Here is a 57671-nt window from a genome sequence, read left to right as displayed (position 1 = left end):
GAACTGGCCGACCAGCCGCGTCAGGTGTTCCATCTGGTCGCGGATCTCGCTGGCCGCGCCCACCGTCTGCCGGGCGGCGCGGGTGCTCTGCTCGGCCACCTCGGCGATGGTGTCGATGTTGCGCTGCATGTCCGTGGTGACGCTGGCCTGCTCCTCGGCGGCGGTGGCGATCTGCCGGGTCATGTGGCTGATGGTGCTGACCGCCGCCGCGATGCGCTCCAGCGCGGCATTGGCTTCGCGGGTGCGCTCGACGCTCTGCCCGGCCTCGCGGTGACTGACCGCCATGCCGCCGACCGCCTGGCGGGCCTGTTCCTGCAGGTGCAGGACCATCGTGCGGATCTCCCCGGTGGAGGCGCTGGCCCGCTGCGCCAGGTCGCGCACCTCGCCGGCCACCACGGCGAAGCCCCGGCCCTGCTCGCCGGCCCTGGCTGCCTCGATGGCCGCGTTGAGCGCCAGCAGGTTGGTCTGCTCGGCGATCTCGTTGATCACGTCCAGTACCCGGCCGATGTCGTCGCTGTCGTGCTGCAGCGTGCGGATCACCTCGGCGGCTGCGCCGATCTCGGCGGCCAGCAACTGGATGCCTTCGGCGGTCTGGATCACCACCGCGCGGCCGCTGTCCGCCTCGCTGTGCCCGTCGCGGGCGGCCTGCGCGGTCTCGGCAGTGTTGATGGCGACCTCCTGGACCACGGCAACGATCTGCGTCATGGCGGTGGCCAGCTGGGTGAGCGATTCGCGCTGCTGGCTGACGCCCCGTTCGGCCTGCGTGGCGGCGGCGGCGACCTGGTGGGCGCCGTGGCTGACGTCCTGGGTAGCGTCGCGCACGGCGCGGATCAGCTCGCTGAAGCGTGCCAGCATGGCGTTGTAGGCCCGCCCCAGCAGCGCCAGCTCGTCGCGGCCGCGCTCGTCCAGCTGCACGCTGAGATCGTTGCTGCGCTCGGCCTGCTGGATCAGGCTCACCGCCTGGTGCAGGCGCAGGCCGACCATGCGCACCAGCAGGTGCAGCACCAGGGTGAGGATCACCACGCCGGCCAGCAGCACCAGGGAAAACCACAGGTTGTAACGGGTCTCGGCGGCGGCCGCGTCGGTGTCCGCCGCTGCGCTGCGGCTGATGGCCTGGCCCAGGGCGAGCAGGCTGTCGATGCCGGCGGTCGACACCGTCAGCCATTGCTGGTCGTCGAGCTCGTAGGCGCCGCTGGCGGCGCCGGCGTACACCCGCTCGCGCGCGGCGCCGAAGCGCTCGACGAACTCCGCCTGCACCCGCGCCCAGGCGCCGTCGATGCCGCTGTCGGCGCCCTGGCGCAGCAGGGGCAGGCCGACGTCGCGCAGGTAGGCCAGCTGGCGCTCGACGATGCTGCGAAAGCCGAGCAGTTCCTGACGGGTCGCCTCCGGCAGCGGCCGAGCGCTGGCGATCGCCATGGCCAGCTGGGCGCGCTCGCGGCCGGCGTATTCGGAGGCGAGCCAGACCGCCTGCTTGAGTTGTGTGTTCTTGAACGCGGCACTCTGCAGCGCGCTGTTCGGCAGGAACGGCGTATCGCGCAGCCGCGCCGCGCTGTCGATCAGCGCGGTGGCTGTCGCCACCCACTCGGACGCCGGAATGGCCAACTGGCCCGGTGCGCTGTCATCGATCCGCCGGCGGGCCTCGCGCAGCGCGATCCAGGCGGCGTGCACCTGGTCCAGGCTGGCGCGCAGCGAGTCGTCCGCCAGCTCCTCTCCGAGCGCGAGGGCCCGGGTCAGGGCCGCATCACCCTGGGCGCGCAGGTTCGGCAGGCGCCCGGCCAGTGCCGGATCGCCGTCGCCCTCGGCCAGGCGGCTGAGCAGTGCCGCGCCCAGGCCGCGTTCGCGGGCCTGCTCGGCGGCAGCCGCCAGCAACTGGTCGGCCATGCGGTTGGCCGTGCCATACCGGGCGGCCAGATGCGCGGCCGGCTGGTTGACGAAGGCCAGTTGCCAGAGGATGACGAGGATCAGCAACACGGCGATCAGCATGACCGGCGCGGTCAGGGTGAGGCGCAGCGGCAGGAAGCGCAGCAGGGTCAGCATCGGGATCGTCTCCATTCTTCTTGTTGTCATGCGCGGCGGTGGCGGACCGTTCGGATGCGCCGGGCCTGGCAGCGGCCTGTTAAACTGCGCCACCCCAGGAGTCCCGACCCATGAACTACCGTCACGCCTTTCACGCCGGCAACCATGCCGATGTGTTCAAACATGTCACCCTGGCGCGGCTGATCGCCTTGATCACGCGCAAGGACACGCCCTTCGCCTACCTGGACAGCCACGCCGGGGTCGGGCTCTATGACCTGCGTGGCGACCAGGCCAGCCGTACCGGCGAATGGCTGGAGGGCATCGGCCGCGTGTGGCAGGCCCAGAGCGTGCCGGCCCTGCTGGATGACTACCTGGGCGTGCTGCGGGCCATGAACCCTGACGGCGAGCTGCGCCATTACCCCGGTTCGCCTGAGCTGGCCCGGGTGCTCAGCCGCGAGCAGGACCGCCTGCACCTCAACGAGAAGCACCCGGCGGACGGTGAGCTGCTCAAGGACAACATGCGCGGCGACCGTCGCGTCGCCGTGCACCGTGGCGAAGGCTGGTTCGTGCCGCGCGCGTTGTTGCCGACCCACGAGAAGCGCGTGCTGCTGCTGATCGACCCGCCATTCGAACAACCGGACGAGCTGGAGCGTTGCGTGCAGGCCCTCGACGAGGCCCACGGCCGCATGCGTCAGGCCATCGTGGCCATCTGGTACCCGATCAAGGACCGCCGCCAGCTCAAGCGCTTCTACCAGCGCCTGGAGAAGAGTGGGGCGCCCAAGCTGCTGCGTGCCGAGCTGTACGTGCACAACCCGGACGACGCCGAGCGTCTCACCGGCTCGGGGCTGGTGATCAGCAACGCGCCCTGGGGCCTGGAGGAGGAACTGCGCGAACTGCTGCCCTGGCTGGCCCAGACCCTGGGGCAGAGCCAGGGCGGGTGGACCCTGGACTGGCTGATTGCCGAGCGTTGATTGTCATGAGCAGTGATTACACGATTTATCGGAGCCTGGTGGCCGCGATGATGAAGGGCGAGGAAACCCTGCCCAGCCTCCCGCAGCTCACCCTGCAGATTCGTTCGGCGCTGTCGCGCCCGGAAACCACCCAGGCCGAACTGGAGCGGCTGATCAGCCGCGATCCCGGCCTGGCGGCGCTGCTCATCAAACATGCCAGTGGCGCCCTGTACCGCCGCGCCAAGCCGACCCAGAGCCTGCGCGAGGCGATCAGCCTGCTGGGCTTGCGCCAGGTGGGCAGCATCACCATGGCCCACAGCCTCAAGAGCCTGGCGGTGCTGCACAACCCGACCTACAAGCTGCTGTACATGGATGCCTGGCGCTACCTGGTGCTCAAGGCCAGCACCAGCGCGGTGCTGGCCCGCGAGCTGGGTGGGGTGGTGCCCGAACAGGCGCTGCTGGCCAGCCTGCTCAGCGACGTGGGCAACCTGGTGCTGCTTTCCGCCTTCATGGACACCCGCGAGCCGGTGAGCCTGGAGCATTACCGCCGGCTGTGCCACGAGTTCGGCCGCTCGCTGGGCCTGCTGCTGCTCAAGCGCTGGGGCGTGGAGCCGGAGTACATCGCCGTGCTGGAACAGGCCGGCGACTGGCAACGCGACAGCGGAGCACGCCTGCAGGTGATCGACGTGGTGAACCTGGCGCTGTACCACGCCAGGCTGCAGCGCGAGCCGAACAGCGGGCTGCCGTCGCTCACCGAGCTGTCCGCCTGGCGCAAGCTTGCCGAGCCGGACAACCGGCTGGACGAGCAGGGCCGCCTGGCGCTGATCGCCGAGCACCGGGAACAGGTGCAGAGCCTGGCGCGCAGCTTCGGCGGCTGATTACGGCAGGCACACCCCGGTGCCGCGCAGCCCGCAGTACCCGTGGGGATAGCGATCCAGATACTGCTGGTGTTCCGGTTCGGCGTAGTAGAACGGCGGCGCTGCGACGATCTCGCTGCTGACCGGCCCGAATCCGGCGCGGGCCAGGGCGCGGGCGAAGGCGTCGCCGCTGGCCCGGGCGGCGTCCAGTTGCTCGTCGCCGTGGCAGTGGATCACCGAGCGGTACTGGGTGCCGATGTCGTTGCCCTGGCGCATGCCCTGGGTCGGATCGTGGGATTCCCAGAACACCCGCAAGAGGGTGTCGTAGTCGACCTGTTGCGGATCGAACACCACCAGCACCACCTCGGCATGACCGGTCAGGCCACTGCACACTTCCTCGTAGGTGGGGTTGGGCGTCAGGCCGCCGGCATAGCCCACGGCGGTGGTCCAGACGCCGGGTAGCTGCCAGAAGCGCCGCTCGGCGCCCCAGAAGCAGCCCATGCCGAACACGGCCTGCTGCAGGCCAGCCGGAAACGGACCGCGCAGAGGATGGCCCAGCACCCGGTGGCGTTCCGGCACCGGCATAGGCGTGGAGCGACCGGGCAGGGCCTGATCGGGCGTGGGCATGGAGAGGGAGTGGGCAGGCATGGCGCGGTACCTCATGAGCTCTGTAATGGACAGCCTAAGCCGGCTGGCGCGGAGAGTGAACCCGGCACCTGTCCCGTAAGGCGGTCAAGGCATCGCCTTGGCCGCCGTGGAGGCGCGGCGTTGCCCACCCTGCGCCAACGGGTGCCGCCGATCAGTGCTTGTCGAGTCGCTGGTCCAGCCCGTCGAGCAAACGCTCCAGCGCCCCCTGGTTGGTCCGCAGCACGCCGAGGCCGCCTTCGCGCATGGTTTGGGCCTTTTCAGGCTGCTCGAGCAGCGTGCTGACTTCCAGGGCCAGGCCGGCGGCATCCGCCACCTCGCCTAGCGCACCGGCGGCGCGCAGCTGCTGGGAGATTTCCAGGAAGTTGAACAGGTGCGGGCCGCTCAGCACCGGCTTGCCGAGGGCGGCCGGCTCCAGCAGGTTGTGGCCGCCATTGGCCACCAGGCTGCCGCCGACGAAGGTCACGTCGGCCAGCGCATAGAGGAACAGCAGCTCACCCATGGTGTCCCCGAGCAGCACGCTGTGCTCGGCGGTCACCGGCTCGTTGCCCGAACGCCGGCAGGTGGCAAAACCTTGCTGGCGGCACAGCGCGAAGACATCCGCAAAGCGTTCCGGATGACGCGGCACCAGGATGAGCAGGGCGTCGGGATGACGTTCCAGCAGCTTGCGGTGGGCCGCCAGGATCACCTCGTCCTCGCCGCCGTGGGTGCTGGCGGCGATCCACACCGGGCGTTGGCCGGCGCCCCACTGGGCGCGTTGCGCGGCAGCGCGTTCCACCAGCGCCGGATCGATGCGCAAATCGAACTTGATCGAACCGGTGACACTCACCCGCTCCGCGCGGGCGCCCAACTGGCGGAAGCGTTCGGCCTCCGCCTCGGTCTGCACGGCCAGCCAGTCCAGCTCGGCGAGCATCGGCGCGGTCAGCTTCCTGAAGCGTGCATAGCCGCGCGCCGAGCGCTCCGACAGCCGCGCGTTGGCGAGCACCACCGGAATGCCGCGCCGGGCGCACTGGTGGATATGGTTGGGCCACAGCTCGGTTTCCATCACCACCGCCAGCCTGGGCTGCAGGCGATTCAGGAAGCGCGCGGCCGCCCAGGGCAGGTCGTAGGGCAGATAGCAGTGCTGCACCTGGTCGCCAAACAGGGCGCGGATGCGCTCCGAGCCGGTTGGCGTCATGCAGGTCACGGTGATCGGCAGGTCGGGATGGCGGGCCATCAGTGCGCGGATCATCGGCGCGGCGGCGATGCTTTCGCCGACGGAAACGGCATGCACCCAGATACCGCCGGGCCGGAAGGCCGGCAGGCCGAGGGCGAAGCGCTCGCCGGTGCGCCGGGCATAGGCCGGGGCCTTGCGGGCGCGCACCAGCAGACGAATGCCCACCAGCGGCAGGCCCAGGTGAAGCAGCAGGGTGTAGATGAGTCGGTTCATGGGCGCGCAGCTTAACAAAGCCTGTCGCCGGGGCGTGAGCGCGGCGCGCCGGTTCGCCGGTTGCGCCGGCGGAAGCCGGCACGGTTTATACTGCCGGCCCCGTTTCAACCACGAGCCCGTGTCCATGACCCAAGCGCTGAGTACCGATGTCCTGATCGTGGGTGGCGGCATCGCCGGCCTGTGGCTGAATGCCCGGCTGCGCCGCGCCGGCTACGCCACCCTGCTGGTGGAAGCCGACCGGCTGGGCGGCGGGCAGAGCGTCAAGTCGCAGGGCATCATCCATGGCGGCACCAAGTACGCCCTGCACGGGGCGTTGACCGGCTCCTCCGAGGCCATCGCCGACATGCCGGCGCGCTGGCGCAAGGCGCTGCTCGGCGAGGGCGAGCTGGACCTTTCTGGTGTGCGTCTGCTCTCCGACGCCCATTACCTGTGGTCGCCCGGCAGCCTGGCCGGCAACCTGACCAGCTTCTTCGCCAGCAAGGCCATGCGCGGGCGCGTGGATGCGGTGAAGGGCGAGCAGCTGCCACCGGCGCTGCAGCATCCGAAGTTCAAGGGCAAGGTCTACCGGCTGGCCGAGCTGGTGCTCGACGTGCCCAGCCTGATCGCCCGCCTGGCCGAACTGGCCGGCGACGGCCTGCTGGCCGCCGAGACCATCGAGCCCCTGCGGGAAAACGGCGAGCTGGTCGGCCTGCGGATCGACGGTCGCGAGGTGCGTGCCCAGCGCATCGTGCTCAGCGCCGGCGAAGGCAACGCCGCGCTGCTCGCCGCGCTCGGCCTGGAGCAGCCGAAGCAGCAGCTGCGCCCGCTGCACATGGTGCTGGTCAAGGGCCCGAACCTGAAGCCGATCTACGCCCACTGCCTGGGCGGCGGACCCAAGCCGCGCGTCACCATCACCACGCACCCCGCCGCCGACGGCCAGTGGGTCTGGTACCTGGGCGGCGACCTGGCCGAGGCCGACGGCGTGGCCCGCGACGAGGCCGCGCAGATTGCTGCGGCGCGCAAGGAAATCGCCGACCTGCTGCCCTGGGTGGACCAGAGCGCGCTGCGCTGGGCCACCTTGCGTGTGTCGCGCGCCGAGCCGGCGCAATCCGGGCTGGTGCGCCCGGACAACGCCTTCCTGGCCGAGCAGGGCCGCCTGCTGGTTGGCTGGCCGACCAAGCTGGCCCTGGCGCCGGATCTGGCCGACCGGGTATTTGCCAGCCTGGAACGCGACGGCATTCGTCCGTCGGCGCAGCCCACCGTGTCGGCGCTGCCGCGTCCGGCGGTGGCCCGTCCGGTGTGGGAGGAACTGCTGCCATGACCGACCTCAAGCAGCTGCATGACCTGCATCGCCCGCTGGGCAGCACCGGCCTCCTGGTTTCGCCGCTGGGGCTGGGTACCGTAAAGCTGGGCCGCGACCAGGGCGTGAAATACCCCAGCGGTTTTCGCATTCCCGACGACGCCGAGGCGCGGCAACTGCTGGCCCTGGCCCGCGAGCTGGGCATCAACCTGATCGACACCGCGCCGGCCTACGGCACCAGCGAGCAACGCCTCGGACCGCTGCTGCGCGGCCAGCGCGACCAGTGGGTGATCGTCAGCAAGGTGGGCGAGGAGTTCGAGAACGGCCAGTCGCGCTTTGATTTCTCGCCGGCGCATACGCGCCTGTCGGTGGAGCGCAGCCTCCGGCGCCTGGAAACCGAGCATATCGATCTGGTGCTGGTGCATTCGGACGGCAACGACGTGGCCATCCTGCGCGACAGCGGGGTCTACGAGACGCTGGCCGAGCTCAAGCACGAGGGCAAGATCGGCGCCTTCGGCCTCTCCGGCAAGACCGTGGAAGGCGGGCTGCTGGGGCTGGAGCGTGGCGATTGCGCGATGGTCACCTACAACCTCAACGAGCAGGCCGAAAAACCGGTGCTGGACTACGCTGCCAGTCACGCCAAGGGCATCCTCATCAAGAAGGCCCTGGCCAGCGGCCATGTCTGCCTGGCGCCGGGGACGGATCCCGTGCGTGCCAGCTTCGAACTGCTGTTCGGCCACCCTGGGGTGTGCAGCGCCATTGTCGGCACCATCAACCCGCTGCACCTGGCCCACAACGTCGCGACGGCTGCCGCCGTCATCCGTTCCATCCGCTAAGGCCGCGACCGCGGCCGCTTCCCCGCAAGGAGGCACCATGCCGCGAACCCTGCTCAGCAAACTTCCCGGTGACTTCAAGACCCTGCCGCTGCGGGTCGACGCCAGCCGCGAGGGGTTGCGTTACCAGAGCCTCGGCCTGCCGCTCAATTTCAGCCAGATGCTGGCCCGCCGGCGGCCGGTGGCCATCGACGATCCGCACTGTTTCAGCGTCGAACTGGCCAATCTTGGTGTTTCGGTACGCCTGACCCTGCACTGGCAGGGTCGCGATTACTGGATCCTGGTGCGCCAGCAGCGCGCGGATCGCCAGGATGACGTGCTCAAGCTGATTTCCGGCTACGTGCCGGCCCACGAGCTGGGCCTGCCGCTGTTCACCGCCATGCAGGAAATCGCCGAGGAATGCCTGATCGAGCACGCCGACGGCTGGCTGCCCGGGCGTTTCGCCGATGCCTGGCTGCCCACGCCCTACCGTGACAGTCTGCGTTACCTGGCCAACAGCCATTTCAACCTGCAGGCGCTCGGCGGGGGCGACACGCCGGTGCGTTGCGGTGCGCTGTGCCTGGCGGGCGAACCCCGCGCCTACGTTCATCAGCCCACCGCCTCGCTGCAGCTGGTCTACGACCTGCGCCTGAAGCTGCCGGACGATTGCCAGCGGCCGAGCCTCTACCACGTGGACGAATGCCTGGAAGGCGACCGCCTGGTGGCCCGCCTGGACCACGACCGCCCGGATATCTACCTGCTGGAGCCGCGCCACGGCGAACTGCACAGCCTGCGCAACGGCCGGCTGCAGCCAGTGGACACGCGCGACCTGTGGCTGTCGGAGAGCTTCGCGGCGCAGGACGGCTGGCTGATCCGTGACGAGCGGGTGGCGCTCGAGCAGTGGCGGGCGCAACGCCAGGCGGCGAGTTAGCCAGAGCCGTGCAGGCCTTGCCTGAAAGTGCGGGTTGTTTTGTGGGGGCGGACTTGTCCGCGATTCAGGCGTTCACGGTGTAACTGCGCAGGCGCTCCAGCAGCTCGCGGCCGTCGATGGGACGGTCGAACAGGTAGCCCTGGCCGGTGTCGCAGCGCTGCCGGCGCAGGAAGCTCAGCTGTTCCTGGGTCTCGATGCCTTCGGCCACCACGCGCAGACGCAGCTTGTGGGCCATGGCGATCACCGCGGCGGTGATCTCCATATCGTCCTGGTTGGCCGGAATGTCCTTCACGAAGCTGCGGTCGATCTTGATGGTGTCCAGCGGGAACTTCTTCAGGTAGCTGAGCGAGGAATAGCCGGTGCCGAAGTCGTCCATGGCCAGGGTGAAGCCCAGCGCCTTGAGCTGATGCAGTTGCTGGTGGTTGGCCTGGCTGGCGTCCAGCAGCAGGCTCTCGGTCAGTTCCAGCTCGAGGCGCGAGGCCTCGACCTTCTCCTGCACGAGAATGTCGCGCAGCGCGTTGACCAGCTCGGTGTCGTGGAACTGGCGGGGCGAGAGGTTGATGGCGATGCGCACCTCACCCATGCCGGCGGCGTCCAGGCGATGCAGCATGCGGCAGGCCTCGCGCACCACCCATTTGCCGATCGGCACGATCAGCCCGGTTTCCTCGGCCAGGCCGATGAAGGCATCCGGCGGGAACATGCCTTCGGTGGGGTGCTGCCAGCGCAGCAGGGCTTCCAGACCGGTCAGGCGGTCGGTCTTCAGGCACAGCTTGGGCTGGTAATACAGCAGCAGCTCGTTTCGCTCGATGGCGTGGCGCAGGTTGTGCTCGATGAACTGACGGCGGTGGGCTTCGGCGTCCAGCGCGGGGGTGAATGCCTGCCAGCGGTTCTTGCCGCTGGTCTTGGCCTTGTGCAGTGCCAGGCCGGCGTACTGCATCAGCGTCTGGGCATGCTTGGCGTGCTCCGGGCTGCGTACCAGACCGATGGAGGCGGTGACGTTGATCAACTGGTTGGCCACGAACAGCGGGCGACTGAGCAGGTGCAGCAGCTGCTGGGCGACCTCCTCGGCGTCCTGCAGATCGCTGGCGTCGAGCAGGGCGGCGAACTCGTTGCTGGCGAAGCGCGCCAGGCAGGTCTTGGGCCCCAGCGCGTTGCGCAGCCGCCGTGACAGGCTGGTCAGCACCTTGTCGCCGGTTTCGTGGCCCAGGTTGTCGTTGATGCGCTTGAAGTTGTCGATATCCATCAGCAGCAGGCTGAAGGGCGCATCCGGGGTTTCCGCCAGGCGCTGCTCGAGGCGCCCGATGAAATACGGGCGATTGCCCAGCCCGGAGAGGCTGTCGCGCAGGGTTTGTTGCGTCTGGCGCTGGTAGTTCAGCTTGTTGAGGGTGACGTCCTCGCACAGGCCGAGCAGGTGGGTGGTCTGCCCCTCCGCATTGCGGACCCGGGACACCCACATGTGGCCCCAATAGGGCTCCAGGCTCTTGCGCTGGCTGCGGAACTCGATCTGCCAGCTGTCGTTGTCCGGCTTCTGGCGCAGCGCCGTGCGCACCAGTTCCGGCAGGCTGGCCAGGGCGGGGAATTCGTCCAGCGAGCGTCCTTGCAGTTCGCTCGGGCTGTACTGGGTGATGGCTTCGAAGCGGGGGTTCGAGAACACCACGCGACCGTTGATGTCCACCAGCAGGAAGGCCTCGGCGCTCTGCTCCAGGGCGCTGCGGCACAGTTCGGCGGTGTCAGTGAGGTCGGCGGCCACCGCGTCCAGCGGCAGCAGGTAGCCGTGCAGCCGTTGGGCCTGGTCATCGGCGGGCTCGCCGAACTCCAGCAGGCTGATATCGCCATGGGCGGTCGCCAGGCGGTGCTGCACCTGATAGTGGCCGCGCTCGGCCAGCTGTTGTCGCACCTGCTGGTGCAACTGCTCGCGCCGCGTGGCGTCCAGCAAGGCGCCAAACGCGGCGTTGCCGAACAGCCGCAGCAGCGGATGGGCATCCGCGCCCGGACCCGGCTCGCAGCCGTCCAGCGTCCAGCCGGCATCGTTTAGCCGGGTGAAGCGCCACAGGCCGAGTCGGGAGAGGGCGGGGAGAGACGATGTCAGGTCCATAGGATCCATGGATGCGAACGATTCCCTAGTGTAACGCTCGCGCGCGTTGCTAGCACCTTGCCATTATCCCGTGCGTGCCGGGCGAAAGGCATTCTGCCCGGGCGGCTTAGTGTGCCCCGAGTCACAAAAGCAAAAAAAGCCCCGCTTGCGGCGGGGCTGGAGAGACGAGCGTGGCGTGCTCGTTTGAGGAAAGCGGCCGGGCCGGTGGCCCGGCAGGGATATCACAGCAGCAACGTGCGGATATCAGCCAGCAGCTCGGAGAGCCGCTTGGTGAAACGCGCCGCGGCGGCACCGTTGATCACCCGGTGGTCGTAGGACAGCGACAGCGGCAGCATCAGGCGCGGCTGGAACGCCGAGCCATCCCAGACCGGCTGCATCGTGGCCTTGCTGACGCCGAGGATCGCCACTTCCGGCGCGTTGACGATCGGCGTGAAGCCGGTGCCGCCAATGTGGCCGAGACTGGAGATGGTGAAGCAGGCGCCCTGCATGGCGTCGACACCGAGCTTCTTGTTGCGCGCCTTGTCGGCCAGCTCGGCGGCCTCGCCAGCCAGTTGCAGCAGGTTCTTCTGGTCCACGTCGCGGATCACCGGCACCAGCAGGCCGTCCGGGGTGTCCACGGCGAAGCCGATGTGCACGTACTTCTTGCGGATCAGCGCAGCGCCGCTGGGTGCCAGCGAGCTGTTGAAGTCCGGCATCTCCTTGAGCAGGTGCGCGCAGGCCTTGAGCAGCAGCGGCAGCACGGTCAGCTTCACGCCGACCTTTTCCGCTGCAGCCTTCTGGGCCACGCGGAAGGCTTCCAGCTCGGTGATGTCGGCGGACTCGAACTGGGTGACGTGGGGCACGTTCAGCCAGCTGCGGTGCAGATTGGCGGCGCCGACCTGCATCAGGCGGGTCATGGCCACTTCCTCGATTTCACCGAACTTGCTGAAATCCACCGCCGGGATCGGCGGAATGCCCGCACCACCGGCAGCCGCGGCCGGCGCGGCCTGGGTCTGCTGCATCATGGCCTTCACATAGGCCTGCACGTCTTCCTTGAGCACCCGGCCGTGCGGGCCGGTCGGCGTGACGCGGGCCAGGTCGATGCCGAATTCGCGGGCCAGCTGGCGCACCGCCGGACCGGCGTGCACTTGCGAGGCGGGCCGCTTCGGCGGCTCGACCAGCGGGGCGATGCTCGCCAGCGGCGGGTTGTCGCCGCTGGCGCTGGGTGCCGGTGCTTGCGCGGGCTTCGGCTGTTCGGCCGGTGCCTTGGCAGGTGCTTGCGTCGCGGCTGCTGGCGCCTCGGGTTGTGCAGCCGGCGCGGCGCCTTCCACCTTGAGGGTGAGGATCAGGTCGCCGGTGCCCACTTCGGCATCCAGCTGCACGGCAATCGATTCCACCACGCCGGCGGCCGGCGAGGGGATTTCCATGCTGGCCTTGTCGGACTCCAGGGTGATCAGCGACTGCTCGGCGCTCACCGTGTCGCCGGCCTTGACCAGCACCTCGATGACACGCGCCTTGCCGGCCGAACCGATGTCCGGCACGCGGATTTCCTGGCTGCTGGCCGGGGCCGGAGTGGCGGCGGGTGCGACGGTTTCCTTGGCGGCGGGCTGGGTGGCCGGTGCGGCCTCGGCCTTGGGGGCGGCGGCCGGCTCGGGGGCCGGCGCGCTGGCGCCGGCGTCGTCGCTTTCCAGCTCCAGCAGCTCGTCGCCTTCCTTGAGGCGGTCGCCCAGCTTGACCTTCAGGCTCTTCACCACGCCGGCCTTGGGTGCGGGAATCTCCATGCTGGCCTTGTCGGATTCCAGGGTCAGCAGGCTCTGCTCGGCCTCGATGCGGTCGCCCACCTTGACGAACAGCTCGATGACTTCGCCTTCGCCGCTGCCGATGTCCGGGACACGAATCAGTTCACTCATGGTTCGCTCCTCAGCAGTCCAGCGGGTTGGGCTTTTGGGTGTCGATGCCGAAGCGGGCGATGGCTTCGGCCACCACCTTGCGCTCGATCTCGCCGCGGTCGGCCAGGGCTTCCAGCGCGGTCAGCACGATCCAGTTGCGGTCCACTTCGAAGAAGTGGCGCAGCTTCTCGCGGGTGTCGCTGCGGCCGAAGCCATCGGTGCCCAGCACCTTGTACTCCTTGACCGGCACCCATTGGCGAATCTGATCGGCGAACAGCTTCATGTAGTCGCTGGAGGCGATGACCGGGCCCTTGCGGCCGCCCAGGCACTGCTCGACGTAGCTCTGTTGCGGTTTCTGCTCCGGGTGCAGGCGGTTGTGACGCTCCACCGCCAGCCCGTCGCGGCGCAGCTCGTTGAAGCTGGTGACGCTCCAGACGTCGGCGCCGATCTTGAACTCTTCGCGGAGGATCTTCGCCGCCTCGCGCACTTCGCGCAGGATGGTGCCGCAGCCGAGCAGCTGCACGTGGCAGGCGGCTTCCTTCTTGTCCTCTTCGAGCAGGTACATGCCCTTGATGATGCCGTCGTGTACACCCTCGGGGATGGCCGGCTGGGCATAGGACTCGTTCATCACCGTGAGGTAGTAGAAGACGTTCTGCTGCTCCTCGGTCATCTGGCGAATGCCTTCGCGGATGATCACCGCCAGCTCGTAGCCGTAGGTGGGGTCGTAGCTGCGGCAGTTGGGGATGGTGCTGGCCAGGATGTGGCTGTGACCGTCCTCGTGCTGCAGGCCCTCGCCGTTGAGCGTGGTGCGACCGGCGGTGCCGCCGATCAGGAAGCCGCGTGCGCGGCTGTCGCCGGCGGCCCAGGCCAGGTCGCCGATGCGCTGGAAGCCGAACATCGAATAGAAGATGTAGAACGGCAGCATCGGCTGGTTGTGGGTGCTGTAGGCCGTGGCGGCGGCGATCCAGCTGGACATGGCGCCGGCCTCGTTGATGCCTTCTTCGAGGATCTGGCCCTTCTTGTCCTCGCGGTAGAACATCACCTGGTCCTTGTCGACCGGCTGGTACAGCTGGCCTACGGACGAATAGATGCCGAGCTGGCGGAACATGCCTTCCATGCCGAAGGTGCGCGCCTCGTCCGGCACGATCGGCACGATGCGCGAGCCCAGCTCCTTGTCCTTGACCAGCTGCGCCAGGATGCGCACGAAGGCCATGGTGGTGGAGATCTCGCGATCGCCCGAACCGTCGAGGATGGCCTTGAGGGTTTCCAGCGGCGGCGTCGGGATGCTGAAGCTCTTGTTGCGGCGCTGCGGGACCGGGCCGCCGAGCTTTTCACGGCTCTTGAGCAGGTACTTCATTTCCGGGCTGTCGGGCTCGGGCTTGTAGAACGGCAGTTCTTCGAGCTTGTCATCGGGAACCGGGATGCCGAAACGGTCACGGAAGACCTTCAGGCTATCCAGGTCCACCTTCTTGACGTTGTGGGCGATGTTCTGGGCTTCGCCCGAACCGGTGCCGTAGCCCTTGATGGTCTTGGCCAGGATCACCGTCGGCTGGCCGGTGTGGTGCACCGCCGCGTGATAGGCGGCGTACACCTTGAACGGGTCATGGCCGCCACGGTTGAGCTTCCAGACCTCGTCGTCGGAGAGGTCTTCGACCATCTTCAGCAGCTCGGGGTTGGCGCCGAAGAAGTGCTGGCGCACGAAGGCGCCGTTGTTGGCCTTGTAGTTCTGGTAGTCGCCGTCGACCACCTCGTCCATGCGTCGCTGCATGACGCCGTCGGCGTCCTTGGCGAACAGCGGGTCCCACAGGCGGCCCCAGATCACCTTGATGACGTTCCAGTCGGCGCCGCGGAAGTTGCCTTCCAGCTCCTGGATGATCTTGCCGTTGCCACGCACGGGGCCGTCCAGGCGCTGCAGGTTGCAGTTGATGACGAAGATCAGGTTGTCCAGCTTCTCGCGGCCGGCCAGGGAGATGGCGCCCAGGGACTCCGGTTCGTCGGTCTCGCCGTCGCCCAGGAAGCACCAGACCTTCTGCTTGCCGGCGGGGATGAAGCCGCGGCTTTCCAGGTACTTCATGAAGCGCGCCTGGTAGATGGCCTGGATCGGGCCCAGGCCCATCGACACGGTCGGGAACTGCCAGAAGTCCGGCATCAGCCAGGGGTGTGGGTAGGAAGACAGGCCGTTGCCGTCCACTTCGCGGCGGAAGTTCTCCAGCTGGTCTTCGCTGATGCGGCCCTCCAGGAAGGCGCGGGCGTAGACGCCGGGCGCGGCGTGGCCCTGGAAGAAGACCAGGTCGCCGCCATGTTCTTCGGTCGGGGCCTGGAAGAAGTAGTTGAAGCCGATGTCGTACAGCGTCGCGCTGGAGGCGAAGGTGGAGATGTGGCCGCCCAGGCTGGAGTCCCGCTTGTTGGCCCGAGCCACCATGGCCAGTGCGTTCCAGCGCACCAGCGAGCGCACGCGGCGCTCCATGAACAGGTCGCCGGGCATGCGGGCTTCGTGGGTGACCGGAATGGTGTTGCGGTAGGGCGTGGTGATTGCGTAGGGCAGCTGCGTGCCGCTACGGGTGGCCAGCTCGCCCATCCGGGTGATCAGGTACTTGGCGCGGTCCTCGCCTTCGCGGTCGAGGACCGACTCCAGGGCGTCCAGCCACTCCTGGGTTTCGATGGGATCTTGGTCTTGCATGGCTTGCTCCAGGGCTCAGGGCGACCTTTTGAGTCGCCTCGATGGCACTGCCGCGTCGTGGCCGCAGTGTCTTTTGTTGTTCGTTGTGTGCCAGGGACAATCGGCGCTTGTAGTTTTACTACAAAAAAGCGCGACCCAACAGTCATCGCACAAATTTGTAGCGAAACTACAGGGGTGGCCGCGAAACCGTCCTTGGCGGGCCCTGTTTGCAGGGCAAGCATAGACCGCGTCACCGGCAACCCTTGACGAACCCCCCGGCGATGCCCTCTGCTGGCGGTCCATTCGCCCCTTTCGCAGAAGGAAGTTTTCCCATGAGTCTGCCCTCCCTGGTTGCCGTCCCGGCGTCGCTGGCTGATCTCGCCGAGCGACCGGGTGTCGCACTGCGCGCCCGTCTGGCCGAGCGAGGGCGGGTGGATGACTGGCCGGCGACGCGCCAGGAGGCATTCGCCCGCGCCTGCGTAGCCAGCGACTTCGTGGCCGAGCAGGTGCAGCGGGATGTCGAGGCGTTTCTGGCGCTGGCGGATTCCGGCGAGCTGGAGCGCAGCCTGCGCCCCGGCGAACTGCGCGGGCAGCTGCAGGCGCTGCTGGCCGACTGCGAGCAGGAAGACGATCTGGCCCGCCGCCTGCGACGCTTCCGCAACCGCCAGCAACTGCGCATCGTCTGGCGCGATGTGAATCGCCTGGCCGATCTCGGCGAGACCTGCCGCGACCTCTCCGACCTGGCGGACGCCTGCATCGACCTGGCCTACCAGTGGCTGTACCCGCGCCATTGCGCGCAGTTCGGCACGCCGATGGGTCGGCGCTCCGGCAAGCCGCAGCAGATGGTGATCCTCGGCATGGGCAAGCTCGGTGCCCACGAGCTGAACCTGTCCTCGGACATCGACCTGATCTTCGGTTTCCCCGAAGGCGGCGAGACCGAGGGTGTGCGCCGCTCCCTCGACAACCAGGAGTTCTTCAACCGCCTGGGCCAGCGGCTGATCAAGGCGCTGGACGCCATCACCGTGGACGGCTTCGTGTTCCGCGTCGACATGCGCCTGCGCCCCTACGGCTCGGCCGGCGCGCTGACCCTGAGCTTTGCCGCGCTGGAGCAGTACTACCAGGACCAGGGTCGCGACTGGGAGCGCTACGCGATGATCAAGGCGCGCGTGGTCGGCGGCGATCAGGTCGCCGGCGCGCACCTGCTGAAGATGCTGCAGCCGTTCGTCTATCGGCGTTACCTGGATTTTTCGGCCATCGAGGCGCTGCGCAGCATGAAGCAGCTGATCCAGCAGGAGGTGCGCCGCAAGGGCATGAGCGAGAACATCAAGCTCGGCGCCGGCGGCATCCGCGAGGTCGAGTTCATCGCCCAGGCCTTCCAGCTGATCCACGGCGGCCGCGACCTGAGCCTGCAGCAGCGGCCGCTGCTGCCGGTGCTGGCCGTGCTGGAGGCCGAAGGCTACCTGCCGGCGCCGGTGGTGGCCGAGCTGCGCGACGGTTACCGCTTCCTGCGCTATGTCGAGCACGCCCTGCAGGCGCTGGCCGACAAGCAGACGCAGATGCTGCCTGAGGATGCCCGCGAGCGGGCGCGGGTGGCCTTTATCATGGGCTTCGCCGACTGGCCTGCGTTCATGGCACGTCTGGAGCAATGGCGCGAACGTATCGAATGGCATTTCCGGCAGGTGATCGCCGACCCTGACGAGGAAGAGGAACAGGCCGCGGGTGGCGAGTGGCTGGCCCTGTGGCTGGGCGATCTGGAGGAGGACAGCGCCATCCGGCAACTGGCCGAGCTGGGCTTCGCCAGCCCCGAGCACGCCTGGCGACACCTGCACGACCTGCGTGGCAGCAGCCAGGTGCGCAGCATGCAGCGCCTGGGCCGCGAACGCCTGGACGCCTTCATGCCGCGCCTGCTGGCCCAGGTGGCCGAACAGGACGCCCCGGATCAGGTGCTGGAGCGCGTCATGCCGCTGGTGGCGGCGGTGGCGCGGCGCTCGGCCTATCTGGTGCTGCTCACCGAGAATCCCGGCGCGCTGACCCGGCTGCTGCAGCTGTGCGCCGCCAGCCCGCTGATCGCCGAGCAGATCGCCCGCTTCCCGTTGTTGCTCGACGAGCTGCTCAACGAAGGCCGCCTGTACAGCCCGCCGCAGGCTCCGGAGCTGGCCGCCGAGCTGCGCGAGCGGCTGATGCGCATTCCCGAGGACGACCTCGAACAGCAGATGGAGGCGCTGCGCCACTTCAAGCTGGCCCACAGCCTGCGCGTGGCCGCCTCGGAATTCGCCGGCACCCTGCCGCTGATGAAGGTCAGCGACTACCTGACCTGGCTCGCCGAGGCGATTCTCGAACAGGTGCTGGCGCTGGCCTGGCGCCACACCGTGGCCAAGCACGGCACGCCCAAGCGCGCCGACGGCAGCGACTGCGACCCGGACTTCATTATCGTGGGCTACGGCAAGGTGGGCGGCATCGAGCTGGGCCACGGCTCGGACCTGGACCTGGTGTTCATCCACGACGGCGATCCGCAGGCGGAAACCGACGGCGCCAAGCCCATCGACGGCACCCAGTTCTTCACCCGCCTGGGCCAGCGCATCATCCACCTACTGACCACCCAGACCACGTCGGGCCAGCTCTACGAGGTGGACATGCGCCTGCGCCCCTCGGGCGACGCCGGCCTGCTGGTCAGCTCGCTGGCGGCCTTCGAACGCTACCAGCAGCAGGAAGCCTGGACCTGGGAACACCAGGCACTGGTGCGCGCCCGGGTGCTGGTCGGCAGCCCACGGGTGGCGCAGTGCTTCGAACAGGTGCGCGGGCAAGTGCTGGGGCGGGCCCGCGACCTGCAGAAACTGCAGGCGGAAGTCAGCGAAATGCGCGCCAAGATGCGCGACAACCTGGGGACCCGGGCCACCGACGCCGGACGTGGCGAAAACGCCTTCGACCCCGCGCAGAGCTTCGATCTCAAGCAGGATGCCGGTGGTATCGTCGATATCGAATTTATGGTGCAATACGCGGCCCTGGCCTGGTCGCACCAGCACCCGGAGCTGCTCCGCTACACCGACAACATTCGCATTCTGGACGGCCTCGGCGCGGCCAACCTGCTGCCCGAAACGGATGTCCAGTTATTGCAGGAGGCCTACAAGGCCTACCGCGCCGCAGCCCACCGCCTGGCCCTGCAGAAACAACCCGGCAAGGTGCCGGGCGATCAGTTCCCCGATTCGCGCCGCCTGGTGCGGCGCATCTGGACGGAACTGGGACTGAACTGGGACTGAACTGACTTCACGCAGGCGGCCGACGGCCGCCTCACTTGACCATTGAGGAATGCAACGATGTCGATGGCTGACCGCGACGGTGTGATCTGGTACGACGGCAAACTGGTGGAATGGCGCGGCGCGACCACCCATGTGCTGACCCACAGCCTGCACTACGGCATGGGTGTGTTCGAAGGCGTGCGCGCCTACGAGACCCCCCAGGGCACCGCGATCTTCCGCCTGCAGGCGCACACCGATCGTCTGTTCGATTCGGCCCACATCATGGGCATGAAGATTCCTTACACCAAGGAAGAGATCAACGAAGCCACCAAGGCGGCGGTGCGCGAGAACGGCCTGGCCAGTGCCTACATCCGCCCGCTGGCGTTCTACGGTTCCGAAGGCATGGGCATCCGTGCCGACAACCTGAAGGTGCATGTGATTGTCGCCGCCTGGCACTGGGGCGCCTACATGGGCGAGGAAGCGCTGGAGCGCGGCATCAAGATCCGCACCAGCTCGTTCACCCGCCACCACGTGAACATCTCCATGACCCGCGCCAAGGCCAGCGGCCACTACATCAACTCGATGCTGGCCCTGCAGGAAGCCGTTTCCGCCGGTGCCGACGAGGCGCTGCTGCTGGATCCGGAAGGCTACGTGGCCGAGGGTTCGGGCGAGAACATCTTCCTGGTCAAGGACGGCGTGATCTACACCCCCGAGGTGACCGCCTGCCTGAACGGCATCACCCGCAACACCGTGCTGACCCTGGCCCGCGAGCTGGGCGTGGAGATCGTCGAGAAGCGCATCACCCGCGACGAGGTGTACATCGCCGACGAGGCCTTCTTCACCGGCACCGCCGCCGAAGTGACGCCGATCCGCGAGCTGGACGGCCGCCAGATCGGCATCGGTCGTCGCGGCCCGGTCACCGAGAAGCTGCAGAAGGCCTACTTCGACCTGGTCACCGGCAAGACCGATGCCCACCCCGAGTGGCGCACCCTGGTCAAGTGATTCACCAGCGCAGGGTGGGTTAGGCCGCAGGTCGTAACCCACCATCCGGCCCGCAGGGGCGGCCAACGGATGCCTGGCGACATCCTTGGTGGGTTACGCCGCGAGCGCGGCTGACCCACCCTACGGGGACAATTCCTAGTATGAACATTCTGATCATCGGACCCAGCTGGGTCGGCGACATGGTGATGGCCCAGACGCTGTTCACCTGTCTCAAACAGCAACACCCCGGCTGCACCATCGACGTGCTGGCCCCGGAGTGGAGCCGGCCGATCCTCGAGCGTATGCCCGAGGTGCGCGAGGCCCTGAGCTTTCCGCTCGGCCATGGCGTGCTGGAGCTGGCCACCCGCCGGCGTATCGGCAAGTCTCTCAAGGGCCGCTACGACCAGGCGATCCTGCTGCCCAACTCGCTGAAGTCCGCCCTGGTGCCGTTCTTTGCCGGTATTCCCAGGCGCACCGGCTGGAAGGGCGAGATGCGCTATGGGCTGCTCAACGACATCCGCCTCCTCGACAAGCAGCGTTACCCGCTGATGATCGAGCGTTTCATGGCGCTGGCCTATGCGCCGGGCGCCGAGCTGCCACAACCCTATCCGCGCCCGTCGTTGCAGATCGACGAGGCCAGCCGTGCCGCCGCTCTGGAAAAATTCGGCCTGACCCTGGATCGCCCGGTGCTGGCGCTGTGCCCCGGCGCCGAGTTCGGCGAGGCCAAGCGCTGGCCGGCCGAGCATTACGCCAAGGTGGCGGAGATCAAGATCCGCCAGGGCTGGCAGGTCTGGCTGTTCGGCTCGAAGAACGACCACCCCGGTGGCGAGACGATCCGTGAGCGGCTGATTCCCGGCCTGCGCGAGGAAGTCAGCAACCTGGCCGGCCAGACCTCGCTGGCCGAGGCCATCGACCTGATGTCCGCCGCCACGGCGGTGGTGTCCAACGACTCCGGGCTGATGCACGTGGCGGCGGCGCTGAATCGCCCGCTGGTGGCCGTGTACGGCTCCACCTCGCCGCAATTCACCCCGCCGCTGGCCGAGCAGGTGGAGATCGTGCGCCTGGGTCTGGAATGCAGCCCCTGCTTCGAGCGCACCTGCCGCTTCGGTCACTACGACTGCCTGCGCCAGCTCAAGCCGCGCGCGGTGATCGAGGCGCTGGATCGCCTGGTGCCGCAGCCGGTCGAGGTGAAATGAGTGAAGGTGCTGCTGATCAAGACGTCGTCCATGGGCGACGTCATCCACACCCTGCCGGCGCTCACCGATGCCGCGCGCGCCTTTCCCGGCATCCGCTTCGACTGGGTGGTGGAGGAGGGCTTCGCCGAGATTCCCGCCTGGCACCCGGCGGTGGAGCGGGTGATTCCGGTAGCGATTCGCCGCTGGCGCAAGAACCTGTGGAAAACCTTAAAGAATGGCGAGTGGCGCCAGTTCAAGCAGCGCCTGCGTGAGGGCGACTACGACCTGGTGATCGATGCCCAGGGCCTGCTGAAAAGCGCCTGGCTGACCCGTTACTGTCGCGCGCCGGTGGCCGGCCTGGACCGTGACTCAGCCCGCGAGCCGCTGGCCAGCCGCTTCTACGACCGCACCTTCCACGTGCCGAAGGAACAGCACGCCCTGGAACGAGTACGCCAGCTGTTCGCCCAGGCGCTGGGTTATCCGCTGCCCGACTCGATCGGCGACTATGGTCTGGAACGCGCCGCGCTGGCCGAGCCGTCCGCCACCCCCTACATCGTGTTCCTGCATGGCACCACCTGGGCCAGCAAGCACTGGCCGGAAGCCGACTGGCGCGCCCTGGCCGAGCGCCTGAGCGCCGACGGCTGGGCGATCCGTCTGCCGTGGGGCAACCCCGGCGAAAAGGCCCGCGCCGAACGCATCGCCGCCGGCCTGCACGGCGTCGAGGTGCTGCCCAGGCTGAACATCGTCGGCGTCGCCCGCGTGCTGGCCGGCGCCCGCGCCTGCGTGGCGGTGGACACCGGCCTCGGCCACCTGGCCGCGGCGCTGGACGTGCCGAGCATCTCCCTCTACGGCCCGACCCGCCCCGGCCGCGTCGGCGCCTACGGCAAGGGTCAGGTGCACCTGTGCGCCAGCGGGCCGAACGCCGGCAGCGGCGACCGCGACAAGCCCTGTTTCGAGGGGCTGGATGCGGTGCGCGTGTATCCCGAATTGCAGCGCCTGTTGGCGGAGAACCCCTGAATGCGCCTGGCCTTCCTGCTCTACAAGTACTTCCCGTTTGGTGGCCTGCAGCGCGACTTCCTGCGCATTGCCCTGGAATGCCAGCGCCGTGGCCATGCCGTGCGGGTCTACTGCCTGTCCTGGGACGGCGAAGTGCCGGCAGGCTTCGAGCTGCGCCGTGTGCCGGTCAAGGCGTTCAGCAACCACAGCCGTAACCAGAAATACATCGATTGGGTATCTGCCGATCTGGCCCGCGACCCGGTGGACCGCGTGGTGGGCTTCAACAAGATGCCGGGGCTGGACGTCTATTACGCCGCCGATGGCTGTTATGCCGCCAAGATGGCCGGCAAGGGCTGGCTGAGCCGTCTTGGCGGCCGCTACCGGCATTTTTCGGAAACCGAGCGGGCGGTGTTCACCGCCGAGGCGCAAACCCGGATCCTGATGATTTCCGAGGTTCAGCAGCCGTTGTTCATCCGGCATTACGGCACCCCCGCCGAGCGCTTTCACCTGCTGCCTCCGGGCATCTCACCGGATCGGCGGGCGCCAGACAATGCCGCAGCGCTCCGCGCGCAGCTGCGGGAGGAGTTTGGCTGCGGCCAGAACGATCTGCTGGTTCTTCAGCTTGGCTCAGGGTTCAAGACCAAGGGGCTGGACCGCAGCCTGGCAGCACTGGCTGCGTTACCCGAGTCGTTGCGGGCGCGCACCCGGTTGCTGGTGATCGGCCAGGACAATCCCAAGGCGTTCCAGGCCCAGGCGGCCCAGCTGGGCATTGCCGAGCGGGTGCAGTTCCTCGGTGGGCGCAGCGATGTGCCGCGCTTCCTGCTCGGCGCCGACCTGCTGATTCACCCTGCCTACCACGAGAACACCGGTACCGCGCTGCTGGAGGCGCTGGTCGCCGGGCTGCCGGTACTGGTTACCGATGTCTGCGGTTACGCCCACTACATTGCCGAGGCAGACGCCGGCCGGGTGCTGCCCAGCCCCTTCCAGCAGGCGCAATTGAATCAGTGCCTGGCGCAGATGCTGGAGGATGATCAGGCTCGTCAGCGCTGGTCGGCCAATGGCCTGAGCTACGCGGACAGCGCAGATCTTTATTCGATGCCGCAGCGTGCGGCGGATGTGATTCTCGCCGATTGAGCCACAACCGGGCCCGCGCAATGCGGGCTCGACTGAACACCCCCGCTTTCTCCCTGCCCGGTCAAGCGGCCCGCCAGGCATCTTGTTGCTTCGTTTCGTGCCCGGCTTCACGTGCGCATGCTCCCTGCTGGACTTTAATCGGCAATCGGCCGGATGGGGCGCGGGCGTCTGCCGGTGCTCTATGTGTCTGACTCGCTCACAGGAAGTGGCGGCGGTCAATGCTGTATCGCAGTGTGGTGCGGTGTATCATTGGTCGCCTTTACATCGAACTTCCCATCAAATCGCCTGGTCTAGGCTTGGCTATACGCAGGGGAGTGCTGATCAGGAGGTGGATGTTGGCAGACATTTTTCTTGCCGAGCCCTTGAACAACCTATGGGTCGGCAAGGACCCGTTCGTTGCAGTCGAGGCGCTGGACGGTCCCGTTTATAGGCAGAAGGAAGGCCGAGTAGTGTTCCGTGTGGAGCTCGATGGGGCGGCTTACTTCGTCAAGATCCATCGCGGCATCGGCTGGCGGGAAATCTTCAAGAATCTGCTGAGCTTCCGGTTGCCGGTGCTCGGGGCCCGCCAGGAACTGTTGGCCATCCGCTGCTTGGAGCAGGCCGGCATCCCGACCCTGAAGCCCGTCGGCTACGGGCGTCGCGGGCTCAATCCTGCACGTCAGCATTCCTTTCTGATTACCGAAGAGCTGGCTCCGACCATCAGCCTCGAAGACTACTGCCAGGATTGGGAGCGTACGCCTCCGCCCCTGCCGCTCAAGCGGGCGCTGATTGACCGGGTGGCGGATACGCTGCGTGGCATGCACGGGGCGGGGCTCAATCACCGCGACTGCTACCTGTGCCACTTCCTGCTGCACACGGACTGTCCACCTGCCCCAGACAATCTGCGCCTGTCGGTGATCGATTTGCACCGCTCCCAGGTGCGCAGCCGGGTTCCACTGCGCTGGCGCGACAAGGACCTGGCCGGGCTGTACTTCTCTGCCTTGCACATCGGGCTGACGCGCAATGATAAGCTGCGCTTCCTCAAGCGCTACTTTCGCCAGCCGTTACGCGACATCCTGATCCGGGAGGCCAGCCTGCTCAGTTGGCTGGAGCGCAAGGCGGCTCGTTTGCTGGAACGGTATCGGCGAAAATACGCACCCGGTGTTCAGACATAAGGTTGTTGTCCATTGAAGCTGCACGAATTGGCCGGCTCCGGCAGTACCCCCTCGACCCCGCTGGAACTGGAGCTGGCCGACGCAGCAGGGCCGGGCCTTTTGCGTGTCGAGCGTTGGCTGTCGCCGGGGCCCGAAGCCTACGTGGCGCAGGGGCATTGGCGCAGTGGGCCAGTGCAGGCCCGTCTGCTTATCGGGCGGCATGCTGCGGAGCGTTTCCGCCGCGAGCGTGAGGGCGCCAGACTGTTATCAGCCCAGGGCATGGCCGGGCCGCGCCTGCTCGCGGAGGGTATGCAGGCGGGGCAGGGCGGCTGGCTGCTGTACGAGGCTCGCGAAAATGCCGAAGCCCTGGATGCCCGTTGGCGGCGAGTGGCCGGCGAGCCGCTGATTTCGGAACGGCAGCAGGAAGTCCTGGGCGCGGGGCTTGCCGCGTTGGCGACGCTTCACGCCAAGGGCCTGTGGCACGAACGGCCAGGCCTGGATCAGCTGCAGAGCGGTGCCGGTGAAACCTGGTGGCGAGATCCAGGGGCCATCCGTGCTCAGACGCCCGGTACACCCCTTTCACGCGACCGGGTGCTGGATGACCTCGGCCGTTTTTTTGCGCAGCTGCCGGTGCGCGCCGAACCGTTCTTCGAGGAACTGCTGGTGCATTACCTGCTGGTCAACGGAGAACATGCTCTGCCGCTTGAGCGCCTGCTGGACATCTCGCGGCGCATGCGGCGTGAGGGTATGCGCGGGTTTATCCGTAGTCTGGGGCGCACCGGCAAGCACGTGCAGGTCAGCCGTGGACTCGGTGGACTCACCGCAGTGGTCAACGGCGAGGCGGGACGGCTGTCCGCGATTCTTGCTGACCCCGAGGCCGCCATGGCTGGTGGCAAACCTCTCAAGCTTGGTGATACCACCACCGTGGTGCGGGTGGAAACGGACAGCGGTCCGGTGGTTATCAAACGCTACAACCTGCTCGGCTGGCGGCACTGGCTGCGCCGTTGCCTGGTGCCGACCCGCGCCTGGCGCTGCTGGATATCCGGTCATCGTCTGGAGTACCTGGGCATTCCCACTCCCCGTACCCTGGCTGTCATCGAAAATCGTTGCTGCGGATTGCGCGGGCGCAGCTACCTGATCACCGAATTTCGTGCGCTGCCCGACCTGCTGCATCACCTGCAGCCAGACGCTCACACGGTCCCTCCCGAGCCCGAAGTGAACGCCCTCGAACAACTGTTCGCGACGCTGCTGCGCGAGCGCATCAGCCATGGCGATTTCAAGGACACCAACCTGCTGTGGGATCAGGACCACTGGGTGATGATCGATCTGGATGCCATGCGGTATCACCGCTGGGGAGCCCGGTTCAGGAGGGCGTACGAGAAGGATCGGCGCCGAGTGCTGGAGAACTGGCGAGCAGATGCAGCGGCTTTCAGCGTGATTGATGCGCGGCTTCCCCATTACGTCGATGGCTAAGCCGGACAGATATTCAAGAGGAGCGGTCACCGTGAATGAGAATAAGGGCACTCCAGGGAAGCTGGTTAGCGTGGTTATCCCTGCCTACAACTATGCAAAGACCCTGGAGCGTGCTGCTGAGTCGGTCATTGGCCAGCTTGACGAGTCCTCAGAGCTGATCATCATTGATGACGGTTCGAAAGATGAAACTCCCGAAGTGATGCAGCGCCTGGCTGAGCGCCATCCTGGGAAATTTATCGGTATCCGCAAGGAAAATGGCGGTCTTGCCTCGGTTCGCAATCGAGGCATAGCCGAGGGGCGCGGGGATTATCTGATCTTTCTCGATGCGGATGATGAGATGGCACCGGGAGCGCTGGCAGCTATCCGGCAGCACATAGAACGAAACCCGGACACTCGTCTGGTCATCGGTGGTAGCGAAGCAATCTACCCCAACGGGAGGCGGCGTACCCGCGTGCCACCAGCACTACCATCACGGCCAGTGGATCGGGTCCGGGCCTATCTGATAGACCAGACGCTGAATATCTCCAACGGCGCTTGCGTCATGCATCGTGATGTATTCCAGAGAGGGCTGTATCCAAGCCATTTCCGCAATGTGGAGGATATTCCTGTTTTCGCGCAGGTACTGGCATCCTACCCATGTACTACCTTGTCTCAATCTCTGGCTTATATTTATAAGCATGAGGATAGCCTGCGTCATAATCTTGATTATGGGTTGCAGGTGGGTGAAAAACTGATAGCGGAAGTTTTTGATACGCAGCGCCTTCCTGAAAGTATGCAAGTGTTGCGAAGGCCATTCATTGTGAAGCGGTACCTGACGCTTTTTAGAACGTTCTCTCGTGCGGGGGAAAAAGAAAAGGCGTGGGAGTTTTACCGCCAGGCAGTAAAGGCAGATTGGCGTGCATTGTTTAGCTGGTCGTATACGCGAAAAGCTCTGAAGTTATGGGTTCTGGGGCGCTGACTTGAATAAGCCGTTGAAGATACTCCAAGTGCAGCTCTATGAGCGAAATAGCTGCGTTCTAGCCGACGAGATTATTCGTGCCCTGCCGGATAGCTACGAGGTGACTAACGCCTTCCTTTGTGGCGAACCACGCGCGCAGGATCGGGACGAAAAAGGGGCTAGAACGGTTTGTTTCGGATTCCCAGACGCTTGGTTCAAGGGGTTGCGCCTGAGGGTGCTTTGGCGCCTCTATCGTTTTTCCAAGCAAGAAGGCTTCGATATGGTAGTGGCGCATCGCTATAAGCCGATGAGCCTGTTTCTGCAGCTGAATCGCTGGTTGAAATTCAAGCGCCTGGTAGGTGTTCAGCACGGAATTGGTGATCTGGATCGCGGCCATCGGAAGCGGGAGGTGCGTCGCCTGTTGCAGAAGAACTGCTATGTGGTGGCGGTATCTCGGGCCGTTCGCGAGTATCTGCTAAATGCCGGGGCCGGTCTCGACGAGAACAACTGTATCCAGATCGACAATGCCATCGACATCGCTGCGGCCGAGCGAATGCAGCTTGATCGCGAGGAAGCGCGTCGCCAATTGCAATTGCCTGCAGACGGCTTCCTGTTTGGCACCATAGGGCGATTGGTTCCGGTCAAGGGACATATCCATTTGCTGGACGCGTTTGCGCAATTGAAGGATGAATTTCCCCAGGCAAGCGTCGCGATCATCGGAGAGGGGCAATGTCGCGAGGAACTGGAGGCGGCCATCGCGCGTCTGGGTTTGGAAGGGCGCGTATTCCTGCCCGGGGCCAAGCCACAGGCACTGCGCTACGTGCGGGCGTTCGACGTCTTTGTCATGCCCTCGCTGAGCGAGGGACTGCCTCTTGCCCTGTTGGAGGGTATGAGTGGTCATTTGCCTGTGATCGGCTCGAATATTCCCAGCCTGCTGCCCATCCTTGAAGATTGCGGGGGCGGCGTCTTTTCCTCCGGGCAGCCGGACGAGCTGGCCCAGCGCCTGAGAGAAATCCTGTTGCTACCTGGGCAACAGCTGCGGGAACAGGGGGAGCGTTGTTATCGCTACCTGTGTTCCGCACATTCCATCGAGGATTACCATCGCAACTACCGCGAGTTGCTTGCGTTGCCTGAGTAAAAAGGAAGATTCGATGCCGCATTATCTCCCGTTCAACGCTGAAGGCTGGCGAGGCCTAGTGCTGGCAGGCTGGGAAGATGTATTCGCCAAGTTCGACACCTGGTTGGCGGAGAGTGAGGGTGCTCGAATTGTGAATCTGCCTTCCCGGCAGGTCTGGCGTACTGAAACGCCTAAAGGTGTCGTTTTTGTCAAAGTCATTTACCGTGCCAGTGAAGTGAAGGGCCCGCTGCGAGGGACATTCGCATCGCTGAAATGGTTGCTGCGACCCTCTCGGGCGCTAGCGACTCTGCGGATATCAGAATCGTTGCTGAATGCCGGGTTTGAATGTCCTGTTCCGGTATTGGCGGCGCGCCGCCGCACGCGTACTGGTTGGCCTGTGGATGTGTTTATCAGTGCCGAGCGCCGGGAAACCAACTTATATGATCAAATGCTCGGGCTTGGGTGTGCGGAGATTAAGTCTTTGCTCAATCGCGTGGCGCCGGAGTTGAATCGCTTTCATCGTGCTGGGTTTGTTCACGGCGATTGTATTTCCCCGAACTTGGCTTTGAATGAAGCAGGCCGTTTAATTTTTTTCGATAACGACAGAACCTCGCGGGCGCCATTATTTCGGCCGCGTTACGCCCAGAGGCGCAATCTCATTCAGTTTGGTCATCGGCTGACGAATCAACTGGGGAGTACAGAGTATTTCGAGTTTTTTTTAGAGAATTATGTTGCGGCCGGTTCGGGTGCGGCCGCTGGTTCGCGGGAGATTCTCGGCATTCACCGAGCGGTACGCGACCGTCAGCGTACCGCTCGGTGATGGCATTTAGTGAAATCTGGCTAGCACCTGATCCATGGCAATCTTCCAACGGGGCAGATAGGGTTGCGCATGACCGTAAATCAGGTTCAGGGCCTCGCGGCCGGCAGCGCGATGCCGCCGCAAGAGCGTCAGCCAGTGATCGGCTGCCGGACAAGGCGCCTGGGCCTGTTGGCTCAGCCAGTGACTCCAAAAGGCCATGAGCGGAAGGTATAAATCCAGTTCGTCGACACTCAAGGCTTGCTGGCTCTTCCAGGTTTTGAAATGCAGAGGCAGGAGTTCTTGAAGGGACATTCCCGCAGCGCAGGGCAACAGTCGTTCCTGTATCGCTCGCAGGTTGGAGATATTCTGCCCTTTCAGGCGCCGGGTCGCCTGCGTTGGATGGATACGATAGCGTAGAAGCGGCTTGGGGATGTTGGTTAGTCGAATTTCCGGGTTGGAAATTAGGCAGCTCAGAAAGAACGCGTAGTCTTCTCCAAACGCTAGGCCATCGATATAACGCCTGTCGCCGATGCTTGTGCGTCGAAACATCGCGCTAGGGTTAGGGATGGTGCGCCCGAAGAAGAAGTAATTCCACTTAATTTGATCGTCACGAGTCGGGTATTTATTGAGTCGATCGGTTGCGCCGAAATTTTGTAACCAAGTTCCGCAAATGTCTGCAGGTTGATTGCGCAATACATTCAGTTGGGTTTCAAAGCGCTGAGGTATACAGACGTCGTCGCTGTCCATGAGTGCAACGAATTCGCCCTCGCAACTCGCCAAAGCCCGGTTGCGTGCCTGCGATACCCCGCCGTTGGGTTGATCAATGAGCACAATCCGCTCTTCGCGACGCTGATAAGTCGTCAGCAGCTCAAGGGATTGGTCTGTCGATCCGTCATTGACGATGACGATCTGATCGGCTGGAGTTGATTGCTGGAGGACGGAATCCAGCATTTCCGCCAGGTAAGGAGCGGCGTTGTAGACAGGGATGAGCACGCTGAGTGTGGTCATTGAAAGCACGAATCTCGACTGCTGGAGAATAAGTTGTCGGCCGGCGCCATGGATTCTGCATGAGCGCCCACGACGTCGCGGTCGGCAGTCTATCAAATGCCTCGCAGGAGCTCCCGATGCCCTATGGTAGAATCCGCCCCCTGCCGTCCGGGACCTTAGCTGCATGACCAGCCTCAATTCACGCGCCGAAGGCGCCTCCAGCCTCACCATCTACCTCCGCCTACTCGGCTACGTGAAGCCCTACACGGGCTACTTTGCCCTGAGCATCGTTGGCTACGTCATTTTCGCATCCAGCCAGCCCATGCTGGCCGGCATCCTCAAGTACTTTGTCGATGGGCTGGGCAATCCCGAAGCAGTGCTGTTCCCCGACATCAGGTTCCTGCAGGGCTTCCGGTTGCTGGAGCTGGTGCCATTGATGATCGTCGCCATCGCCGCATGGCAGGGCGTCGGGTCTTTCCTCGGCAACTACTTCCTGTCAAAGGTTTCTCTCGGGTTAGTGCACGATCTGCGGGTAGCGCTGTTCGATAGTCTGCTACGTCTGCCCAACCGGTATTTCGACGAGCACAACTCGGGCCACCTGATCTCGCGCATCACCTACAACGTCACCATGGTCACCGGCGCCGCGACTGAGGCGATCAAGATCATGATCCGTGAGGGCCTGACGGTCGTCTTCCTGTTTACCTATCTGCTGTGGATGAACTGGAAGCTGACCCTGGTCATGGTGGCCATCCTGCCGGTCATCGGTGTGATCGTGGGTACCGCGGGCAAGAAGTTCCGCAAGCAGAGCCGGCGCATCCAGGTGGCGATGGGCGATGTCACCCAGGTCGCCTCGGAAACCATCCACGGCTACCGCGTAGTGCGTAGCTTCGGGGGCGAGGACTACGAATACGCACGTTTCTCGGAGGCCAGCGCCAATAACACCAACCGCCAGCTGCGCATGACCCGCACCAACTCGATCTACACGCCGACCCTGCAATTGGTGACGTACACAGGCATGTCGGTGGTGCTGTTCCTGGTGCTCTTGTTGCGCGGCGATGCGACGGCAGGTGATCTGGTGGCCTACATCACTGCAGCCGGTCTGCTGCCCAAGCCGATCAAGCAGCTCTCGGAAATCAGCTCCACCATCCAGAAGGGCCTGGCCGGCGCTGAAAGCATTTTTGAGCAACTGGACACACCCCCGGAGCCGGATCAGGGAACGGTGGAGCGCCAACACGTGAATGGGCGCCTGGAAGTGCGCGACCTGAATTTCCGTTACCCAGGCACAGATAAGCCGGTACTGGCGGGTATCAACTTCTGCGCGGAGCCGGGGCAGATGATTGCGCTGGTCGGTCGCTCTGGCAGCGGCAAGTCGACGCTGGCCAACCTGATCCCCCGCTTTTACCAGCACAGCGAGGGTCAGATTCTGCTGGACGGTGTCGAAGTGCAGGATTATCGACTGCGTAATCTGCGCAGGCATATCGCGCTGGTAACCCAGCAGGTGACCCTTTTCAATGGCTCGGTGGCTGACAATATCGCTTACGGCGATCTGGCCGGCTCACCGCGCGAGGCCATCGAGCAGGCGGCTGAAGCGGCCTATGCACGGGAGTTCATCGACCGGCTGCCGCAGGGCTTCGACACCGAAGTGGGAGAGAACGGCGTGTTGCTCTCGGGTGGTCAGCGGCAACGCCTGGCCATCGCGCGCGCGCTGTTGAAGAACGCGCCGTTGCTGATTCTCGATGAGGCCACTTCGGCGCTGGACACCGAGTCCGAGCGCCATATCCAGGCTGCGCTGGACAAGGTGATGAGCGGGCGGACCACGCTGGTCATTGCCCACCGGTTGTCCACGATCGAGAAAGCCGACCTGATTCTGGTGATGGACCAGGGCCAGATCGTCGAGCGTGGCACGCATGCCGAGCTGCTGGCCCAGAACGGCTATTACGCGCGCCTGCATTCGACGCAGTTCGAGGAGCGGGCCTGAGTTCAGCTGCCGTCGTGCTAGAATCGCGCGCATTTTCGCGCCCTTCTGGAGTCCTCATGCAGCTGTCCATGCCCCGTTTCGATCAGGCCGCCGTGCTGGTGGTCGGTGATGTCATGCTCGACCGCTACTGGCATGGCGGGACTTCGCGTATTTCTCCGGAGGCGCCGGTGCCGGTGGTCAAGGTCGAGCATCGGGAAGACCGTCCTGGCGGTGCGGCCAACGTGGCCCTGAATATCGCTGCTCTAGGCGCACCGGTCCGCCTGATCGGTGTTACCGGCAAGGACGAGGCCGCTCATTGCCTGGAGCAGAGCCTGGCGGCTGCTGGCGTGGTCACCCGCTTCCAGCGCATCGACAGGCAGCCGACCATCGTGAAACTGCGCGTTCTGAGTCGCAGCCAGCAGTTGCTGCGCATGGACTTCGAAGAACCCTTCGAGACCGATACCGCGGCGTTGATCGCTGAAGTCGAGCAGCAACTGGCCGGGGTCAAGGTGCTGGTACTGTCCGACTACGGCAAGGGCGCGCTGCAGAATCACCAGGCGCTGATCCAGGCGGCCCGCGTGCGCGGCGTCCCGGTGCTGGCCGACCCCAAGGGCAAGGACTTCTCCATCTACCGCGGTGCCAGCCTGATCACTCCCAACCTTTCCGAGTTCGAAGCGGTGGTGGGCCGTTGCGCTGATGAGGCCGACCTGGTGGCCAAGGGCAACCGATTGATGGGTGAGCTGGAGCTGGGCGCGTTGCTGGTGACCCGCAGCGAGCATGGCGTGACCCTGCTGCGCCCTGATCATCCGGCCCTTCATCTCCCAGCGCGGGCGCGCGAGGTGTTTGATGTCACCGGCGCCGGGGACACGGTGATTTCCACCCTGGCTGCCGCGCTGGCCGCGGGTGAGGAGCTGCCCCAGGCGACGGCGCTGGCCAACCTGGCTGCCGGCATCGTCGTCGGCAAGTTGGGCACCGCAGCCATCAGCGCGCCGGAGCTGCGGCGCGCGGTACAGCGCGAAAAGGGTTCCGAACGCGGTGTCCTGGGGCTTGAACAACTCAAGCTGGCCATAGAGGATGCCCGCGCCCAGGGCGAGAAGATCGTCTTCACCAACGGCTGCTTCGACATCCTGCATGCCGGCCACGTGACTTACCTGGAGCAAGCCCGTGCCCAGGGCGACCGGCTGATCGTGGCCGTGAACGGTGATGCTTCGGTGACGCGCCTGAAAGGGCCGGGACGTCCGATCAACGCCGTCGACCGCCGTATGGCGGTACTGGCCGGCCTTGAAGCCGTGGATTGGGTAACCAGCTTCGACGAGGACACCCCGGAGAACCTGCTGCACGCATTGCGCCCGGATGTGCTGGTCAAGGGTGGAGACTACGGGATCGAGGGCGTGGTCGGTGGCGACTTCGTGCGTTCCTACGGCGGCGAGGTAAAGGTGCTGGGGCTGGTGGAGAACAGCTCCACCACGGCGATCGTGGAGAAGATTCGCCAGAAGTGAATGAACAAGGCCCGGGTAACCGGGCCTTGTTCATTCAGTGGGCTTGAAGCAACTTCGATCCCCGAAGCCCCTGCCTGAAAATCCGCCGCCGCGCCTTGCGGTTGACGATGGTGTGCTTGGCGGCCTGGTAGGCGGCTTCGAACTGGTCGGTGTCCAGTGCTGCCAGTCGTTCGCGGTAGGGGCGTACGATGGCGTCGAATTGCGCCTCGCTGAGGAAGTCCCTGAAGGTGGCTTTCAGCGTGCCGTAATACAGCTGCCCGAAGATAAGACCCAGCACCGCATCGATGTGCGGGCTCGTGCCGAAGCAGCAGCTTTCGAAGTCGATGAAGGTCAGACGCGATGGGTCCTGGGGGCTCAGCATCAGATTGCCCAGCCAAAGGTCCAGCGGGTAGGCCCGTTTCCCATGCAGGTCCAGCACGGCTTCGCACAGCGTGGCGAGCAGCTCGGGAGCGCGCTCGGGGTGCCGACCCAGCCATTCAGCGCCGTCGCACTGACCGTCCAGGTATTCGTAGATCAGGCAAAGGGCATCGACCAGGCCGGCACGGGTGCGATAGCCATAGCCCAGCAGGCGCGGGCAGGGAATGCCCAGCGCCTCGGCCTGGAGATGATTGACCAGCTCCACCAGCTCCCAGTCCAGTCCTTTGCCGGGCGAGGGAAGTCCAAAGGTGATGCGCAGGCGGCGGCTCAGGCTGCGGATCGGCGTGGTCTTGATGAAGCAGTGGCCAAATGCCGATTGGTGGGTGGTCAGTCGCCGGCCGTCTTCCAGCCTATCGAACTGGTCGGCAATCGAAGCCAGCAGTTCGGCATCGGGCGCCTGGTAAAGCTGGAAGCGGATGCCCTGGTGGTTCAGGTGGACGGGTAGGCTGGGGTGCTGGCCAGCAAGGTACGGCATGACGAATCCTTGAAGGGGCCGGAAACGGGCCGGCATTTTCGCACAGTGCGATCCCGCTGGCTGCCCTGCCATGCGGCTGCGGCAGGCGAGTCATAGGCGCCCTCAACCCCCACACGCATCATCCTGGTTCTCCGCCGAATCGGGACGATATCCATGACCACCACCCTCCAGGGCCACGCCCTGGCCCTGCTCAATCGCCTGGCCCGGGCCGACTGGCCGGATCGATTCAAACTGCGCAAGCCGCTGGAAGGCCTGTTGCTACGTGGCAGTCGCGCCGGCTTCCGACTGGCCGGGCGCCGGTCGGCTCACGGGTCCACGCGGCCGCTGCTGAGCGGGCCTGCGGAGCTGTTCGACCTGTCGCTGAGCGAGGAACAGCAACTGCTGCGCGACATGCTGGCCCCGTTCGCCGTCGAGGTCATGCGCCCGGCGGCGCTGGAGGCGGATGCGCAGGGTAACCTTCCCCCGGCGCTGCGAGCGCAGGCGGCTGCCCTCGGGCTGGTGCATTACGGCGTGCCGGAGTCCATGGGCGGGCTGGCCGGTGGCCCGACAGCGCTGACCACGGCCCTGCTGGCCGAAACCCTGGCCCAGGGGGATCTGTCCCTGGCCGCCGCCTTGCTGCAGCCCCTGTCGGCGGCCCATTGCCTGCGCCGCTGGAGCAGTACCGAGCAGCAGCAACGCTGGTTGCCGGCCTTGCTGCACGAAGATGCACCGCACTATGCCCTGGCCATCCACGAGCCGCAGGTACTGGCCGATCCCGCACGGCCCGCCACCCGCGCGCGCAAGCGCGGCGGGCAGTATCGGCTCGATGGCGAAAAGTGCCTGGTGCTGCAGGGCGGGGACGCCGAATACCTGATCGTCTCGGCGCAGTGCAGTGACGGGCCGGCGCTGTTCCGGGTGCCGGCCGACACTGACGGCCTCTCGCGCCAGCCGGAGCCGGCCATGGGGCTGAAGGCCTGCGCCACCACTCGCATCCGCCTGCGTCAGGTGAAGGTCGAGCGTGACGCCCGGCTTGCGGGGCGCGGCTTCGATCATCGGGTCTTTCTCGATCTGTCCGCCCTCGGCTGGTGCGCCCTGGCGGTGGGCACCTGCCAGGCGGCGCTCGACTACGTGATCGCCTACTGCAACGACCGCCACGCCTTTGGTGAGCCCATCAGCCACCGTCAGGGCGTGGCGTTCAGCATCGCCGACATGGCCATCGAGCTGGAGGGCATGCGCCTGCTGCTCTGGCGGGCCTGCGCGCGCGCCGACCGGGGGCTGGATTTCCAGGAGCAGGCCTGGCGCGCCCGGCTGTTCTGCAGCGAACACGCCCCGCGCATTGGTAGCGCCGCGGTGCAACTGCTGGGTGGGCATGGCTTCACCCAGGAACACCCGGTCGAGCGCTGGTACCGGGACCTGCGCGCCGTGGGCGTGCTCAACGGCGCAATGCCGCTCTGAGGATCAGCCATGTATCTGGAAACTCCGCGAAAATTCCGCGCGCTGGTCAGCCAGGCGCACCAGGTGGCGGCGAACTACCTGCGACCGCTGTCCCGCACCTACGACCGTGCCGAGCATGCCTACCCCAAGGAGCTGGACATGCTTGCCGCGCTGCTCGACGGCATGAATGCCGGCTCGCCGGATGCGGTGGGAGCTGGCGCGGCGGGCAAGCGCAGCGAGGGCACTGCCGACGGCGTACGCAATGGCGGCAACCTGTCCGCCTGCCTGGCGGTGATGGAAATGTGCTGGGGCGATGTCGGCCTGCTGCTGTCCATGCCGCGCCAGGGGCTGGGCAATGCCGCGATCGCTGCCGTGGCCAACGAGGAACAGCGCCAGCGCTTTGCCTCTGTCTGGGCCGCCATGGCCATCACCGAGCCCGGCTGCGGTTCGGACTCGGCGGCCATCCGTACCACGGCGGTGCGCGACGGCGACCACTACGTCCTCAACGGCGAGAAGATCTTCGTCACCGCTGGCGCGCGGGCCGATGCCGTGGTGGTCTGGGCGACCCTGGACCGCAGCCTCGGGCGGGCCGCCATCAAGTCCTTCGTGGTGGAAAAGGGCACGCCGGGCATGACCGTGACCCGGCTGGAGAAGAAGCTCGGTATCAAGGCTTCGGACACCGCCTCGATCAGTTTTCAGGATTGCCGGGTGCCCGCCGCCAACCTGCTGGGCAGTCCCGATATCGATACGCAGAAGGGCTTTGCCGGGGTGATGGAGACATTCGACAACACCCGGCCGCTGGTGGCCGCCATGGCGGTGGGCCTGGCGCGGGCGGCGCTGGATCGCAGCCGTACGCTGTTGAAGCAGGCAGGATGTCGCTTCGACCGCCAGCGCCCCCTGCTGGTGCTGCAGCACGCCGAAGCCTGCTGGCATCGCTACGAAGCGGAGTGGGAGGCGGCGCGGCTGCTCACCCTCAAGGCAGCCTGGATGGCCGATAACCGAATGCCGAACTCGAAGGAGGCCTCGATTGCCAAGGCCAAGGCAGGCCGCATGGTCGGCGAGGTGACCCTTGGCTGCTTGGCGCTGGTAGGGCCGCAGGGTTATGGCGAGGACGAGCTGCTGGAGAAGTGGGCGCGCGATGCCAAGATTCTCGACATCTTCGAGGGCACTCAGCAGATCCAGCAATTGATCATTGCCCGCCGGCTGCTCGGCAAGAGCTCCGCCGAACTGAAGTAGGGCCACGTGGGGCGGGCCGCCGGTAGGGTGCACACGGCGGCCGGAAAAGGCGCCGACCGCCCTACGGATCGGCCAGGTGTAGGGTGGTTAACGCAGCGCGTTGGCCACCATGAAGATCACCGCAACGGTGACCGGCAATGGGCAGTGCAGACCCTCGCCGCCCAGCCTCAGAACCGATAGATCTCCACGTCGGTCCGCAGCGGCTCGACGGTGGGAATCTGCGGAGCCTGAGGCTCGCTCGGGCGTGCCTTGCGGGCGGCGACGATCTGTCGCGACAGCGGCTCGATGGCGCCGGCGAGCTGCTCGGCCAGTTGCTGCAGCAACTGGCTCTGGGCGCGGATCTGGTCGGCGGTGCTGCCCTGGTGTGCCGCCTCCAGGCGCACCAGGCGACTGTCGCGCAGCTTGCCGTTGCGGTCCAGCAGGCGCCACTGGCCTTCCAGCACGGCCGGCTTCTGTGGACCGGAGTCCAGCCGGGAAATGCTCAGGCGCACTTCAATATCCGGCTCGAAACCGGCGGCCGGTTCCAGGGCGACGCGCTGGCCGCTCAGACGGCCGGCCAGGCGTTGCAGCATGACATTGTCGATGTTGTCGCCCAGATTGCCGGCCCAGCGGGCACCGAGGTCGGGCACCAGACTGCCATCGGCCTGGCGCTGCAGCACCGCATCGCTCTGGTTGAGGTAGTCGGCCAGGTCCACCGGTTCCAGCAGTACCATCAGGCCGGAGGCCTTTTCCTTGATTGTCGGACTGCCGCTGTCCAGCTGATAGAGCACGGCGGGTGGGCGGCTGATACAACCTCCCACCGCCAACAGTCCTGTCAGCAGCGACAGCGCCGCAAAGCGCATGTACTTCATCATTCACCCAGAAGGCCGCAAGGGGCGGCCGGATTGGCAGCAAGCTGGGCCGGCGGGTTTCGCCGGCCCGTGATTCTAATGTGCGGTCAGGTCGCCACGTGACGCCAGGGGCGTGCAGGCGGGGCGGCTGGCGCTTGGTGCCGGGCATTCTCCCAGCACTACCCTCAGATTTCCACCTGCAGCGCGTCGACCCGCTGGAAGCCGCGCGGCAGCTTGTTGCCGCGCCGCCCACGTTCGCCCTGGTAGTGGGCCAGATCCTCGCCCTTGAGTGTCAGCGTGCGCTTGCCAGCCTGCAGCACCAGGTTGGCGCCTTCGGGCAGCACGGCCAGCGCGGTGACGTATTCCTCCCGAGAGGCCACGCGGTCGGCGGGAATGCTGATCAGCTTGTTGCCCTTGCCCTTGGGCAGCTGCGGCAGCTCGGCGATGCGGAACAGCAGCAGGCGGCCGTCGCTGGTGGCCGCTGCCAGCCAGTCCTGTTCGCGGTTGCTCAGCGGTAGCGGCGGCAGCACTTTGGCGCCGGTCGGCAGGGTGAGCAGGGCCTTGCCGGCCTTGTTCTTGGCCTGCATGTCGTCGCCTTTGGCGACGAAGCCGTAGCCGGCATCCGAAGCCATGACATACAGCGCCTCGTCGTCCGGCAGCAGTACGCATTCGAAGCTGGCGCCGGGCGGTGGGGTCAGGCGACCGGTCAGCGGCTCGCCCTGGCCGCGCGCAGACGGCAGCGAATGGGCGGCCAGCGAATAGCTGCGCCCGGTGGAATCGATAAACACCGCGTACTGGTTGGAGCGGCCCGGCGCAGCGGACTTGAAGCTGTCCCCGGCCTTGTAGGACAGCCCGGCGGCATCCACCTCGTGGCCCTTGGCGCAACGCACCCAGCCCATCTCGGAGAGCACCACGGTGACCGGCTCGGACGGCAGCAATTCGGTCTCCGACAGCGCGCGGGCCTCGGCGCGCTCGATGATCGGCGAGCGGCGCGCATCGCCGTAGGTCTCGGCGTCCTCCAGCAGCTCCTTGCGCACCAGCTTCTTCAGCTTGGCCTCGCTGCCCAGCAGGGCCAGCAGCTTCTCGCGTTCCTTGGCCAGTTCGTCCTGCTCGCCGCGAATCTTCATTTCCTCCAGGCGGGCCAGTTGGCGCAGCCGGGTGTCGAGGATGTAGTCGGTCTGCAGATCGCTGAGGCCGAAGCGCTCCATCAGCACCGGCTTGGGCTGATCCTCGTTGCGGATGATGGCGATCACTTCGTCGAGATTGAGGAAGGCGATCAGCAGGCCTTCCAGCAGGTGCAGGCGTTTCTCCACCTTGTCCAGGCGGAACTGCAGGCGGCGGCGCACGGTGCCGATGCGGTAGGTCAGCCATTCGCCGAGCAGGGTGCGCAGGTCCTTGACCTGCGGGCGACCGTCCAGGCCGATGACGTTCATGTTCACCCGGTAGCTGGATTCCAGGTCCGTGGTGGCGAACAGGTGACGCATCAGGTCTTCCACGTCCACGCGGTTGGAGCGCGGGATGATGACGATGCGGCAGGGATTCTCGTGGTCGGATTCGTCGCGCAGGTCCGCGACCATCGGCAGCTTCTTGGCCTGCATCTGCGCGGCGATCTGCTCCAGCACCTTGGCGCCGGAGACCTGGTGCGGCAGCGCGGTGATCACCACATCGCCATCCTCCACGCGGTACACGGCACGCATGCGCACCGAGCCGCGGCCGGTTTCGTAGACCTTGAGCAGGTCGGCGCGTGAGGTGATCACCTCCGCCTCGGTGGGAAAATCCGGGCCGGGTACGTGTTCGCACAGTTGCGCCACCGTGGCGTTCGGCTCGTCCAGCAGGCGCACGCAGGCCGCAGCCACCTCGCGCAGGTTGTGGGGCGGCACGTCGGTGGCCATGCCCACGGCGATGCCGGTGGTGCCGTTGAGCAGCAGGTTGGGCAGGCGTGCCGGCAGTACCGCCGGTTCTTCCAGCGTGCCGTCGAAGTTGGGCACCCAGTCGCTGGTGCCCTGGCCCAATTCGCTGAGCAGCACCTCGGAATAGCGCGACAGGCGCGCCTCGGTATAGCGCATGGCGGCGAACGACTTGGGATCGTCCGGCGCGCCCCAGTTGCCCTGGCCGTCCACCAGGGTGTAGCGGTAGCTGAACGGCTGGGCCATCAGCACCATGGCCTCGTAGCAGGCCGAATCGCCGTGGGGGTGGAACTTGCCGAGCACGTCACCTACGGTACGCGCCGACTTCTTGTGCTTGGCGTCGGCGTTCAGGCCCAGTTCGCTCATGGCGTAGACGATGCGGCGCTGCACCGGCTTGAGGCCGTCGCCGATGTGCGGCAAGGCCCGATCCATGATCACGTACATGGAATAGTTCAGGTAGGCCTGTTCGGTGAACTCGGCGAGGGAGCGGCGCTCCACGCCATCCAGGCTGAGGTCGAGGGTTTCGCTCATGGTGGGGCCCTAGTTTGAAAAATACTGGCGCAGCAGCAGGGTGCCGTCGCGCTGCGTGAATTCGAGTTGGCGCAGGGCGCTCATGCCCAGCAGCACCTGGTCGTTGCCCATCCCCGGGGCGATCAGTGCGCGTACGTCGGTGAGCACGATGTCGCCCAGCTGCAGGCGTTCCAGGCGCGTGCGATAGCCGGTGGCGCGGCCGTTGGCGGTGAGCAGCTCCATGGGCGCGCCGCGCTCCAGGCCGAGCGTCTCCACCAGCGATTCCGGCACGGCGACGTCGGTGGCGCCGGTGTCGAGCAGGAACAGCACCGGCTGGCCGTTGATGCGCCCGCTGGCGCGGAAGTGGCCGTGGCCGTCGCCTTGCAGGCGCACTTCGATATGGCTGGCGCTGTGCAGCGAGGCCGGCGCCGGGTTGGGGTTGTAGCGCGACTCTTCCCACTGGGCGAAGAAGCGCGTGGCCAGCAGCATGCCGGCGCCCCAGGCGAGCAGCAGCATGATGCGCCCCAAGCGCTTGCCGGGTGGTGCGCTGCTCACGGCGTCGCCCCCCAGCCGCCTTCCGGTGCGGCGAAGTGCCAGAGCATTGGCCGGCGCTCGCCGTCGCCCCGCGCCAGTTCGCCGTTGTCGATCAGCACCCAGGCGCCCTTTGCGTCGAGCCACAAACCTTCCGCGACGCCGTGTGGCGCCCCGTAGCGGCGGTCCTCGCCGAGCGTGGCATCGGCAAACGACCAGCAGCGCTCTGCCTGGCCGGTGGACAGCGAGCGCCGGCAGATCTGGTGGGTCATGCGTTCCAGCGTATAGAGGCGCTCTTCATGAAAGGCCAGATCGCTGAAGTCCAGCGGCTGCGGACGGGTCAGGCCGCTCTGCGCGGGCGGCGGTTCGAAGCCCCCCTCGCTGAGCAGCACGCAGCCGCCGTTGCAGCTCCAGTCGGCCTGCTGGCGATGCAGCACCAACAGGCCACGGCGCTCGCGCTCGGCGGCCAGCCACAGGCGCTGGCTGGCCGGGTCGACCGCAATGCCTTCGAGAAAGGCGTTGTGGCGCTGCAACAGGCCGGCGCCCCGGGCCTGACTGATCAGCGCCGGCGGCAGCTTCAGCCAGCGGGCCGGACCGACCGGGGGAATCATCAGCACGCCGAGGCTGGCCTCGCTGACCAGGTAACGGTTACCGCTGCCATCGCAGGTGATGCCCTCGAAATCCAGCATGCCGCCGCGCACCCAGCCGATCAGCCGCTGGCCCTGCCGCAAGCCCCAGGGCAGGCCGGAGGGTGGCGGTGGCGGCGCGCTGAAGCGTTCTTCCTCGACGGTCCAGCTGTGCTCGCCGGGCACCAGGCGATACAGGCGGTCGTCGTCGCGGTCTGAAACCGTCCAGAAGCCGTCGCCGCACCAGGCGAGTCCCGACAGGTTGCCGCGCGGCACGCCATCGACGGGATGCTCGCCTGCCAGTTGCAGTTGCTCGGTGGCGGCGACAGGGACCGCACCGGCCAGCAGCAGGCCGGCCAGCAGCCAGCGGCGAATCAAACCGCGACCTCGGCCAGGTTGCCCTTGCTTTCCAGCCAGCTCTTGCGGTCGCTGGCGCGCTTCTTGGCCAGCAGCATGTCCATCACCTGCCGGGTGTCCTCGAAGTCGTCCAGGGTCAGCTGCACCAGGCGGCGGGTATTCGGGTCCATGGTGGTTTCCCGCAGCTGCGGCGGGTTCATCTCGCCCAGGCCCTTGAAGCGCGTGACCTGCGGCTTGCCGCGGCGTTTCTCGGCGGTCAGGCGCTCGAGGATGCCGTCGCGCTCGGCCTCGTCCAGGGCATAGAAGACGTCCTTCCCCAGGTCGATGCGGTACAGCGGTGGCATGGCCACGTAGACGTGTCCGGCCTCCACCAGGGTGCGGAAGTGCCGCACGAACAGGGCGCACAGCAGGGTGGCGATGTGCAGGCCGTCGGAGTCGGCGTCGGCGAGGATGCAGACCTTGCCGTAGCGCAGCTGGGACAGGTCGTCGGAGCCCGGGTCGAGGCCGATGGCCACGGCGATGTCATGGACTTCCTGGCTGCCCAGCACTTCGCCGCCGTCCACTTCCCAGGTGTTGAGGATCTTGCCGCGCAGCGGCAGGATCGCCTGGAACTCCTTGTCGCGCGCCTGCTTGGCGCTGCCGCCGGCGGAGTCACCCTCCACCAGGAACAGTTCGGCGCGCAGCGGGTCCTGGCCGGCGCAATCGGCCAGCTTGCCGGGCAGCGCCGGGCCCTGGGTGATCTTCTTGCGCTCGACCTTCTTGCTGGCCTTCAGGCGCCGGCCGGCGTTGCTGATGGCCAGCTCGGCCAGCTGCAGGCCCTGCTCGGGATGGGCGTTGAGCCACAGGCTGAAGGCGTCCTTGACCACCCCGGAGACGAAGGCGGCCGCCTCGCGGGAGGACAGGCGTTCCTTGGTCTGGCCGGAGAACTGCGGCTCCTGCATCTTCATCGACAGCACGAAGACGATGCGTTCCCAGACGTCCTCTGGCGCCAGCTTGACGCCGCGCGGCAGCAGGTTGCGGAACTCGCAGAACTCGCGCATGGCGTCCAGCAGGCCCTGGCGCAGGCCGTTGACGTGGGTGCCTCCCTGCGCGGTGGGGATCAGGTTGACGTAGCTTTCCTGCACCGCCTCGCCGCCCTCGGGGAGCCACAGCAGCGCCCATTCCACGGCTTCGCGCTCGCCGGCCAGGTTGCCGCAGAAGGGCTCTTCCGGCAGGCGGGCGAACGCGCTGACGGCGTCGATCAGGTAGGAGCGCAGGCCATCCTCGTAGCACCATTCGATGCGCTCGCCGCTGTTGCGGTCGTCGAACACCACCGACAGCCCGGGGCAAAGCACCGCCTTGGCCTTGAGCACATGCTTGAGGCGGCTGACCGAGAACTTCGCCGAATCGAAGTACTTGGCGTCCGGCCAGAACTGCACGCTGGTGCCGGTGTTGCGCTTGCCGACCGTGCCGATGATCTCCAGGTCGCTGGCCTTGAAGCCGTCGGCGAAGGTCATGCGGTATTCGTTGCCGTCGCGGCGCACCCGCACTTCCACGCGGGTGGACAGCGCGTTCACCACGGAAATGCCCACGCCGTGCAGGCCGCCGGAGAACTGGTAGTTCTTGTTGGAGAACTTGCCGCCGGCATGCAGCTTGGTGAGGATCAGCTCGACCCCAGGCACGCCCTCTTCTGGGTGGATGTCCACCGGCATGCCGCGCCCGTCGTCGATCACCTCCAGCGAATTGTCGGTGTGCAGAATCACCTGCACGCTCTTCGCATGCCCGGCCAGCGCCTCGTCGACGCTGTTGTCGATGACTTCCTGGGCCAGGTGGTTGGGGCGGGTGGTGTCCGTGTACATGCCCGGGCGCTTGCGCACCGGATCGAGGCCGGAAAGGACTTCAATGGCGTCGGCGTTGTAAGTGGCCATGGGCTCTCTAGTTCGTCAAAGATCGGAAAAATCGTGGTCGCGCCACAGGCCGGGATCAAAGCCGGCGAAGGCGAGCAGCGCGGGCAACTGAGCGGCAAAGCCCTGGTAGCTGTGGTCGCCACCGGGCTGGATGCGCAGCGCGCAGGCCCGGTACCAGGCCTGGGCCTGGCGGTAGTCGAGGGTCTCGTCAGCGGTCTGCAGCCACACCTGGAAGCGCCGCGGGTCTTGGGGTGCGGGCACTTCCAGTGCGGCCAGCGCCTGGATGTGCTCCAGGGTCAGCTGCCAGGTTTCGCCGCTGTAGAGGTTCTGCTGCGGACCGAGGTAGCCGTCGAAGCGCGTGTGGGGCAGCACGGCCGGGTTGATCAGCAGGGCCTTCAGCCCGTGGTGCTCGGCCAGGTGCGTGGCGTAGTAGCCGCCCAGCGAGCTGCCGATCAGCAGCGGCGCGCCCAGTTCGGCGATGGCCTGCTCGCACTGGGCGATGGCTTCACGCGGGTGGTGATGGAGGGCCGGCACGCGCAACTGCCCGGCGACGCCCAACTGCTCGCAGGCATGCACCAGCTGGCGGGCCTTCTTCGAAGCCGGCGAGCTGTTGAAGCCGTGCAGATAGAGGAGGGTGGGCAGTTGGCTGGCCATGCGCGCGTTCGATAACGGAAGTGGGGTGGGTGGGCAAGGCTAAAGCGCACAGGCACGCGCTGCAAGCCGAGTCCGGCGCTGCCTGTATCGGCCGCGCCGGGATGCTCAATAGCCCCGCACGTTGTAATCGATATCGAAGGCGATGCCCTCTACCCGCGAAACGCCGGTTTCCAGCTCGCCGTCCGGGTGCAGGCGCAGCCAGCGATAGCCCGGTGACTGGTCGCCGACCTTGAAGTGATCGCTGCCCGGCGCGAACTGCACGCAGGTGGAGGGCGAGCCCAGCAGACGCACGCCGGAGCGCATGGAGTCGAATTCCTGATGCACGTGGCCCCAGAGCAGGGCGCGTACCTGCGGCCGGCTGTCAAGCACGGCGAACAGCGCCTCGGCATTGTCCAGGCCGATGCGGTCCATCCAGGCGCAGCCGATCGGCACCGGGTGATGGTGCAGGCAGATCAGCGCCGGGCGCTGCGGCTGTTCGTCCAGCGCTCGCGCCAGCAGATCCAATTGGTTGTCGCACAGATGGCCGTGCACCGCGTCCGGCACGGCGGTGTCCAGCAGCACGATGCGCCAGGCGCCGCAATCCACGACGGGCTCGAGGAGCGGGCTGTCGCCGGCGATGCCGCGCAGCGGGTCGTGCAAGTCGTGGTTGCCGGGAAACGCGCGCAGTGGCGCGGGAATCCGCGCGGTCATCTGCAGAAAGGCCTGGTAGGAGGCGCCCGAGCCGTCCTGGGACAGGTCACCTGTGGCCAGCAGCAGGTCGATGTGCGGCTGCTCGTCAAGCACCCGGTCGATGACCCGCGCCAGGCTCTCGGCGGTGTTCATGCCCAGCAGGCGACCGCTGGGGTCGGCGAAGAGGTGGCTGTCGGTCAGCTGAACCAGCGATACCGGGGCATCCGGTGTGGAGTCAGTCAGGCTCGGCAAGGCATGCGCTCTCGTGCAATGGAGTCGGGATTATCGAGATGGGCAGGGGTGCCGGCAAACCCGAAAAGCGGAAGTGGTTCACACCATGAGGGGGCGGAATTGTTACAGAACCGGCTCCAGTTCATGGCCGAGCGCCTGGCAGTGGCTCAGCCATTCGCCGAGGAACAGGTTGAGCTGGGTCTTCTCGTCCGGCTGGTGCATGGCTTCGTTGGGGTAGGGATAGCGACCGAGGAAGCGCCGCGACTCGGCAGCGCCGACTACTTCGGCCATGCGTGCGTCGTGGTACACGCGTACCTCCAGTTGCGGCGCCGGCAGCCAGGGCAGGCCGTTTTCCTGGCGCACGCGCAGGCTGGTGGTATAGGGGCAGTTCTCCAGCACGTCAACGGCCAGCACGCCGAGCAGGTGCTCGCCCTGGCTCAGCGCCACGCGGCGTACGCGCGGGCTGGCGGTGCGCATGTCCGGCAGCAGCTTCATCAGGCGCTGGTAATTGGCTTCGCAGCTGGCCTGCAATTCGCACAGGTCGACCCGATAACGTTCGCGTCCGGTCACCATCAACTCCAGGCACCCCGCACTTCGTCGCGATTGAGGGCCAGCCACTGCAGGGCGATCAGGCTGGCGGCGTTGTCGATCAGGCCGTCCTTGAGCGCGCGCAGGGCGTCCGCGTAGGACAGCACATGCACGCGGATGTCCTCGCCTTCCTCGGCCAGGCCGTGCACCCCACCGGCGGCGCTGCTGTCGCAGCGGCCCAGGTACAGGTGCACGCGTTCGTCGGAGCCGCCGGGCGACGGGAAGTACTCGGTGATCGGCCACAGGCGATCCAGCGTCAGGTCGGCTTCCTCTAGAGCTTCGCGGTGCGCGACCTGCTCCGGCTGTTCGCCTTCCTCGATCAGGCCCGCCACCAGCTCCAGCAGCCAGGGGCTGGTTTTCTTGCCCAGCGCGCCGACGCGGAACTGCTCGATCAGCACCACCTCGTCGCGCAGCGGGTCGTAGGGCAGCACGCAGACCGCGTCATGGCGCACGAACAGCTCGCGGCTGATCAGCGGCCCCATGCCGCCTTTGAACTGGCGATGGCGCAGGTGCAGGCGATCGAGACGGTAGAAACCGCGGAAGCAGTGCTCGCGTTGCACGACTTCGACCGCGTCGGCATCGGCCTTGAAGAAATCGGACATGAAAGCCATCCAGGCGCAGTGGGAAAACTGTCGAACATCCTAGCGTGACCTGGTGTCGGCCGCAGCCACTTTGCCGATGAGCGACGGCGTGCCAAGCTGAATGACCTTCAATGCCGGTCAAGGGATTCGCCACATGCCTAAGCTCCTTGTGCTTGTCAGTTTCCTCCTGCTCAGTGCCTGCCAGTTGCTGCCCCTGGGCGGGCAGGCGCGTTATGAACGCCAGGCGTGGGAGGAGCGGCCAGCCGGTTGCCGGGGCGAAGCCTGCCCGCTGGTCAACATCGACACCCTGCATTTTCCCGACGAGCCCGCGCTGGATCGGCTGATCGAACAGCGGCTGCTGGAAATGACCCGCCTGCATGCCAACGATCCGCTGCCGGCTTCGCTGCGTGAGTATCAGCGCAGCTACCTGAGCGGCGCCGAGCCGGAGCAGACCAGCTACCTGCAGGCGCAGGTACGCGAGCAGCATGACGGGCTGATCGTCATCGAGCTGTCCAGCTACCAGTACACCGGGGGTGCCCACGGCCTGCCCGGACGGGGCTTCATCAACTACGAGCGGCGCGGTGATCGCGAGCTGCAGCTGGCGGATCTGCTACTGCCCGGCCAGGAAGCCGCGTTCTGGTCGCTGGCCGCCGAGGCGCACCAGCGCTGGCTGGTGGAGAAGGGGCATGCCACCGACAAGGAGTTCGTCGCCTTCTGGCAGTTCCAGCCGACCCGCAACATCGCGCTGCTCAGCGACCGGGTGCTGCTCAAGTATGACGTATACAGCATCGCGCCCTATGCCAGTGGCCATCCGGAACTGAGCATTCCGAAAGAGCAACTGCGCGGCATTCTGAAGCCGCAGTATCTGTAGGGCGTTGCTCTACAGCGTCCAGAAACAAGAAAGCCCGCACGAGGCGGGCTTCTTGGGGCATCTGGAGCCCATGGGCGGATTTGAACCGCCGACCTCTCCCTTACCAAGGGAGTGCTCTACCCCTGAGCTACATGGGCGAATGGGCGCGCATTCTAGTCAGGTGTTTTTGGGAAATCCAGAGAAAAATTAAAGGGTTGGGAAAATGCTTTGCCGTGGGAGCGGCTTCAGCCGCGATGCTTTCGTGCGGGTCGACGCCAGAAGCATCGCGACTGAAGTCGCTCCTGCAGGTCCTGCCAGGCGCTTATACCTGCTTGTAGATCACCGAGCCTTCGTCGCGGAAACGCCCGGCCTGTTCGGCGAAGCCGGCCTCGATGGCCTTCTGCTCGTCGGTCAGGCCGTGCTCTGCGGCGTAGTCGCGCACTTCCTGGGTGATCTTCATGGAGCAGAACTTCGGCCCGCACATGGAGCAGAAGTGCGCCACCTTGGCCGACTCCTTCGGCAGCGTCTCGTCGTGGAAGGCGCGCGCGGTGTCCGGGTCCAGGCCCAGGTTGAACTGGTCCTCCCAGCGAAACTCGAAGCGCGCCTTGGACAGGGCGTTGTCGCGGATCTGCGCGCCCGGGTGACCCTTGGCCAGGTCGGCGGCGTGGGCGGCGATCTTGTAGGTGATGATGCCGGTCTTCACGTCATCCTTGTTCGGCAGGCCGAGGTGCTCCTTGGGGGTGACGTAGCAGAGCATGGCGCAGCCGAACCAGCCGATCATCGCGGCGCCGATGCCGCTGGTGATGTGGTCGTAGCCGGGGGCGATGTCGGTGGTCAGCGGGCCGAGGGTGTAGAACGGCGCCTCGTCGCAGCATTCCAGCTGCTTGTCCATGTTCTCCTTGATCAGTTGCATCGGCACATGGCCCGGGCCTTCGATCATGGTCTGCACATCGTGCTTCCAGGCGATCTTGGTCAGCTCGCCGAGGGTTTCCAGCTCGCCGAACTGCGCGGCGTCGTTGGCGTCGGCGATCGAGCCCGGACGTAGGCCGTCGCCCAGCGAGAAGCTGACATCATAGGCCTTCATGATTTCGCAGATTTCCTCGAAGTGGGTGTAGAGGAAATTCTCCTGGTGGTGCGCCAGGCACCACTTGGCCATGATCGAGCCGCCCCGGCTGACGATGCCGGTGACGCGCTTGGCGGTCAGCGGCACGTAGCGCAGCAACACGCCGGCGTGGATGGTGAAGTAGTCCACGCCCTGCTCGGCCTGCTCGATCAGGGTGTCGCGGAACAGCTCCCAGGTCAGCTCCTCGGCGATGCCGCCGACCTTCTCCAGCGCCTGGTAGATGGGCACGGTGCCGATCGGTACCGGCGAGTTGCGGATGATCCACTCGCGGGTTTCGTGGATGTGCTTGCCGGTGGACAGGTCCATGACGGTGTCCGAGCCCCAGCGGATGCCCCAGGTCAGCTTGGCGACTTCTTCTTCAATCGAAGAGCCCAGCGCCGAGTTGCCGATGTTGCCGTTGATCTTCACCAGGAAGTTGCGGCCGATGATCATCGGCTCGAGTTCCACGTGGTTGATGTTGGCCGGGATGATGGCGCGGCCGCGCGCCACTTCCTGGCGCACGAACTCGGGGGTGATTTCCTTGGGAATGGCGGCGCCGAAGCTCTGTCCGGCGTGCTGTTCCTTGAGCAGGCCGGCCTCGCGGGCCTCGGCCAGCTTCATGTTCTCGCGGATGGCGACGAATTCCATTTCCGGCGTGATGATGCCCTTCCTGGCGTAGTGCATCTGGCTGACGTTGTGCCCGGCCTTGGCGCGGCGCGGATTGCGCACATGGGCGAAGCGCATGGCGGCCAGTTCCGGATCGGACAGGCGACGCTGGCCGAACTCGGAGGACAGGCCCGGCAGCTTTTCGGTGTCGCCGCGGTCCTCGATCCAGGCGCTGCGCACGTCCGGCAGGCCCTTGCGCACGTCGATGCTGGCGGCCGGGTCGGTATAGGGGCCGGAGGTGTCGTAGACGGTCACTGGTGCGTTGCTCTCGCCGCCGAAGGCGGTGGGCGTGACATCCAGGCTGATCTCGCGCATCGGCACGCGGATATCGGGGCGCGAGCCCTGGACATAGATCTTGCGCGAACGCGGAAAGGGCTGAACGGACTGCTGGTCGACCCGGGCGCTTTCACTCAGGTGCTGGGGGGTGCTGTTCATCGGCGGCTCCTCGGCTGAATGTCGGAGCGAACCTGATGCAGCGGCGAGGCGGCCCGGAGACCGTGGGGTGAACACCGATGGGGTGTCCAGAGGTCCGCCGGGAGGCAGACACATCTTGTTCCCTACGCAGGCGCTAACCTGATCAGGTTCAACGGGATCCGGAACTGTCCGATCTCAGCCCACGATTCTGGGCACCCCGACAAGAACAGCGGGGAGTCTACGCAAGCCCTGGCACAAACTCCAATGCTGTCGCGTCATGGCCATTGACCCCCGTCGACCGACCCACATAGCCTTGCCGATCTTCAGGCATTCAGGAACGAACATGCTGCGTAGACTCACTCTCGCGTTCGCCATCTCGGCCGCCCTGCCAGGATTGGCCGTGGCCCAGGAGCCCCTCAAGAGCGACCTGCTGAGCGTCTATCAGCAAGCCGTGGAGAACAATGCCGATCTGGCGGCGGCACGCGCCCGCTATCAAGCCGTGCTGGAGCGGATTCCCCAGGCCCGTGCCGGGCTGTTGCCGCAGTTGTCGGCAGGGGCGTCCTATACCGATACCGACTCCGAGGTGGACACCGTCTTGCGGGGGCGTCAGTCAGTGGGCGCCAGTGCACTGGTCTATCAGGCGACCCTGAGCCAGCCGTTGTTCCGCGCCGATCGCTGGTTCCAGCTGCAGGCCGCCCAGGCGAGCGGCGAGCAGGCTGGCCTGGAATTCTCCGCCAGCCAGCAGGATCTGATCTTCCGCAGCGCCGAGGCGTACTTCGCGGTGTTGCGCGCCCAGGACAGTCTCGCCGCAGTGAAGGCCGAGGAGGCCGCGCTCAAGCGTCAGCTGGACCAGGCCAACGAGCGTTTCGAGGTCGGCCTATCCGACCGCACCGACGTGCTGCAGGCGCAGGCCGGGTACGACTCGGCGCGCGCCGGTCGCCTGCTGGTCGAGCGCCAGGTGCGGGACGCCTTCGAGAACCTCGAGGCGCTGACGGCGCGTCCCTACAGCCGCCTCGACGGTATTCGCCACAGCCTGCCGGTGCTTGCACCGGTGCCCAACGAGGCCAGCCAGTGGGTGGAAACCGCCGCCCGCCAGAACCTCAACCTGCAGGCCAGCCACTACGCGGTCATCGCCGCCGAGGAAAATGTGCGCCAGCGCCGCGCCGGTCATGCGCCGACCCTGGATGCCGTGGCTCAGTACCAGACGGGGGACAACGACGGCCTGGGATTCAGCAACGCCACGGACGTCCCCGGGCTAAGTCTGCCCCGCTACGCTGGCGATGCCTCGCGAAGCAGCATTGGCCTGCAGCTGAACATCCCGCTGTTCAGTGGCGGCCTGACCACCGCCCAGGGCCGTGAGGCCCAGCAGTTGCTGGCCCAGGCCGAGCAGCAGCGCGAAGGTTTGCGCCGCCAGGTGGTGCAGAACACCCGCAACCTGTTCCGCGCGGTAAACACCGATGTCGAACAGGTGCAGGCCCGGCGCCAGGCGATCATCTCCAGCCAGAGCGCGCTGGAGGCTACCGAAATCGGCTACCAGGTGGGCACCCGCAACATCGTCGACGTGCTGGATGCCCAGCGTCTGCTGTACGCGACCGTGCGCGACTACAACAACGCCCGCTACGACTACATCCTCGACAACCTGCGCCTGAAGCAGGTGGCCGGCACCCTCAGTCCCGCCGACCTGCAGGCGCTATCCGCCTACCTGCAGCCGGACTACACCCCGGACCGCGATTTCCTGCCGCCCGACCTGGCGCCCAAGCGGCAGGGGCCGGCGCAGCTGTAGCCGGCGAGCGAGAAAACCGGGGAATTCCCTGTGGGAGGGGCTTCGGCCGTGGGTGGGGCTGCCGTCGCGGCCGAAGCCGCTGCTACGAAAGCCATCCGGCCTCGTGGCAAAAACGGCAAGCGCCCTACGCCTGTCCTTCGCGCAGTTCGCTGAAGCGGCCGAGCTGGCGCTCGATCAGCGCCGGATAGGGCGGCAGCAGGCTTTCCACGCAATAGGCGCCCGGCGGGTTGCTGGTCGGGCGCAGGCGTGCGCGCTCGCGAATCGGCGCGGCGACCCCCAGCTGGGCGTCGGTGAGCAGCAGGGTGCGGCTGTGCTGGGCCAGTGCCAGGGCCTGCTGGGCCGGTTCGCTGAGTAGCAGATCGCCCTGGCCGATGCGCTCGGGCAGGGCGCCACCGCACAGGCTGAGCTGCAGCTGGGGCACCTGGCCGGTGTCGGCCATCTGCAGCTGCAGCGAATGGCCAAGCGCGCGCAGCAGTTCCCCGCAGCACAGCGCATGACCCAGGTAGTCGTCGTCATGGCGCTGATGGAACAACACCAGGCTGCTGCCGTCGCGCAGGATGTGCAGCTCGCCCTGGTAGAGACTGCTGGCCTGCTCCAGGCAGTGCCGATAGCGGTCCAGCAGGTCGACCAGGCGCTGGCGGGGCAGACGGCGCAGCTGATCCTGCTGGCCGATCTGCACGGCCAGCACGGCGCAGGCACTGGCATCGGAGCGGGCAGCCAGGGCAGGGGCGGCGAGATCCTCGTCGAGCGCCACCTCGTCCAGATCCAGAAACGGATCGTCCTCGTCCAGGCTATGGGCCATGGCGCGCTGTGGGCGCGGGTTGCCCGGTTCGGGTTGCCAGGCCGCTTCGAGCTCAGGCTCGTCATCCAGGGCCAGCTCCGGGTCCGCCTCCGGGTCCAGGTCAAGCTCCTGCTCGGGTTCTGGCGCGGGCGCGGGCTCGGGGAGCGGGGCCAGGCGCGCCTGCAGTGAACGCGCCAGCTCGCCGATCTCGTCCTGTCGCTGCGACCCAGGTGCCAGCCCCTGGGGATCGCGCACCCAGTGGCCGAGCGCGATCAGTGGGTTGGCCAGGCTGCGGCCCGCCAGCAGCGACAGCCAGAGCGCGGCCGCGAGCAGGATCAGGCTGAGCAACGCCATGCTCTGCAGGCCAAGGCTCAGGGGTTGACGGAAATGCTGCATGTCCAGGCTGATGCGCAACTGGCCGGCGAGCACCTCCTGGAAGCTGATAGGCGTGGCGAACAGGCCGTCAGTGGCGTCAGCCGGCCGGCTGCCGGCTTCGGCGAGGATGCGGTTGTCCGTGCTGTACACGGCGGCGTGGGCTACCAGCGGGTTCTTCACCAGATTGCCCAACAGCACGTTGAGGCTGAGGATGTCGTTAGCCACCAGTAGGCTGGTGGCCGTTGCTGCGGTCTGGGTGACCAGCGTCTGGCCGACCACATTGGCCTGTTGCTGGCTGGTCTGGCGCAGCTGCGTGCCGATCACCCAGGCGTACAGCAGCAGCACCAGGGCCACCATGCCCAGGCACAGGCCAGTGATGCGCAGGGGAACGGACAGGGTACGCCCACTCAGGGCGTCGAACAGTCGCAGGAACAGGTTGTCGGGTCTCACGGGCCGCGCATCTCGGCGATATAGGTCGCGGGAGTATACGGAATGCCCGGAGGCTGCCAAAGCACCCTGACGTGAATTGTGTCAAGGCTAAATGCCACCATTTTCGCGGGGTCTGGCGTCTCGCCCGCTGTGCGTCGGCATACCTTGCCGGCGCTTGGGGTAGAATGCGCGCCTTTCCGTTGCCCTTCGTCATGGGAGCTGCGCCTTGCGCGAAATCGTCCTGATCAACATCACCGGGGAAGACCGCCCCGGGCTGACCGCCGCCATCACCGGAGTGCTGGCCCAGGGCGGCGTGAACATCCTCGACATCGGCCAGGCCGTGATCCACGACACCCTGTCGTTCGGCATCCTGGTGGAGATGCCCGACAACGAGCGCGCCTCCGCAGCGCTCAAGGATGTGCTGTTCACCGCCTACAAGCTGGACCAGCAAGTGCGCTTCACGCCGGTCTCCGAGGCCGACTACCAGCACTGGGTGAACGGCCAGGGCAAGCCGCGCCATATTGTCACCCTGCTGACTCGCCAGGTGACTGCCGAGCAGCTGCACCGGGTCAGTGCCATCACCGCCAAGTACGACCTGAACATCGACCATATCGACCGCCTGTCCGGACGCATGCCGCTGGACATGCCGGTCGAGCGCGGCAAGGGCTGCATCGAGTTCTCGGTGCGCGGCGAGCCGGCCGATCCGGATGCCCTGCGTGCCGAGTTTCTCAGCGTGGCCCAGGAGCTGAACGTGGACATCGCCTTCCAGCGCGACTCGGTGTTCCGCCGCAACCGCCGTCTGGCGGTGTTCGACATGGATTCCACGCTGATCGAGGCCGAGGTGATCGACGAGCTGGCCAAGGCCGCCGGCGTAGGCGAGCAGGTGGCGGAGATTACCGAGCGCGCCATGCGCGGCGAGCTGGATTTCCGCGCCAGCTTCAAGGAGCGCCTCGGTCTGCTCAAGGGGCTGTCCGAGGACGTGCTGGCCGAGATCGGCGCCGGCCTGCGCCTGACCGAGGGCGCCGAGGTGCTGTTCGCCGAGCTCAAGCGCCTGGGCTACAAGACCGCGATCCTGTCCGGCGGCTTCAGCTACTTCGCCAAGCAGCTGCAGGCCAAGCTCGGCATCGACTACGTGTTCGCCAACGAACTGGAGATCGTCAACGGCAAGCTGACCGGCGTGGCCATCGAGCCGATCGTCGACGCCCAGCGCAAGGCCGACCTGCTGCGCCACCTGGCGGAAAAGGAAGGCCTGAGCCTGGAGCAGACCATCGCCGTGGGCGACGGCGCCAACGACCTGCCGATGCTCGGCCTGGCCGGCCTCGGCGTGGCCTTCCGCGCCAAGCCGCTGGTCAAGCAGTCGGCCAAGCAGGCGATCTCCACCCTGGGGCTGGACGGCATCCTGTACCTGCTGGGCTTCCGCGACCGCGACGGTCAGGAATAGGCCTTATACGGATGTGGGGCGGCCCTGCGGGGTGGGCGGTGGACAAGAAAAGCGTTGTCCACCCTACGGGTCGGTGGCCGCGCGTAGGGCGATCGGCGCCTTTTCGCCGCCATGTGTGCACCGCCCCCGGTGACCCCACTCAGCCCAACCGCTGATCCGGCGCATAGGGCGTCGGATCGATCGAAGGCGCGCGCCCCAGCATCAGATCCGCCAGCAGGCGGCAGGAGGCCGGCGCCAGCACCAGGCCGTTGCGGAAGTGCCCGCAGTTCAGCCACAGCCCCGGATGGCTGGCCAGTTCGCCGATGAACGGGATGCCGTCCGGCGAGCCCGGCCGCAGGCCAGCCCAGTGGCCGACCACCGGTGCGTTCGCCAGATCCGGTAGCAACTCGGCGGCCGTGGCGCGCAGGCTGTCCAGGGCATTCTCGGTGGTGGATTTGTCGAAGCCGCAGTATTCCAGGGTGCTGCCGACCAGGATGTGACCGTCGCGGCGCGGGATGGCGTAGCGGCGACCCGCCAGCACCATGCTCGGCAGGAAATCCGTGGCGCACTTGAACAGGATCATCTGCCCGCGCACCGGCTGGACCGGTAGCTGCACGCCCAGGGTGGCCAGCAACTCGCCGCTCCAGGCACCGGCGGCCAGCACTACCTGGTCGGCGCGGTATTCGCGTGCTGCCGTGCGCACGCCGACCACTCGCCCGCCTTCCTGCACGAAGCCCTGCACCGGCTGCTGGCTGTGGATCTCCACGTGGGCCAGGCGCTCCAGCGCCACGCGCAAGGCCTTCAGCAGGCGCGGATTGCGGATGTTGGCCACCCCCGGCATGTACAGCGCACGCTGGAAACGGTCGGCGAGGGCGGGGATGGTCCGCCGCACATCGTCGACCGGCACCCGTTCCAGGGTTCGCTCGAAACGGGCGGCCCAGGCCAGAGCCTGCTCCTCGTCCTCAACATCCATCCAGTACAGGCCGGTCACGTGCAGCTCGGGATCGACTCCGCTGTCCTGCAGCAACTGCGCCGTCAGCGCCGGGTAGGCGTCCTGCGCCTGCAGGGCCAGCGCCTGCACCGCCGCCGGATACCGCCACGGATACAGCGGCGAGACGATGCCACCCCCCGCCCAGGATGCCTCGCGACCCGGCTCGCCGCCTTCCACCAGGGTGACGCGCAGACCCGCGCCGACCAGCTTGTAGGCCGTCAGCAGGCCGATGATGCCGGCGCCGATTACCAGAACGTGTTGCACATTTCTCTCCTTGGGCGATTCAGCGAAGTGATCTGCTTGACGGGCCGTGGCCATGGTCTAACAAGGACGGGTCGGTCAGGAAGGCCGACATGATATTGGGATTAGCAAGGATTCGCTCATGGACTATGAACGGCAGCGTGCGTTCACGCTGGTGGAACTGATGATCGCGCTGGCGATCCTGGTGATCGCCGTCAGTTTGGCTGCGCCCTCGATGACACAGCTGTACCGCAAGCATCAGCTCGACGCCTATCAGGCTGAACTGATGCGTCTGATCGTGCAGGCTCGCCAGCATGCGCTGATCAACCAGCGTCGGGTCACCCTGTGCGCCCTGAATGCTCAGGGGGGCTGCGTCAGCCTGAAGGCCGGCGTGCTGACCAGTTTCGTCGACAGTAACGGCAATCGGGCACTGGACGCCGGTGAGACGCTGCTGCAAACCCTGGCCATTCCGAGCCACGTGCAGGCGGACTGGGTGGGGACAAAGCCCCTGCATTCGCTGCATTTCAGCGGGCAGGGCACCACCTACCTCAGTAACGGCACATTCACCCTGTGTCACCAGGCGAGTCTGAACCGCTACGGCAAGCTGGTCATCAGCCGCCAGGGTCGGGTGCGTGCGGAGCGACACGAGCAGGGCTGCCCGCTGGGTTAGTTGTCTGGGCGGTAGCCCTGTTTTGTGGGTTTTGCGACGTTGTCTGCAAATTCACCCATTTGCTCGACCGTTTGCCCACGATTTCACACCAGCCATCGGTACCCCGATTGTCACGCCTGGGGGGCTTGCAGACACTGCGCTCGATTCTTCAGGCGAGGCGGGTCATGCGATTCAACCAAGGCTTCACCCTCATCGAACTCATGGTGGCCATCAGCTTGCTGGCGGTCCTGGCCGCATTGGCCGCGCCGGCGATGGGCGACTTCATCGTTCGCCAGCGGGTCGCCAGCCAGGCGGGCGACCTGGCCCTGGCCATGGCGCTGGCGCGCTCCGAAGCGATCAAGAGCTCGACCAGCATCGCGGTGATCCCGGAGACGGTCAGTCCGAACGGCTGGGCGAATGGCTGGTGCGTCGCCCCGGCAACCGTAGCGAACTGCGATGACGCCGCGGTGCTGCGCCGATTCTCCGGCCGCAGCAACGTGACCATCAGCAGCGCTGCCCTGGCCAGCCCTTACCGGATCCTGTTCCTGCGCGATGGCACGCGAGGGGTCAGCAGCGGTCGTCCGCGTTTCAAGGTGTCTTCCCCGCAATTGCCCGCCACCGGCCAGAACGCCCGCTGCGTGTTGCTCACGCCGCAAGGCCGCACCGAGGTGTCGGCCACGACGCGGGATGCCAACTGCCCGCAATAAGGACGAGGGATCAGGAATGTCGAACAAAGGAAACAGGCAGGCCGGCTTCTCGATGATCGAGGTGCTGGTCACCCTGCTGGTGTTCACGGTGGGGCTGCTTGGCCTGGCGGCCCTGCAGCTCAATGCGCTGCAGGGTACATCCGACAGTGCGCAGCGCTCGCAGGCCGCCGCCGTGCTGCAGGACCTGGCCGAGCGGATGCGCGCCAATCCCCAGGGGAGCGCTGCCGACTACGCGGCGGCCGTGAACTGCGCGGCCCTGCCGGCGGTGCGCTGTGCGGATCACGTCAATCCGGCCACCGGCGCCAAGGTCAATGCCGCCAGCTGCACCGCCGCGCAGATGGCCGCGTTCGACAGCTGGGAGGCGCGCTGCAGCTATGCCGCTCTGGCCAACTTCAATGCGGACGATGCGCGCTTCTCCAGTCGCGACTTCCTCACGGCGAGTGCCGCTGCGCCGGTGGTGGCGATCGGCAACGTCAACGGCGTGCTGTCGCTGACAGCCACCTGGCTGAGCAAGGGCAACGAGCCGCAGGAGCGTGGCAAACAGCAGCGGGGGGAAAAGGTCTTGTCCTCCCGGCTCGAGGAGATTCGTCGATGAAGCACATGATCGCTCCGGCTCGGCAGCTCGGCCTGACCGTGGTCGAACTGCTGGTCGCCCTGGTGCTCAGCCTGCTGCTGCTGACCGGCATCATCCAGGTGTTCCTGGCCAGCAAGCAGACCTACGCCACCAACGAGGCCATGTCGGTGCTGCAGGAGAATGGCCGCTTTGCGCTGGAGTTCATCGCACGCAGTGTTCGGATGGGTGGCTATGTGGAACCAACCGCGCTGAGCTTGGGGTCGCCACTCGCCGTGCAGGGCTCGGGTTGCACGGGGCTGTGTACGGAAACTGGCAACGGCAACGCCTCGGACCAGTTGGCCATCGCCTTCCAGCCACCCAGGGACCCGGTGACCGGGACGCGCCAGGACTGCGGCGGAACGACCGTGGATGACGATCGCGTCCTGGTCAACGTCTTCCATGTGCAGAACGGCAGCCTGCGCTGTTCTTCCTACCAACACACGCCCTACCAGGTGCTCACGTCGAACGTCGAGCTGGTCAGCGGCATCGATCGCCTGCAGGTGCTGTTTGGCATCAGCACCCAGGGGAACCTCGATAGCGCCAACCAGTATGTCTCGGCCGATCGCGTCACCAACTGGGAGCAGGTGCGTGCCGTGCGGGTGGCCGTGCTGGCCAATTCCCTCTCCCCCGTGTCGCCTGCACCACCCGTGCGGCCCTACATCCTGCTCGACGCCGAGCCGGTGAGCTTCAATGACCGGCTGGCCCGGCAGATCTTCACCACCACGATTCAGCTGAAGAACATTTACTGAGGTCCCCATGCTTCGAGTACCCCTTC

The 57671-nt window shown here is 66.4% G+C and carries 47 protein-coding genes, 1 tRNA gene, 1 pseudogene and 1 riboswitch (2 of these 50 cut by a window edge); of the genes and pseudogenes, 27 read left to right on the top strand and 22 right to left on the bottom strand.

What is annotated here, in order from left to right; translation table 11 throughout:
• Positions 1-705, bottom strand: the 5' portion of a protein-coding gene (locus PT85_RS18585; protein WP_407681093.1) for a methyl-accepting chemotaxis protein. 18 nt of this gene lie to the left of the window's left edge; only the first 705 of its 723 coding nucleotides appear in the window; its start codon is at positions 703-705; its stop codon lies off the left edge, out of view.
• 150 nt (positions 706-855) lie between these two features.
• A pseudogene (locus tag PT85_RS18580) lies at positions 856-984 on the bottom strand (HAMP domain-containing protein); the annotation flags it as partial.
• Positions 985-2147: 1163 nt separating this feature from the next.
• On the opposite strand from PT85_RS18580, the gene PT85_RS10520 reads away from it, so the two are divergent.
• A complete protein-coding gene (locus tag PT85_RS10520; RefSeq protein ID WP_039606618.1) occupies positions 2148-2987 on the top strand; it encodes a 23S rRNA (adenine(2030)-N(6))-methyltransferase RlmJ in 840 nt (279 codons plus the stop codon).
• Positions 2988-2992: 5 nt separating this feature from the next.
• Complete coding sequence (locus tag PT85_RS10515; protein WP_039606617.1) at positions 2993-3844, top strand: HDOD domain-containing protein; 852 nt, start codon at positions 2993-2995, stop codon at positions 3842-3844.
• Here PT85_RS10515 and msrA read toward each other — a convergent pair whose 3' ends face one another.
• Complete coding sequence (gene msrA, locus PT85_RS10510; protein WP_234702694.1) at positions 3845-4471, bottom strand: peptide-methionine (S)-S-oxide reductase MsrA; 627 nt, start codon at positions 4469-4471, stop codon at positions 3845-3847.
• A 151-nt stretch (positions 4472-4622) separates the two neighbouring features.
• A complete protein-coding gene (gene waaA / locus PT85_RS10505) occupies positions 4623-5897 on the bottom strand; it encodes a lipid IV(A) 3-deoxy-D-manno-octulosonic acid transferase (RefSeq protein ID WP_039606616.1) in 1275 nt (424 codons plus the stop codon).
• 124 nt (positions 5898-6021) lie between these two features.
• Here waaA and PT85_RS10500 point away from each other — a divergent pair, with 124 nt between their 5' ends.
• The 3 genes from PT85_RS10500 to PT85_RS10490 are packed head-to-tail and all read left to right on the top strand — an operon-like array spanning position 6022 to position 8919.
• On the top strand, positions 6022-7197 hold the full coding sequence (locus PT85_RS10500) for an FAD-dependent oxidoreductase (protein WP_039606615.1): 1176 nt from the start codon (positions 6022-6024) through the stop codon (positions 7195-7197).
• Positions 7194-8012 carry an aldo/keto reductase gene (locus tag PT85_RS10495; protein ID WP_039559227.1) on the top strand — a complete coding sequence of 273 codons (819 nt, stop codon included), beginning with the start codon at positions 7194-7196 and terminating at the stop codon, positions 8010-8012. Before PT85_RS10500 ends, PT85_RS10495 begins: the two co-directional genes overlap by 4 nt.
• Before the next feature lie 37 nt (positions 8013-8049).
• A complete protein-coding gene (locus PT85_RS10490; RefSeq protein ID WP_027590172.1) occupies positions 8050-8919 on the top strand; it encodes a hypothetical protein in 870 nt (289 codons plus the stop codon).
• Between the two features lie 64 nt (positions 8920-8983).
• Here the strand turns inward: PT85_RS10490 and PT85_RS10485 are convergent, their stop codons facing one another.
• The 3 genes from PT85_RS10485 to aceE form a co-directional block, all read right to left on the bottom strand.
• Positions 8984-11023 carry a putative bifunctional diguanylate cyclase/phosphodiesterase gene (locus tag PT85_RS10485; RefSeq protein ID WP_039559230.1) on the bottom strand — a complete coding sequence of 680 codons (2040 nt, stop codon included), beginning with the start codon at positions 11021-11023 and terminating at the stop codon, positions 8984-8986.
• Positions 11024-11235: 212 nt separating this feature from the next.
• A complete protein-coding gene (gene aceF / locus PT85_RS10480; protein ID WP_039606614.1) occupies positions 11236-12903 on the bottom strand; it encodes a dihydrolipoyllysine-residue acetyltransferase in 1668 nt (555 codons plus the stop codon).
• A 10-nt stretch (positions 12904-12913) separates the two neighbouring features.
• Positions 12914-15562 carry a pyruvate dehydrogenase (acetyl-transferring), homodimeric type gene (gene aceE / locus PT85_RS10475; RefSeq protein WP_039606613.1) on the bottom strand — a complete coding sequence of 883 codons (2649 nt, stop codon included), beginning with the start codon at positions 15560-15562 and terminating at the stop codon, positions 12914-12916.
• A 311-nt stretch (positions 15563-15873) separates the two neighbouring features.
• On the opposite strand from aceE, the gene glnE reads away from it, so the two are divergent.
• The 10 genes from glnE (at position 15874) to PT85_RS18035 (ending at position 28543) form a co-directional block, all read left to right on the top strand.
• Positions 15874-18798 carry a bifunctional [glutamate--ammonia ligase]-adenylyl-L-tyrosine phosphorylase/[glutamate--ammonia-ligase] adenylyltransferase gene (gene glnE, locus PT85_RS10470; RefSeq protein WP_039606612.1) on the top strand — a complete coding sequence of 975 codons (2925 nt, stop codon included), beginning with the start codon at positions 15874-15876 and terminating at the stop codon, positions 18796-18798.
• Between the two features lie 57 nt (positions 18799-18855).
• Positions 18856-19779 (top strand): branched-chain amino acid transaminase, encoded by a 924-nt coding sequence (locus PT85_RS10465; RefSeq protein WP_027590168.1) that lies wholly within the window; start codon positions 18856-18858, stop codon positions 19777-19779.
• 140 nt (positions 19780-19919) lie between these two features.
• Positions 19920-20954, top strand: a complete 1035-nt coding sequence (gene waaF / locus PT85_RS10460; RefSeq protein WP_039606611.1) for a lipopolysaccharide heptosyltransferase II — start codon at positions 19920-19922, stop codon at positions 20952-20954.
• Positions 20955-21950, top strand: coding sequence for a lipopolysaccharide heptosyltransferase I (gene waaC, locus PT85_RS10455; RefSeq protein WP_039606610.1), 996 nt, complete (start codon positions 20955-20957; stop codon positions 21948-21950). It abuts the gene before it with no gap.
• The gene (locus PT85_RS10450) at positions 21951-23063 is read left to right on the top strand and encodes a glycosyltransferase family 4 protein (protein ID WP_039606609.1); all 1113 of its coding nucleotides are present in this window, start codon (positions 21951-21953) and stop codon (positions 23061-23063) included.
• A gap of 332 nt (positions 23064-23395) precedes the next feature.
• Positions 23396-24217, top strand: a complete 822-nt coding sequence (gene rfaP / locus PT85_RS10445) for a lipopolysaccharide core heptose(I) kinase RfaP (protein ID WP_039606608.1) — start codon at positions 23396-23398, stop codon at positions 24215-24217.
• Positions 24218-24229: 12 nt separating this feature from the next.
• Positions 24230-25669, top strand: a complete 1440-nt coding sequence (locus PT85_RS10440; protein WP_027590163.1) for a lipopolysaccharide kinase InaA family protein — start codon at positions 24230-24232, stop codon at positions 25667-25669.
• A gap of 31 nt (positions 25670-25700) precedes the next feature.
• Positions 25701-26627, top strand: a complete 927-nt coding sequence (locus PT85_RS17780) for a glycosyltransferase family 2 protein (RefSeq protein ID WP_234702693.1) — start codon at positions 25701-25703, stop codon at positions 26625-26627.
• A 28-nt stretch (positions 26628-26655) separates the two neighbouring features.
• Positions 26656-27744 (top strand): glycosyltransferase, encoded by a 1089-nt coding sequence (locus PT85_RS10425; RefSeq protein ID WP_234702692.1) that lies wholly within the window; start codon positions 26656-26658, stop codon positions 27742-27744.
• Between the two features lie 13 nt (positions 27745-27757).
• Complete coding sequence (locus PT85_RS18035) at positions 27758-28543, top strand: lipopolysaccharide kinase InaA family protein (RefSeq protein ID WP_074467507.1); 786 nt, start codon at positions 27758-27760, stop codon at positions 28541-28543.
• Between the two features lie 6 nt (positions 28544-28549).
• Here the strand turns inward: PT85_RS18035 and PT85_RS17500 are convergent, their stop codons facing one another.
• The gene (locus tag PT85_RS17500; protein WP_052237658.1) at positions 28550-29530 is read right to left on the bottom strand and encodes a glycosyltransferase family 2 protein; all 981 of its coding nucleotides are present in this window, start codon (positions 29528-29530) and stop codon (positions 28550-28552) included.
• Between the two features lie 163 nt (positions 29531-29693).
• Here PT85_RS17500 and msbA point away from each other — a divergent pair, with 163 nt between their 5' ends.
• Together msbA and hldE are read left to right on the top strand one after the other, a co-directional pair.
• Positions 29694-31487 carry a lipid A export permease/ATP-binding protein MsbA gene (gene msbA, locus PT85_RS10415; protein ID WP_027589056.1) on the top strand — a complete coding sequence of 598 codons (1794 nt, stop codon included), beginning with the start codon at positions 29694-29696 and terminating at the stop codon, positions 31485-31487.
• Between the two features lie 56 nt (positions 31488-31543).
• On the top strand, positions 31544-32965 hold the full coding sequence (hldE, locus tag PT85_RS10410) for a bifunctional D-glycero-beta-D-manno-heptose-7-phosphate kinase/D-glycero-beta-D-manno-heptose 1-phosphate adenylyltransferase HldE (RefSeq protein ID WP_039606604.1): 1422 nt from the start codon (positions 31544-31546) through the stop codon (positions 32963-32965).
• Between the two features lie 34 nt (positions 32966-32999).
• On the opposite strand, the gene PT85_RS10405 is transcribed toward hldE, so the two are convergent.
• A complete protein-coding gene (locus PT85_RS10405; protein ID WP_039606603.1) occupies positions 33000-33857 on the bottom strand; it encodes a BUD32 family EKC/KEOPS complex subunit in 858 nt (285 codons plus the stop codon).
• 153 nt (positions 33858-34010) lie between these two features.
• On the opposite strand from PT85_RS10405, the gene PT85_RS10400 reads away from it, so the two are divergent.
• Complete coding sequence (locus PT85_RS10400) at positions 34011-35291, top strand: acyl-CoA dehydrogenase family protein (RefSeq protein ID WP_039606602.1); 1281 nt, start codon at positions 34011-34013, stop codon at positions 35289-35291.
• Positions 35292-35300: 9 nt separating this feature from the next.
• Complete coding sequence (locus PT85_RS10395) at positions 35301-36506, top strand: acyl-CoA dehydrogenase family protein (RefSeq protein ID WP_039606601.1); 1206 nt, start codon at positions 35301-35303, stop codon at positions 36504-36506.
• A gap of 167 nt (positions 36507-36673) precedes the next feature.
• Here the strand turns inward: PT85_RS10395 and PT85_RS10390 are convergent, their stop codons facing one another.
• From PT85_RS10390 to PT85_RS10350, 9 genes are all read right to left on the bottom strand, one after another.
• Positions 36674-37357, bottom strand: coding sequence for a PqiC family protein (locus PT85_RS10390; protein ID WP_027589051.1), 684 nt, complete (start codon positions 37355-37357; stop codon positions 36674-36676).
• A gap of 164 nt (positions 37358-37521) precedes the next feature.
• On the bottom strand, positions 37522-39774 hold the full coding sequence (parC, locus tag PT85_RS10385) for a DNA topoisomerase IV subunit A (protein WP_039606600.1): 2253 nt from the start codon (positions 39772-39774) through the stop codon (positions 37522-37524).
• 9 nt (positions 39775-39783) lie between these two features.
• Positions 39784-40308 (bottom strand): retropepsin-like aspartic protease family protein, encoded by a 525-nt coding sequence (locus tag PT85_RS10380; protein ID WP_039606599.1) that lies wholly within the window; start codon positions 40306-40308, stop codon positions 39784-39786.
• Positions 40305-41288 carry an esterase-like activity of phytase family protein gene (locus tag PT85_RS10375; RefSeq protein WP_175444353.1) on the bottom strand — a complete coding sequence of 328 codons (984 nt, stop codon included), beginning with the start codon at positions 41286-41288 and terminating at the stop codon, positions 40305-40307. Before PT85_RS10375 ends, PT85_RS10380 begins: the two co-directional genes overlap by 4 nt.
• Entirely contained in the window at positions 41285-43174 is a 1890-nt protein-coding gene (parE, locus tag PT85_RS10370) for a DNA topoisomerase IV subunit B (RefSeq protein WP_039559259.1), read from the bottom strand. The genes PT85_RS10375 and parE overlap by 4 nt, the downstream gene beginning before the upstream one ends.
• 15 nt (positions 43175-43189) lie before the next feature.
• Entirely contained in the window at positions 43190-43807 is a 618-nt protein-coding gene (locus PT85_RS10365) for a YqiA/YcfP family alpha/beta fold hydrolase (protein ID WP_027589046.1), read from the bottom strand.
• Between the two features lie 105 nt (positions 43808-43912).
• Complete coding sequence (cpdA, locus tag PT85_RS10360) at positions 43913-44728, bottom strand: 3',5'-cyclic-AMP phosphodiesterase (RefSeq protein WP_039559262.1); 816 nt, start codon at positions 44726-44728, stop codon at positions 43913-43915.
• A gap of 102 nt (positions 44729-44830) precedes the next feature.
• The gene (locus PT85_RS10355; RefSeq protein ID WP_407681088.1) at positions 44831-45277 is read right to left on the bottom strand and encodes a DUF1249 domain-containing protein; all 447 of its coding nucleotides are present in this window, start codon (positions 45275-45277) and stop codon (positions 44831-44833) included.
• A 2-nt stretch (positions 45278-45279) separates the two neighbouring features.
• Positions 45280-45897 carry an NUDIX domain-containing protein gene (locus PT85_RS10350; RefSeq protein ID WP_027589043.1) on the bottom strand — a complete coding sequence of 206 codons (618 nt, stop codon included), beginning with the start codon at positions 45895-45897 and terminating at the stop codon, positions 45280-45282.
• Positions 45898-46030: 133 nt separating this feature from the next.
• Between PT85_RS10350 and PT85_RS10345 the strand changes: the two genes are divergently transcribed.
• The gene (locus PT85_RS10345) at positions 46031-46747 is read left to right on the top strand and encodes a DUF3298 and DUF4163 domain-containing protein (RefSeq protein ID WP_039559264.1); all 717 of its coding nucleotides are present in this window, start codon (positions 46031-46033) and stop codon (positions 46745-46747) included.
• 62 nt (positions 46748-46809) lie between these two features.
• On the opposite strand, the gene PT85_RS10340 is transcribed toward PT85_RS10345, so the two are convergent.
• Together PT85_RS10340 and thiC are read right to left on the bottom strand one after the other, a co-directional pair.
• A tRNA-Thr gene (locus PT85_RS10340) sits at positions 46810-46884 on the bottom strand.
• A gap of 164 nt (positions 46885-47048) precedes the next feature.
• Complete coding sequence (gene thiC, locus PT85_RS10335) at positions 47049-48929, bottom strand: phosphomethylpyrimidine synthase ThiC (protein WP_027589041.1); 1881 nt, start codon at positions 48927-48929, stop codon at positions 47049-47051.
• A 102-nt stretch (positions 48930-49031) separates the two neighbouring features.
• Positions 49032-49138: riboswitch (TPP riboswitch) on the bottom strand.
• Between the two features lie 113 nt (positions 49139-49251).
• On the opposite strand from thiC, the gene PT85_RS10330 reads away from it, so the two are divergent.
• Positions 49252-50691, top strand: a complete 1440-nt coding sequence (locus PT85_RS10330; protein ID WP_039559267.1) for a TolC family outer membrane protein — start codon at positions 49252-49254, stop codon at positions 50689-50691.
• 124 nt (positions 50692-50815) lie between these two features.
• Here PT85_RS10330 and PT85_RS10325 read toward each other — a convergent pair whose 3' ends face one another.
• Positions 50816-52297, bottom strand: a complete 1482-nt coding sequence (locus PT85_RS10325; RefSeq protein WP_039606598.1) for a histidine kinase — start codon at positions 52295-52297, stop codon at positions 50816-50818.
• Positions 52298-52502: 205 nt separating this feature from the next.
• On the opposite strand from PT85_RS10325, the gene serB reads away from it, so the two are divergent.
• Positions 52503-53717 carry a phosphoserine phosphatase SerB gene (gene serB / locus PT85_RS10320; protein WP_039559269.1) on the top strand — a complete coding sequence of 405 codons (1215 nt, stop codon included), beginning with the start codon at positions 52503-52505 and terminating at the stop codon, positions 53715-53717.
• A 139-nt stretch (positions 53718-53856) separates the two neighbouring features.
• Here serB and thiO read toward each other — a convergent pair whose 3' ends face one another.
• Positions 53857-54951 carry a glycine oxidase ThiO gene (gene thiO / locus PT85_RS10315; protein WP_039606597.1) on the bottom strand — a complete coding sequence of 365 codons (1095 nt, stop codon included), beginning with the start codon at positions 54949-54951 and terminating at the stop codon, positions 53857-53859.
• 118 nt (positions 54952-55069) lie between these two features.
• Here thiO and PT85_RS10310 point away from each other — a divergent pair, with 118 nt between their 5' ends.
• The 5 genes from PT85_RS10310 to PT85_RS10290 form a co-directional block, all read left to right on the top strand.
• Positions 55070-55597, top strand: coding sequence for a GspH/FimT family pseudopilin (locus PT85_RS10310; RefSeq protein ID WP_052237655.1), 528 nt, complete (start codon positions 55070-55072; stop codon positions 55595-55597).
• 164 nt (positions 55598-55761) lie between these two features.
• Positions 55762-56283, top strand: a complete 522-nt coding sequence (locus PT85_RS10305) for a GspH/FimT family pseudopilin (protein WP_039606596.1) — start codon at positions 55762-55764, stop codon at positions 56281-56283.
• Positions 56284-56299: 16 nt separating this feature from the next.
• Positions 56300-56878, top strand: a complete 579-nt coding sequence (gene pilV / locus PT85_RS10300) for a type IV pilus modification protein PilV (protein ID WP_074467509.1) — start codon at positions 56300-56302, stop codon at positions 56876-56878.
• Positions 56875-57645: a PilW family protein gene (locus PT85_RS10295; RefSeq protein WP_039606595.1), complete on the top strand. Its 771-nt coding sequence runs from the start codon at positions 56875-56877 to the stop codon at positions 57643-57645. The genes pilV and PT85_RS10295 overlap by 4 nt, the downstream gene beginning before the upstream one ends.
• Positions 57646-57652: 7 nt before the next feature.
• Positions 57653-57671: the beginning of a pilus assembly PilX family protein gene (locus PT85_RS10290; protein WP_027589034.1), read on the top strand. 494 nt of this gene lie beyond the right edge of the window; 19 of the gene's 513 nt are visible here — the first part of the coding sequence; its start codon is at positions 57653-57655; the stop codon falls past the right edge of the window.

This window comes from Pseudomonas flexibilis, from assembly GCF_000806415.1.
Taxonomy (GTDB): Bacteria; Pseudomonadota; Gammaproteobacteria; order Pseudomonadales; family Pseudomonadaceae; genus Serpens; species Serpens flexibilis.
Note: the sequence above shows the minus strand (reverse complement) of the source record. Positions and strands in the feature narration are given on the sequence as shown.

Bases quoted from the DNA above. Each gene is read 5' to 3' on its own strand.
- PT85_RS10465 (WP_027590168.1), top strand. From the start codon at position 18,856: ATGTCGATGGCTGACCGCGACGGTGTGATCTGGTACGACGGCAAACTG.
- PT85_RS10365 (WP_027589046.1), bottom strand. From the start codon at position 43,807: ATGGCCAGCCAACTGCCCACCCTCCTCTATCTGCACGGCTTCAACAGC.
- PT85_RS10405 (WP_039606603.1), bottom strand. From the start codon at position 33,857: ATGCCGTACCTTGCTGGCCAGCACCCCAGCCTACCCGTCCACCTGAAC.
- msbA (WP_027589056.1), top strand. From the start codon at position 29,694: ATGACCAGCCTCAATTCACGCGCCGAAGGCGCCTCCAGCCTCACCATC.
- PT85_RS10305 (WP_039606596.1), top strand. From the start codon at position 55,762: ATGCGATTCAACCAAGGCTTCACCCTCATCGAACTCATGGTGGCCATC.
- PT85_RS10515 (WP_039606617.1), top strand. From the start codon at position 2,993: ATGAGCAGTGATTACACGATTTATCGGAGCCTGGTGGCCGCGATGATG.
- PT85_RS10330 (WP_039559267.1), top strand. From the start codon at position 49,252: ATGCTGCGTAGACTCACTCTCGCGTTCGCCATCTCGGCCGCCCTGCCA.
- rfaP (WP_039606608.1), top strand. From the start codon at position 23,396: ATGTTGGCAGACATTTTTCTTGCCGAGCCCTTGAACAACCTATGGGTC.
- PT85_RS17500 (WP_052237658.1), bottom strand. From the start codon at position 29,530: ATGACCACACTCAGCGTGCTCATCCCTGTCTACAACGCCGCTCCTTAC.
- glnE (WP_039606612.1), top strand. From the start codon at position 15,874: ATGAGTCTGCCCTCCCTGGTTGCCGTCCCGGCGTCGCTGGCTGATCTC.
- aceF (WP_039606614.1), bottom strand. From the start codon at position 12,903: ATGAGTGAACTGATTCGTGTCCCGGACATCGGCAGCGGCGAAGGCGAA.
- PT85_RS10490 (WP_027590172.1), top strand. From the start codon at position 8,050: ATGCCGCGAACCCTGCTCAGCAAACTTCCCGGTGACTTCAAGACCCTG.
- parE (WP_039559259.1), bottom strand. From the start codon at position 43,174: ATGGCCACTTACAACGCCGACGCCATTGAAGTCCTTTCCGGCCTCGAT.
- aceE (WP_039606613.1), bottom strand. From the start codon at position 15,562: ATGCAAGACCAAGATCCCATCGAAACCCAGGAGTGGCTGGACGCCCTG.
- PT85_RS10395 (WP_039606601.1), top strand. From the start codon at position 35,301: ATGTATCTGGAAACTCCGCGAAAATTCCGCGCGCTGGTCAGCCAGGCG.
- hldE (WP_039606604.1), top strand. From the start codon at position 31,544: ATGCAGCTGTCCATGCCCCGTTTCGATCAGGCCGCCGTGCTGGTGGTC.
- PT85_RS18035 (WP_074467507.1), top strand. From the start codon at position 27,758: ATGCCGCATTATCTCCCGTTCAACGCTGAAGGCTGGCGAGGCCTAGTG.
- PT85_RS10310 (WP_052237655.1), top strand. From the start codon at position 55,070: ATGGACTATGAACGGCAGCGTGCGTTCACGCTGGTGGAACTGATGATC.
- pilV (WP_074467509.1), top strand. From the start codon at position 56,300: ATGTCGAACAAAGGAAACAGGCAGGCCGGCTTCTCGATGATCGAGGTG.
- msrA (WP_234702694.1), bottom strand. From the start codon at position 4,471: ATGCCTGCCCACTCCCTCTCCATGCCCACGCCCGATCAGGCCCTGCCC.
- PT85_RS10390 (WP_027589051.1), bottom strand. From the start codon at position 37,357: ATGAAGTACATGCGCTTTGCGGCGCTGTCGCTGCTGACAGGACTGTTG.
- PT85_RS10450 (WP_039606609.1), top strand. From the start codon at position 21,951: ATGCGCCTGGCCTTCCTGCTCTACAAGTACTTCCCGTTTGGTGGCCTG.
- parC (WP_039606600.1), bottom strand. From the start codon at position 39,774: ATGAGCGAAACCCTCGACCTCAGCCTGGATGGCGTGGAGCGCCGCTCC.
- PT85_RS10495 (WP_039559227.1), top strand. From the start codon at position 7,194: ATGACCGACCTCAAGCAGCTGCATGACCTGCATCGCCCGCTGGGCAGC.
- waaF (WP_039606611.1), top strand. From the start codon at position 19,920: ATGAACATTCTGATCATCGGACCCAGCTGGGTCGGCGACATGGTGATG.
- PT85_RS10485 (WP_039559230.1), bottom strand. From the start codon at position 11,023: ATGGATCCTATGGACCTGACATCGTCTCTCCCCGCCCTCTCCCGACTC.
- PT85_RS10350 (WP_027589043.1), bottom strand. From the start codon at position 45,897: ATGTCCGATTTCTTCAAGGCCGATGCCGACGCGGTCGAAGTCGTGCAA.
- PT85_RS10520 (WP_039606618.1), top strand. From the start codon at position 2,148: ATGAACTACCGTCACGCCTTTCACGCCGGCAACCATGCCGATGTGTTC.
- waaA (WP_039606616.1), bottom strand. From the start codon at position 5,897: ATGAACCGACTCATCTACACCCTGCTGCTTCACCTGGGCCTGCCGCTG.
- PT85_RS10295 (WP_039606595.1), top strand. From the start codon at position 56,875: ATGAAGCACATGATCGCTCCGGCTCGGCAGCTCGGCCTGACCGTGGTC.
- PT85_RS10500 (WP_039606615.1), top strand. From the start codon at position 6,022: ATGACCCAAGCGCTGAGTACCGATGTCCTGATCGTGGGTGGCGGCATC.
- PT85_RS10345 (WP_039559264.1), top strand. From the start codon at position 46,031: ATGCCTAAGCTCCTTGTGCTTGTCAGTTTCCTCCTGCTCAGTGCCTGC.
- PT85_RS10400 (WP_039606602.1), top strand. From the start codon at position 34,011: ATGACCACCACCCTCCAGGGCCACGCCCTGGCCCTGCTCAATCGCCTG.
- thiC (WP_027589041.1), bottom strand. From the start codon at position 48,929: ATGAACAGCACCCCCCAGCACCTGAGTGAAAGCGCCCGGGTCGACCAG.